Annotated in this window: 44 protein-coding genes (1 of these 44 only partly in view); 20 read left to right on the plus strand and 24 right to left on the minus strand. The window is 57.9% G+C overall.

Annotated elements, in window-relative coordinates; genetic code table 11:
• The 3 genes from CI41S_RS16395 to CI41S_RS16405 all read left to right on the plus strand — a co-directional run.
• A protein-coding gene (locus CI41S_RS16395; RefSeq protein ID WP_139860375.1) for a tetratricopeptide repeat protein crosses the window boundary here: on the plus strand, positions 1-1,349 show its 3' portion. The gene continues 892 nt to the left of window position 1, outside the view; the window shows 1,349 of its 2,241 coding nt (coding positions 893-2,241); its start codon lies off the left edge, out of view; it ends in the stop codon at positions 1,347-1,349.
• A 359-nt stretch (positions 1,350-1,708) separates the two neighbouring features.
• A complete protein-coding gene (locus tag CI41S_RS16400) occupies positions 1,709-2,887 on the plus strand; it encodes an MFS transporter (protein WP_139860378.1) in 1,179 nt (392 codons plus the stop codon).
• A 16-nt stretch (positions 2,888-2,903) separates the two neighbouring features.
• Positions 2,904-3,329, plus strand: coding sequence for a DUF3088 domain-containing protein (locus CI41S_RS16405; protein ID WP_139481388.1), 426 nt, complete (start codon positions 2,904-2,906; stop codon positions 3,327-3,329).
• Here the strand turns inward: CI41S_RS16405 and CI41S_RS16410 are convergent.
• The 3 genes from CI41S_RS16410 to CI41S_RS16420 form a co-directional block, all read right to left on the minus strand.
• A complete protein-coding gene (locus tag CI41S_RS16410) occupies positions 3,284-4,255 on the minus strand; it encodes a LysR substrate-binding domain-containing protein (RefSeq protein ID WP_139860380.1) in 972 nt (323 codons plus the stop codon). The genes CI41S_RS16405 and CI41S_RS16410 overlap by 46 nt on opposite strands.
• A gap of 562 nt (positions 4,256-4,817) precedes the next feature.
• Positions 4,818-6,962 (minus strand): prolyl oligopeptidase family serine peptidase, encoded by a 2,145-nt coding sequence (locus CI41S_RS16415; RefSeq protein ID WP_139860382.1) that lies wholly within the window; start codon positions 6,960-6,962, stop codon positions 4,818-4,820.
• A gap of 615 nt (positions 6,963-7,577) precedes the next feature.
• The gene (locus CI41S_RS16420; protein ID WP_172628073.1) at positions 7,578-9,398 is read right to left on the minus strand and encodes an alpha,alpha-trehalose-phosphate synthase (UDP-forming); all 1,821 of its coding nucleotides are present in this window, start codon (positions 9,396-9,398) and stop codon (positions 7,578-7,580) included.
• Positions 9,399-10,523: 1,125 nt separating this feature from the next.
• Between CI41S_RS16420 and CI41S_RS16425 the strand changes: the two genes are divergently transcribed.
• From CI41S_RS16425 to CI41S_RS16460, 8 genes are all read left to right on the plus strand, one after another.
• Complete coding sequence (locus tag CI41S_RS16425; protein ID WP_139860383.1) at positions 10,524-11,000, plus strand: Lrp/AsnC family transcriptional regulator; 477 nt, start codon at positions 10,524-10,526, stop codon at positions 10,998-11,000.
• 373 nt (positions 11,001-11,373) lie between these two features.
• The gene (locus CI41S_RS16430; protein WP_139860385.1) at positions 11,374-12,210 is read left to right on the plus strand and encodes a Crp/Fnr family transcriptional regulator; all 837 of its coding nucleotides are present in this window, start codon (positions 11,374-11,376) and stop codon (positions 12,208-12,210) included.
• A 413-nt stretch (positions 12,211-12,623) separates the two neighbouring features.
• A complete protein-coding gene (locus CI41S_RS16435; RefSeq protein ID WP_139860387.1) occupies positions 12,624-13,403 on the plus strand; it encodes an SIR2 family protein in 780 nt (259 codons plus the stop codon).
• The gene (locus CI41S_RS16440; protein ID WP_139860390.1) at positions 13,400-15,136 is read left to right on the plus strand and encodes an ATP-binding protein; all 1,737 of its coding nucleotides are present in this window, start codon (positions 13,400-13,402) and stop codon (positions 15,134-15,136) included. The genes CI41S_RS16435 and CI41S_RS16440 overlap by 4 nt, the downstream gene beginning before the upstream one ends.
• A 1,018-nt stretch (positions 15,137-16,154) precedes the next feature.
• The gene (locus tag CI41S_RS16445) at positions 16,155-16,385 is read left to right on the plus strand and encodes a hypothetical protein (RefSeq protein WP_244626548.1); all 231 of its coding nucleotides are present in this window, start codon (positions 16,155-16,157) and stop codon (positions 16,383-16,385) included.
• Between the two features lie 364 nt (positions 16,386-16,749).
• Positions 16,750-17,715 (plus strand): phosphoenolpyruvate mutase, encoded by a 966-nt coding sequence (gene aepX, locus CI41S_RS16450; protein ID WP_139860394.1) that lies wholly within the window; start codon positions 16,750-16,752, stop codon positions 17,713-17,715.
• 98 nt (positions 17,716-17,813) lie between these two features.
• Entirely contained in the window at positions 17,814-18,620 is an 807-nt protein-coding gene (locus CI41S_RS16455) for a phosphocholine cytidylyltransferase family protein (RefSeq protein ID WP_139860397.1), read from the plus strand.
• A gap of 237 nt (positions 18,621-18,857) precedes the next feature.
• On the plus strand, positions 18,858-19,466 hold the full coding sequence (locus tag CI41S_RS16460; RefSeq protein WP_139860399.1) for a CDP-alcohol phosphatidyltransferase family protein: 609 nt from the start codon (positions 18,858-18,860) through the stop codon (positions 19,464-19,466).
• A gap of 77 nt (positions 19,467-19,543) precedes the next feature.
• On the opposite strand, the gene CI41S_RS16465 is transcribed toward CI41S_RS16460, so the two are convergent.
• The 7 genes from CI41S_RS16465 to CI41S_RS16495 form a co-directional block, all read right to left on the minus strand.
• Positions 19,544-21,262 (minus strand): asparagine synthetase B family protein, encoded by a 1,719-nt coding sequence (locus tag CI41S_RS16465; protein ID WP_172628074.1) that lies wholly within the window; start codon positions 21,260-21,262, stop codon positions 19,544-19,546.
• Between the two features lie 1,015 nt (positions 21,263-22,277).
• On the minus strand, positions 22,278-23,087 hold the full coding sequence (locus CI41S_RS16470; RefSeq protein ID WP_172628075.1) for a metallophosphoesterase: 810 nt from the start codon (positions 23,085-23,087) through the stop codon (positions 22,278-22,280).
• Positions 23,084-24,607, minus strand: a complete 1,524-nt coding sequence (locus CI41S_RS16475; protein ID WP_172628076.1) for an ABC transporter substrate-binding protein — start codon at positions 24,605-24,607, stop codon at positions 23,084-23,086. Before CI41S_RS16475 ends, CI41S_RS16470 begins: the two co-directional genes overlap by 4 nt.
• Before the next feature lie 63 nt (positions 24,608-24,670).
• The gene (locus tag CI41S_RS16480; protein WP_139860480.1) at positions 24,671-25,546 is read right to left on the minus strand and encodes an ABC transporter permease; all 876 of its coding nucleotides are present in this window, start codon (positions 25,544-25,546) and stop codon (positions 24,671-24,673) included.
• Entirely contained in the window at positions 25,546-26,472 is a 927-nt protein-coding gene (locus CI41S_RS16485; RefSeq protein WP_139860408.1) for an ABC transporter permease, read from the minus strand. Before CI41S_RS16485 ends, CI41S_RS16480 begins: the two co-directional genes overlap by 1 nt.
• Positions 26,472-27,467, minus strand: a complete 996-nt coding sequence (locus CI41S_RS16490) for an ABC transporter ATP-binding protein (RefSeq protein ID WP_139860409.1) — start codon at positions 27,465-27,467, stop codon at positions 26,472-26,474. The genes CI41S_RS16485 and CI41S_RS16490 overlap by 1 nt, the downstream gene beginning before the upstream one ends.
• Positions 27,464-28,438: an ABC transporter ATP-binding protein gene (locus CI41S_RS16495; protein WP_139860411.1), complete on the minus strand. Its 975-nt coding sequence runs from the start codon at positions 28,436-28,438 to the stop codon at positions 27,464-27,466. The genes CI41S_RS16490 and CI41S_RS16495 overlap by 4 nt, the downstream gene beginning before the upstream one ends.
• Before the next feature lie 1,122 nt (positions 28,439-29,560).
• On the opposite strand from CI41S_RS16495, the gene CI41S_RS16500 reads away from it, so the two are divergent.
• The 6 genes from CI41S_RS16500 (at position 29,561) to CI41S_RS16525 (ending at position 33,528) form a co-directional block, all read left to right on the plus strand.
• Complete coding sequence (locus CI41S_RS16500; protein ID WP_244626549.1) at positions 29,561-30,433, plus strand: isocitrate lyase/phosphoenolpyruvate mutase family protein; 873 nt, start codon at positions 29,561-29,563, stop codon at positions 30,431-30,433.
• A 16-nt stretch (positions 30,434-30,449) separates the two neighbouring features.
• The gene (locus CI41S_RS16505) at positions 30,450-30,698 is read left to right on the plus strand and encodes a hypothetical protein (RefSeq protein ID WP_139860413.1); all 249 of its coding nucleotides are present in this window, start codon (positions 30,450-30,452) and stop codon (positions 30,696-30,698) included.
• Positions 30,699-30,836: 138 nt separating this feature from the next.
• Positions 30,837-31,244, plus strand: coding sequence for an IS66-like element accessory protein TnpA (tnpA, locus tag CI41S_RS16510; RefSeq protein WP_139860415.1), 408 nt, complete (start codon positions 30,837-30,839; stop codon positions 31,242-31,244).
• Positions 31,241-31,588 carry an IS66 family insertion sequence element accessory protein TnpB gene (gene tnpB / locus CI41S_RS16515; RefSeq protein ID WP_139860417.1) on the plus strand — a complete coding sequence of 116 codons (348 nt, stop codon included), beginning with the start codon at positions 31,241-31,243 and terminating at the stop codon, positions 31,586-31,588. The genes tnpA and tnpB overlap by 4 nt, the downstream gene beginning before the upstream one ends.
• 45 nt (positions 31,589-31,633) lie before the next feature.
• Positions 31,634-33,283 carry an IS66 family transposase gene (gene tnpC / locus CI41S_RS16520; protein WP_139860419.1) on the plus strand — a complete coding sequence of 550 codons (1,650 nt, stop codon included), beginning with the start codon at positions 31,634-31,636 and terminating at the stop codon, positions 33,281-33,283.
• 2 nt (positions 33,284-33,285) lie between these two features.
• Positions 33,286-33,528, plus strand: coding sequence for a hypothetical protein (locus tag CI41S_RS16525; protein WP_139860421.1), 243 nt, complete (start codon positions 33,286-33,288; stop codon positions 33,526-33,528).
• Between the two features lie 263 nt (positions 33,529-33,791).
• Here the strand turns inward: CI41S_RS16525 and CI41S_RS16530 are convergent, their stop codons facing one another.
• A complete protein-coding gene (locus tag CI41S_RS16530) occupies positions 33,792-35,360 on the minus strand; it encodes a porin (protein WP_139860423.1) in 1,569 nt (522 codons plus the stop codon).
• A gap of 165 nt (positions 35,361-35,525) precedes the next feature.
• Between CI41S_RS16530 and CI41S_RS16535 the strand changes: the two genes are divergently transcribed.
• Entirely contained in the window at positions 35,526-35,807 is a 282-nt protein-coding gene (locus tag CI41S_RS16535) for a helix-turn-helix domain-containing protein (RefSeq protein ID WP_139860425.1), read from the plus strand.
• 154 nt (positions 35,808-35,961) lie between these two features.
• Positions 35,962-36,870, plus strand: coding sequence for a LysR family transcriptional regulator (locus tag CI41S_RS16540; protein WP_172628078.1), 909 nt, complete (start codon positions 35,962-35,964; stop codon positions 36,868-36,870).
• 247 nt (positions 36,871-37,117) lie between these two features.
• Here CI41S_RS16540 and CI41S_RS16545 read toward each other — a convergent pair whose 3' ends face one another.
• From CI41S_RS16545 to CI41S_RS16550, 3 genes are all read right to left on the minus strand, one after another.
• Positions 37,118-37,768, minus strand: a complete 651-nt coding sequence (locus CI41S_RS16545) for a DUF2285 domain-containing protein (protein WP_139860429.1) — start codon at positions 37,766-37,768, stop codon at positions 37,118-37,120.
• Entirely contained in the window at positions 37,704-37,946 is a 243-nt protein-coding gene (locus CI41S_RS45350; RefSeq protein WP_430650023.1) for a transcriptional regulator domain-containing protein, read from the minus strand. Before CI41S_RS45350 ends, CI41S_RS16545 begins: the two co-directional genes overlap by 65 nt.
• Positions 37,947-38,063: 117 nt before the next feature.
• Complete coding sequence (locus CI41S_RS16550) at positions 38,064-38,336, minus strand: DNA -binding domain-containing protein (protein WP_139860431.1); 273 nt, start codon at positions 38,334-38,336, stop codon at positions 38,064-38,066.
• Positions 38,337-38,969: 633 nt separating this feature from the next.
• Between CI41S_RS16550 and CI41S_RS16555 the strand changes: the two genes are divergently transcribed.
• Positions 38,970-39,251 carry a helix-turn-helix domain-containing protein gene (locus tag CI41S_RS16555; RefSeq protein ID WP_139860433.1) on the plus strand — a complete coding sequence of 94 codons (282 nt, stop codon included), beginning with the start codon at positions 38,970-38,972 and terminating at the stop codon, positions 39,249-39,251.
• Positions 39,252-39,418: 167 nt separating this feature from the next.
• On the opposite strand, the gene CI41S_RS16560 is transcribed toward CI41S_RS16555, so the two are convergent.
• From CI41S_RS16560 to CI41S_RS16605, 10 genes are all read right to left on the minus strand, one after another.
• Positions 39,419-40,762, minus strand: a complete 1,344-nt coding sequence (locus CI41S_RS16560) for an LLM class flavin-dependent oxidoreductase (protein ID WP_139860435.1) — start codon at positions 40,760-40,762, stop codon at positions 39,419-39,421.
• A 771-nt stretch (positions 40,763-41,533) separates the two neighbouring features.
• Positions 41,534-44,008: a CaiB/BaiF CoA transferase family protein gene (locus CI41S_RS16565; protein WP_139860437.1), complete on the minus strand. Its 2,475-nt coding sequence runs from the start codon at positions 44,006-44,008 to the stop codon at positions 41,534-41,536.
• A 173-nt stretch (positions 44,009-44,181) separates the two neighbouring features.
• Positions 44,182-44,985, minus strand: a complete 804-nt coding sequence (locus CI41S_RS16570) for an SDR family oxidoreductase (protein WP_244626550.1) — start codon at positions 44,983-44,985, stop codon at positions 44,182-44,184.
• A 120-nt stretch (positions 44,986-45,105) separates the two neighbouring features.
• Complete coding sequence (locus tag CI41S_RS16575) at positions 45,106-46,398, minus strand: aminotransferase class I/II-fold pyridoxal phosphate-dependent enzyme (protein WP_244626551.1); 1,293 nt, start codon at positions 46,396-46,398, stop codon at positions 45,106-45,108.
• Between the two features lie 613 nt (positions 46,399-47,011).
• Complete coding sequence (locus CI41S_RS16580) at positions 47,012-48,328, minus strand: aspartate aminotransferase family protein (RefSeq protein ID WP_139860441.1); 1,317 nt, start codon at positions 48,326-48,328, stop codon at positions 47,012-47,014.
• Between the two features lie 185 nt (positions 48,329-48,513).
• Positions 48,514-49,278 (minus strand): hypothetical protein, encoded by a 765-nt coding sequence (locus CI41S_RS16585; RefSeq protein ID WP_139860443.1) that lies wholly within the window; start codon positions 49,276-49,278, stop codon positions 48,514-48,516.
• A 539-nt stretch (positions 49,279-49,817) separates the two neighbouring features.
• The gene (locus CI41S_RS16590; RefSeq protein ID WP_139860445.1) at positions 49,818-50,708 is read right to left on the minus strand and encodes a crotonase/enoyl-CoA hydratase family protein; all 891 of its coding nucleotides are present in this window, start codon (positions 50,706-50,708) and stop codon (positions 49,818-49,820) included.
• Positions 50,709-50,747: 39 nt separating this feature from the next.
• Positions 50,748-52,040 carry a diaminobutyrate--2-oxoglutarate transaminase gene (gene ectB / locus CI41S_RS16595; protein WP_430650024.1) on the minus strand — a complete coding sequence of 431 codons (1,293 nt, stop codon included), beginning with the start codon at positions 52,038-52,040 and terminating at the stop codon, positions 50,748-50,750.
• Between the two features lie 508 nt (positions 52,041-52,548).
• Positions 52,549-55,014: a CaiB/BaiF CoA-transferase family protein gene (locus CI41S_RS16600; RefSeq protein WP_139860447.1), complete on the minus strand. Its 2,466-nt coding sequence runs from the start codon at positions 55,012-55,014 to the stop codon at positions 52,549-52,551.
• 1,316 nt (positions 55,015-56,330) lie between these two features.
• Positions 56,331-57,110 carry an HpcH/HpaI aldolase family protein gene (locus CI41S_RS16605; RefSeq protein ID WP_139860449.1) on the minus strand — a complete coding sequence of 260 codons (780 nt, stop codon included), beginning with the start codon at positions 57,108-57,110 and terminating at the stop codon, positions 56,331-56,333.
• Positions 57,111-57,671 lie beyond the last annotated feature (561 nt).

The following is a 57,671-nucleotide window of genomic DNA, read 5'->3' on the forward strand; positions in this document are numbered from 1 at the left end:
AGGCGACCGCAGATCATCTGCACGAGCAGCTGCACCAGGCCTGCCTGGAGCGTTATCTGGCGGGCAAGGCACCTCTCGTCATGCTTCATGCGCTATCGATACGGGACAAGCACAAGCGTCTGGAACTGCTTGCAGAACCAAGTCAGATCCTCCAGAGCATTGGCCTCTACGATCTCTGGTTTGGCTACTTCGGAGAACTTTTCGCCGACCCCGCGCTTCGCACCTACGGCTCCGGGGATGCTAGCGTGAATGCCGCCTTCATCAACGCGGCTTTTGTGCTGTACTCACTGGGCTGCGGGCGGGTGTCGGTTCCCTATCTGGATGAATTCTACAAAACCTTCCCAAAGAGCCGATACACGCCAACGGTTCTCTATGCCCAATCAATGACGTATGCACGCTATCAGCAACCGGTCAACCTCACGCTGGCCGAAGAGTACGCGTTACGGAACCTGGAGACCATCGAGCGGGATTTCAGGGAGCACGAAAAGTACGATTACATCAAGGTGTTTGCAGAGAACGCCTATGCTTACATCAAGGCCAAACAGCAGAAGTACGGCGAAGCCCTCGCCTTTTGCGCCGAAGGCCTTGGTAAGATGCTCAAGGCGTATGGCGACGAGCGCTTCAAGCTTCACCAATCGATTCTGATCTACAATACCAGTCAGGTCTATGAACTCATCGACGAACTTTCTCGGGCTGAGAAGCAGTTGCGTGAGGCCATTGCGTATGATCCCTACTATGGAGAGTATCACAACGACCTGGGCAACCTGCTTTCGAAAGTGGCTGGAAGGGAGGCTGAGGCTTTGGAGGCCTATGCGCGCGCCATTGAACTTTGCCCACCCTATTATGAGGCTCATCTGAACAGGGCCGCACTTCGCAACAGGATGGGAGATACCGCAGGGGTGCTCGCCGATCTCGACAGGACACTTGTCATCAAGCCAAACGAATGGCGAGCTCATTTCGAGAAGGGCAACGTCTTGATGCGGCAAGATAGGCCGAAAGCTGCTCTGGAGTCCTATCTGGCGGCGGCCGAAATCAATTCCAAAAACGCCGACTTGCAAAGCAATCTTGGCCTTGCCTATTCCGAGCTCGGTAGGGCGAGCGTTAGCATCGCACACTATCTTCGAGCCCTGGAACTCAATCCTTGGCATGCGCCGACGCACAACAATCTCGCCATCGAGTACTTCAACGAGGGCCGGCCAGATATGTCATTGAACCATGCGACCGTGGCTGTCGAGATCGGGGAAGATCCAGACTACCTCCTCACCCGCGAGCACATCGAGAAAAGCCTGCAAGCTGACCTGGCTTCGCGGCGGGACCGAGCTTCTGCATCTTCCGCGAAGCCTGTGTGAGCTCTCGGCTCATGGCACTCTTGTCATCGAGCCCGAGCGGCGTGCGAAGGGATCGCTAAGGACATGGTCGCTGCACCTCAAAGCTCCGGCGGGGTCTAGCGGATGCTGCTGCGGCAAGCGCTGCAACTCAGGCTGACCGGCAAAGCAACCGCCTTGGCCGGCATAGTCGCCAATGACCGAAAACCACTTGGAGGTACTGGGAGGCAGTTAGGTAAGTTGCCTTTTGCCAAGCCGTCCTATTGCGAGAGCGTACGTCGTGGCTTGCGGAGCTCATCGCACCGATGTCGCGTCACAAGACCAATGCCATGCGCCTTCCCTTCTGAGTCAAGCGCTATGATCCTCGATGAGCTAAGTCAACAATGAGCGGGGCGCGCACACGCCAGTTCGTCTATCTCTCGCATTTGATCATTCAGATTGGCGGCTGGGCGTTCCGTATCGGCATCCTGATCGGCCTTCTGCAATCCGGCATGAGCGCCGCGGGCCTCGGCATTGCGGTCACTTTTGCGCCGATCATGCTTGGCAGCCTCTTCCTGTCGCCGCTGGTCGACCGAGGTGATCCAAGCTCAGCCATGATGATCGTCAATGCGGTTCGGATATGCGCGCTGCTCGCCATCTTCGGCGCCAAGGACGCCGATTCATTTCAGAGCTTTGCCGCAATGGCCACCCTGAGCCTTGTCCAGCCCGTCTATTTGTCCGCAGAGGTTGCTTTCTTTCGTCGTATCACATCGGAAGAAGGCATGATCTCGGTGCTGCGCAATATCGCCAATATCGACTGGCTCACCTATCTGCTCGGAATGTTGGCAGGGGCCATGCTGTCCGATCAATTGCACTTGCCTGGCGTTTTAGCCTTCAACATGTCGGCGATCATCCTGTCCTTGATTGTGCTCCTTGGCATCAAGCAGCAGTTCAGAAGGACGCCAGCAGTGCTTGAAGCGCGGCCTTCGGGAACCGTCCTGGACTTGGCACCGCTCTATCCTGCATTCCTGGCTGTCTTTCTGCTCAACCTCGGCGCCGGCATCATCAACGTCTATCCTGCGATACATGCCACGGCTGACGGGGTTCTCGACAAAAGCGTTCTGTTGACGATCGTCATGACGAACGGCGTTTTTGCCTTGCTGGGTGCTCTAGCCGTAAAGCCGATTTACGAGCTGATCGGCGCTTTGCCAACCATCGCCGGGGCAGCAGTGCTGCTTGCGGCATGCCTTGTAATGATGTCACTCGATGCAGGTCTGCCCGTGGTGGTCGCATCCAGCAGCGCAATGCTTGGTTTCGGCCAGATATTTGCGGCTGCCGCTCACGGGTACATGGTGTCCTCAGTGTCTCCCGACCGGGCCGGTCGCCTTTCCGGGTTATTTCAATGTTGCACCTATAGCGGCGTTGCGGGAAATGGCATCGCTTTGTCGTTTCTAGGTAATAGGCTTGCTCTCGGCACGATCGTTCTCCTATGCGCGGCGAGCGCATTTGTTGCCTTTGCCGTTGCGACTTTCGCGGTGGTCCGGTCAAGGGATTCTCAAGCTTCGTGTCCTGCCGATCGCTAGATCAGGGATCCACACCATGCCATGGGATCAGCTATTCCTGTTAGAACGTCCCTTTGCAGATCCGGCCTTGCCGGGGCGACAATTCTATTGCTGGCAATGCTTGCTATTGGACGGGTTGCTGTCCGCATTTCCAAGTCGCGCTGCTAGGCTCGACGTTCGTCGGATTTCATGGGCGAGGCCACGAGCCGCGCTCATCGAGAGGCTTGGGCGGGGTCATCAGTCCGCGCCGGTTCTGATTCTGGAGAAAGAAAGCCCTTTACCAGAGCATGCGAAGTACGCGAACGGGCTCGCCTATGTCGACGATGTGTTTGCAATCCTTGATCTTCTGGCTGCGCGCCACGGATTTCCGGCGCCTTACCCCTCGAGCAGTCGGCATCTTATAGCCCATGATGGTCATCAACGACTTGACGTCAGCAGTCGCCGATCGGGCAGCTTTGATTGAGCGGCTTGCTTGATCTGCCAAGTTGGAGCCCCGAATGGCGATGGCTGATGATCCTGGCTCAGTATGTCTGACAGCGCCCAGCGCTCAAACCGTTCGACAGCCGCGTTATTTCGCGCGTTCCCATTGACAAATATGTAGATTGAGCGATTGACCGGAACAAAGCCAAATGGAGCTACAAGTTCTCCTTTCTCAAGGTTGCTTCTTACCAGAATTTGCGAGGATATTGCGGCCCCCAGCCCACTTTTTGCCGCCTCCATGGCCAAGGAAAATGTATCGAACACGACCTTGCGCGTTTCCTGCAAGCATATTGCAGCTGCGCTGGCCCATTCGCTCCAGGCGTCCAGCCTGTCGGCCTCGTGCAACAGAGGGACAGACAGAATATCTTCCGGGCTTTTGATCGCCTCGAGCGTAGCAGGCGCACAGACTGGGCCAATCATCTCATTTGAAGTGTGCATCTCGCGAACGGAGAGCGGCCGCTTCAGCGGGCCGGCGACAAACAATACGTCCAACGCACCAACAGCGAGCGCGTCAAGATCGGCCTCGGTTTCAAAAACAAGGTCAATGTCCGGATAGAGTTTGCGAAACCGACCGATACGGGGCAACAGGCCGTGCGACAAAAATGTGGCTGAGCACCCGACCACCACGGAACGTCCTGCATTGCGCCTTCGTAGCTCATAGCATCCCCTCTCGAGCATGGTGAACGCACTCGCACAGCTGCGCTTGAGCTGTTCGCCGTCGGATGTCAGGCGCACGCCCGAACTATGGCGCACGAATAGTCTCCTGCCGAACCAATCCTCAAGCAGGCGCATCTGGTAGCTTACCGCGCCGGTCGTCATATTTAGCCGCTCGGCCGCCCTTGAGAAACTTGGAAACTCGCTAACTGCCTCAAACAGATGGAGGCTTTTCAGGATCGGTAGCTTGCGCATCTTTCTTTCCTGCCTCTCACTGGGATCGCTGTTGTGGAGCCGTGCAGTGTGCAGCGATTTTCTCCCGCACCGACACCGTCATCGCTGACTGCCGGGACCGCGCACGACCGAGACCTCCTAGGTATCGGCCTGTCACCGCGAGCTCAGCGACTTGGCCCCCTGCCCCAGCCGTTCGAGCAGCTATCGATCTAGGCATAACCCTTGAGATCCGGTGCCCCTGGCACGGTTAGATTCCATATTCATTCGGCGCAGGGTTCATCGCCGCGCGAGTTCTCCCAAAAGCCAGAACGGAGCTTGAGATTTGGAATGCCAACTCGTGGGTCAATTTAGCTCATCAAAACGTTGACCTGTCATTGCAAGGCGCCTTGCCAGCCATATTGCATGACGAGCCGGAAATGCGGGATTGTGTTCGAACACCTCTTGCGCTGCGGGAACGCGTCCAGTTCCCCTTGAAATCTGCAGCATCTTGCCCGTTTGCCTGGTTCTGTGTATCGCCTCGATGAATTCCAGCTGACGGATGTGGTGACGTCGAGATCATGAATGGTCTGGAGCTTGCTTCGATCTATTCAGAACAAAGCCGCCTCGATGCGTAGGTGTATTCAAGGGCCAGTCGACGCGCCGTTTCGATGAGGTTGGCCGCCGCGCTGTGTCCTCCATCGATGTTCTCGTAATAGAAGTAAGGCTGGCTCAGGGCGGCGAGCTTTGCTGCGGCCTTGCGGCCGTGCGCGGGATGCACACGATCGTCCTTGGTGGAGGTAAGAATTAAAGGCGCGGGGTATGGCTTGCCCGGCACGAGTTTCTGATAGGGCGAGTAGCCTTCGATCCACGCACGCTGCTCGGGAAAAGCTGGATCGCCGTACTCGCCGATCCAGGAGGCGCCGGCGCCCAATTTGGGGTATCGAAGCATGTCAAACAGCGGCACCTGAATGATCGCCGCGTTGAAGAGCTCGGGGCGTTGGGTGATTGCGGTGCCAACGAGTAGCCCGCCCTGGCTGCCGCCTATCACTCCTAGCCGGCGCGGACTTGCGATCTTGCGGCGGATCAAGTCCTCGGCAACGGCGATGAAATCATCCCACGTCGTCTGCTTCGTCGCCCGCTGGGCTGCTTGATGCCATTGGGGGCCAAACTCGCCACCCCCGCGCAGATTTGCAACGACATAGGCGTTGCCCTGTTCAAGCCAGAGCCGCCCCACAGGGCCTAGATAAGAGGGTAGAAGCGAAACCTGGAACCCGCCATAGCCATAAAGAAGTGTCGGAATGGCGCCGTCAAACCTTGCGTTTTTCGGTCTCACCAAGGAATACGGAATTGACGTGCCATCACGCGAAGTCGCTTCGAACTGCTCTACGACAAGCTTGGAGGCATCGAAGGCAGTAGGTGTCGTCTTCAATTGCTCGAGTTTTTGAATTTCGGCATCAAAATACCAGACTGACGTTGGCCTAAGATAGCTTGAGACGGCGAACATGGCCTGGTCCGCTTCGTCGGAGGCGGCTGTCACGCCGACATTGGTATGTTCCGGCAGCGGGATCGGCGTCTCCGACCAGGCTTCCTGATCGTACTTGTAAACGAACGCTTTGCTTTGAACGTTATCCAGGATCGTCAGAATCAACAGGTTCTTTGTGAAGCTTGTCCCGCTCAGCGCCTGGCGAGGCCCAGGCTTGAAGACAAGCGAGGCTTTGGCGTGCAGCGGATCCGCTTTCCATTCGGCCAGATCATACGAGATCAGCGCGCCGGCACTGAAGCTGACATCCCTGGAGGGGCTCCATTCCTCATCGAGCTTCACAAGCAGGCGGCCACTCACGAGGCCTACGATCGCCGCTTTCTTCGGCAGATTGAGTTTGACGAGCCCATCGGGGCGGAAAAGCACGTACTCATGCTCGAAAAACCCGATCGCGCGGATGACCCCGGTCGCATGAACATGACCTTCATTGTCTCGAAGCACCAAGGGCACCGCCCGAACATCGTTGGGATCGCCGCGAAAAACCTCGCGCGCCTCGCTGAGCGGTTGAGCGCGTTTGAGCTCCTTGACCACGAACGGGTAGCCGGCCTGCGTCAAAGAGCCCTCGCCCCAGTCCCTTGCAATAAGGAGCGTGTCACGATCGAGCCAGCTGACGCTCTGCTTCCCCTCCGGAAGATAAAAGCCGTCCGCAACGAAGGTTTTGGCCTCGCGGTCGAACTCGCGTATGGACGCAGCATCCTTGCCGCCATCGGAAAGACTAATCAGGCAAAGACGCTCTTCAGGCGGAAGGCAGCTGGCGCCGTGAAAGATCCAGTTCTTGTTCTCGGCAACCGCCAAGGCGTCCACGTCAAGGATGGTTTCCCACGGTGGGTCTTGGCGACGATAGCTCTCAAGCGTGGTGCGCCGCCAGATGCCGCGCACATGGTCCTCATCTTTCCAAAAATTCTCCAACCCGCGACGCCCCAGCGAAACGTATGGAATTCGATCCTTGGCCTGCAAGATTGAGAGCGCCTGTTCGTAGAAGACCCGATAGCGAGGATCTGATTGGAGCACGCCGAGTGTCTTCTCGCTCTCGGCGCGGACCCAAGCCAATGCGCCCGGTCCTTCGATCTCCTCGAGCCAGAGGAATGGATCGTCAGTGACCGCCGCAGCTGCCTTTCGCTCCTGTGAAGGCGAACGCTCCCGTGAAAGCCCAATGGAAGTGAAGCAGGCAATCGAAAGCAGCGCTGCGGAGAGGACTGAGGTGTTCATGGACTTGCTCCGGCTGAGGTCGAGCGGCCACGCGGGCCTGGCGCGTCAAGCAGAAGCCGCAGAAAGTACGCAACGCATGACATGGCTCGGCTCGCTCCCTCGCGAAGCGTTCACTGCAAGCTGCATGCCGACCAAAGCGCCGCAAGTTTCAGCCGCTCAGGGGTACGCGACGATGTCCGTTTGCCGACATTGGTTGCCAAACAGACAGGGCGATGTCGGCGAGATCGAGTGTCAGACAGCAGCATCGGATCTTCAGCGGCCAAGAACCCAAACAGTGGGACGCTCCCCGCCCGCCATCCGAACGCTTACCTCCGAATATGAAGCACGTTCTTCCGAGCGGGGTCATCGGGCAGACTTGTCGACGCGCATCAGCATGACATAGAACAGCGCGTTGATCAGCAGCCAGATCGCGATCAGCTGATCGCCGTGTGCAGGGCAATCTCCGATTGGTGACTGTAAGTATCTGCTGCGACGTTCCGTTCATCATGCGGGGCCAGCGAACCGCGCCAGCCGCCAGACCTGTATTGTGCCTCTCGCCTGCTACAGAAGCGCAATCCGCCGTGTGCTGTTCGCCCCGTCAGTCCTCCCCGGCACTGGACTGTCAGGGGACCAGAACTAGGCGAAGCTTTCCGGTGCCGGCAGAACCCAGAGTCTGTCCTGCGTATGCATCAGTGGAGCCGCCAGCGCCTCAAAGCTTGACTTAACGTCTGCATAGGCCGCCTCCTTCAAGGCGGCATCCGCGGGGTCGACCTCGTTGAAAGCAGTCAAAGCCGTGGCATAATTCTGGTACAGCGGCATTTGAGCTTCGTTGGTCCAGCCAAGACCGAGATGGAGGAACTGATCAGCAGGAACAGTGACGCGGCTTTTGTCCAGTTCGCTAATGTAGTCCGCCGCCCAGTCGTGGATTGTATAGGATTCAATCTTGTCCATCATCGGGCGCCAGCGGGTGACACGCTCCTCAAGCGGCATGTGCGTCGCCCTCGAAATAGCGGCTGCGATCTCTTCAGGGTGGTTCGGATCCACCAGAAGCGCTTCGTTCTCGTTGAAGTCTTCAGCTGCGCCCGCAAATTTGGATAGGACCAGCACGCCAGGATTCTTCGGGTCTTGTGCCGCAACATATTCTTTCGCCACGAGATTCATGCCGTCGCGCAACGGGGTCACGACGCCGACATGGGCGGCGCGGTAAAGCCGCGCGAGTGCGGCCTGGCTGAACGAATCGTTCTTGTAGTGGATCGGGCTCCACCTGTCTGTGCCATGCTCGGCATTGACCCGGTTGATCGCGCTCTCCACCTCTTCTCTATATTTCTGATACTGCTCGACATCGGCGCGTGAGGACGGTGCGATCTGCAACAGAGAGATGCTGTGGGGCTCCGTCCTTAGAGGCTGATTGAACCCTTCGACCCGCTTGTCGATACCCTTCGTATAATCGAGCCGGTCCACGCCGATCGCAAACTTGGATCCCTCGAAGTTTTGCAACAGTGACGAGACTTTTTCTTGCTCTGCAGGAGAGAGATCTGCAGCGAGATAGTCTGCGAACTGCTTGGGATCGATCCCGATTGGGAACTTTTTCAGTCGCGTCTGACCGCGCTCCGTGGTGACGACGACATCCGTAGTCTCCAGCCCGAAATGGGTTCGGAGATACGCTGAGTAGTTGTTCAGATCCCGGTTCGTCTGGAATCCGAGCAGATCATACTTCAGCGTCGACTTCATCAGTTCGCGATGATTGGGCACGTACTCGACCATATCGGGCGCGGGCCACGGCGTATGAAGGAAGAAGCCGGTCGGCCGGTCGATACCGAGTTCATACAGTCGGGCGCCGAGCGGGAGCAAATGATAGTCATGCACCCAGAATAGGTCCCGGTCCCGTACGTCGAAGACGGCACCCGCAATAAAATCGTTGGTCCTTTGATAGCCTTCATAATCGTGTTCCGAGACCGACATCCGGTCCGGCAGCGAGTGCAATGCCGGCCATAGCGTCGAGTTCGAAAAACCACGATAATAGCCAGCATGGTCAGCAGCCGGCAGATCGAGCCTGGCGACAAAGCCCGCCCCAGTCTCCACCAGTGGCAGGGGTCGCTCGGTCCCGTCGCCCCGGTTCTCCGAGGAGCCCACCCAGACCGCGCCGGACCGTTGCACCACCGGCTCGAGGCCCGCGGCAAGGCCGCCGGTCTGGGGTTTACTGGGGTCGAAGGGCGCAACGCGGTTCGAAATGACGACAAGCTTCAGATCAGGTTGCTGGTTGACCACATCTGCCACCTCGTCCGAGACAATAGAATGGGTAGGACCTGCACCGCCTGGTTCATCCAGCTCCGGCGATATCTCGTCCAGCCGCTGGTCAAAAGCGTGCTGGTTTATAGTTTCATCTTGCTGGGTAGCGCCTGATGTACTGCTGTAGGCCAAGGCTGCCATGTAGAGCGCATCACGGATTCGAACCATCTCAAAACTCCGTTTGACGATGTTTGCGTTGATCAGTCGCAGATCAGCCCCGAGAGATATCCCCACGCCAGGATGGCAGGGCTAGCTTTCGGGAAGCTGACCGGTCGCGCCAGGTGGCCAGACTGCTGATTGGAGGCGAGGTCGTGGAAGGGGCTGCCGAATGTCGGATTTGGAGGCAAGACGATCAGTCCGATGCAGGCGAAGCAATGCTGAAGTGTCGAGACTCAATGGTCCTCGACGCAATAGAGGAACCAGGAGCTATGGGCCATATCACCTAGATATCGCCGGGCATCTGTGTATGGTCACCGGCCGATCCCGCAGATCTTGATTGCCGGCGCCGCACGGCCCGAAGCGTCTCGGCGATACGATATAGCCAGCCATTAACGTGCTGTTGGCCGATGTGGTCCGCCCGCGGCGCATCAATGCGCCCAAAATCGTAAACCGCCCGCGGAGGAGCTTCTTCTAGCGATCGACTTGCAAACATTGGCCCCCAGATGTGGACCTGCGCGAAGCGACAACTCGACTGATCCCACTACATCCTCTCGCACCCTTTTCGGCGAAGATTGCAGTGACTTCGTTGATTTGGTGCGGTCGCGCAAGGCGACCCGCGCACGAAAACGCTCTGTGATCCAATTGCACCGACGTAGCGGAGCAGTTGGCGCAATATGGTATCGCCCTGATGGTTCATTCCGCTTCCTCGCCGAAAAGGAGAGTTCTTGCCGCTCCGATCCAATTTGGAAGCGAAGTCCACCAAATAATCTGCGCTCGAAAGGCAGGCAGGCACTCGCCCGCGCTTACCAGCGGGCAAATAGCTGTCTGAGTTCAATAAAGATTCCGTGCAAGCCCGAATTATCATGCGGCACGCTGGGTTGCGCCTTGGCTTCGCTTTGGTTCGCATCTTTGCTGAAAACGAAAGCCACGCACCCGATAGACCGGCGCGCAACCGCTGTCGAGCAGCTGATGCCGAACGCAACCGCCCTCATCCTTGGTCGGAAGTTGCTATGCGAGAACACTCGTCACACTTTGAGCTTTGTCTCGGGAGATTTCCTCGTATTTTCCACTCGGAGGATTTCCTGCGCTGAGTGGTCATTTAGCGGTGAAATTCATCTCAGGCTGGAGATGGTCATGCAATACGACAGGATAGATGCACGCATTCTCGAGATCGTGCAAAAGAATAACCGTCTGACTTCGGATGTGATCGGCGAGATGGCCGGGCTTTCTCCGACCGCCTGTCAACGACGATTAAAAAGACTCCGCTCGGAAGGCATCATCCAAGCCGATGTATCGGTTGTATCGCCGAGAGCCGTTGGGCGACCTATTCAAGTGCTTGTACTGGTGACCTTGGAGCGGGAAAGCGCCGATATCATCGATAGGTTCAAAAAGGCCATCAAATTATCAACCGACATCGTCAATGGCTTTTATGTCACGGGTGATGCCGACTTCGTCTTGTACATCACCGCCCGATCTATGGAGGAGTACGAGGAGTTCACGCGCCGTTTCTTCTACGAAAATCGCGATATCAAGGGTTTCAAGACCATGGTCATATTGGACCGCGTCAAGGTCGGATTTGCTGTTCCGGTTGAGCTTCCCCCAGATGATTGATTGCATCCATGCGGGTGGGCGAACTAGCGCGCTATTGAGCGATTGATCTACCGCTTCGCTCTGCTTGGCTTTTTTAGGATCTCAATCAGGCTTCTTGAGAAGCTGCTCTGGTGGCCGCCCGACCAAGCGGCAATGTTGTGGACCATTTATTGCCAGCGAAAAGGTGCAAAGCAAGAATTTAGCGCGGTTGAGTACGGAGCCGGCGCAAACGCCTTCGTCGAAATTCGTCGAAGATGGGCCCTTCAACGCGGGAATTGGGCGCCGATGAGTTACTCGTCGCATCAATTCAAGATAGAAATGTTGCTATAGTTGTCGTCACGTTCTCGTTTCGGTCAGGCGGCAGGCAAGCAAATGCCGACAGCCAGGAGGGACCATGACCGACCGCGCGCCCGCCGTCTTTGAAGTGCTTGAGTGCTCTCAAGAAAGAGCTCTCAAGCAGCCGCCGGGCACACGACCCCAGCCTCAGCTTTCCCTTCCGGTGCATTCTGCGAAGCGGCCCTTTGTGAAGAACGTAATCCTGGCCCGTCTTTGTATGCAACAGCTTGCAGCAATTGGCGAGTGTCTCGAACCGGTCGTCTTGAAAGAACGCATGGTTCTGCAAGAGCCAAGAAGGCCGGTCGAGCACGTCTATTTTATAGAGAGCGGCCTCGTCTCGCTGAGAGTTGTTGCCGCCGGCAGTATGCTCGAAACCGCAGTCATAGGCTACCGGGGCGTGGTCGGCACTTCTTTTTTGTGGGGAGGACATTTTTCAACCCATCAATCCGTAGTCGTCTTCCCTGGAACCGCGCACAGAATTCGCATCGAGGATTTGCGCCGTATCATGAAGGCGCATCCGGAGATCAGAGACCATTTGTTTGATTACACCCAAGCGCTGACATTTCAGTGCGTTCAGACAGGCTTATGCGGGGTCCGGCACCATCGTGAGCCGCGCCTCGCCAGCTGGCTTTGCCTCGCCAGCGAAGCTGTTGACTCTCGTGTGCTGCCAGTCACCCACGATTACCTTTCTTCGGTGCTTGGACTGCGCCGCGCAGGGGTCACGGAAACATTGATCCGTTTTGAGGAGCAAGGGCTGATTCGCAAGATGCGCGGCGTCTTGCAGATCGATGAACCCAAAGCGCTCGAAGAAAAAGCATGCTGTTGCTACAAGCTCGTTTCGGCCGCCTACGCCGCCTCGTCAGTCCGCACTCTTAAAGAAGAACAGGCGAGCTAGCAACTCGTGAAAGGCACTTTGCATCGTCCGATGTGGCACTCTGGAGTTAAACCCGAGCCCTTCAGCTACACCAAGCAAGCTCTGCGCGCACAACAAGATTCTCTTACGCTCAACGCGGCCTCATCCGTGTGATTGCGAGCGAGCATGACGGCGAAGAGCGAGTTAGATATCGCGCAGGAATTTGCGCAGCACGCGCTGAGTTTGACGCCGATCATCATACTTGGGAGCGGAGCCTCAGCAGCGCATGGTGTGCCTGGCATGGGCGCCTTGGCGGCGCATTTGTCCGAGGCTTCGCGTCCAGCCGACTGGACGGTTGAAGAGAATGGTGAATGGACCTCGTTTCTTGGCGGGATTAAAGCTGGCCGCGACCTTGAAAGCGCCCTACAGGCCGTCCGCCGAGCGATCGTCAAACATTGTTCGTTGCGAGCCTCGCCCGAGACTTTCTGCTGCCCTCCGATCTGGCTGTCCTCGCATTGGTACTGGCCAATCGGCACGCTCTGCCGCTCACCAGGCTTTATCGGCACCTGTTCGATAGTACACACACCACCATTCACGTTGTGACTCCCAACTACGACCGATTGGCAGAATATGCGGCCGACGCGGCTGAGGTCAGCACGTTCACCGGTTTCAACTATGGCTACCTGCAAAGTCGGGCACGGGCTGCGAACACGCGCGTGACGGTCGACGGGCGGCCATTGCGCACAGTGGCGGTTTGGAAGGTACATGGATCGCTCGATTGGTTGCAGGACGCAGCCAACCAGATTGTCGGCGTGAGAAGCGCACTTGCGATCCCAGCGAATTATGCGCCACTCATGATCACGCCCGGCATTGACAAATACCGATTAACACATGGCGAGCCGTTCCGAACCATCCTCGGCTGCAGCGATAAAGCCCTAGAGAGTGCCCGGTCCTATTTTTGTGTCGGCTACGGCTTCAATGACGAGCACGTCCAAACCAAGCTCATTGAACGCTGCGACCGTGATTCCGTGCCATTGGTCGTCGTGACAAAGGAATTGACTGCGAGCGCAAAGGCTTTCCTGGCCAGCGGACGGTGCCGGCGCTATCTGGCCATCGAGAGCGGCCCCGCCGGCTCACGCGCATACATGCACCATTGCCCGGCAGGCTTCGATATCGATAAACCCCTGTGGCGTCTCGATTGTTTTCTGGATCACATGATAGGAATTCGGCCATGAGCATCCTGGACTTTAGGGATCAAGAGGCGCTGGGTCGCGTTCAATCCGTCGACACTGCCAACGTGATCGTCCGGGTCGACGACATTGAGTCGCTACGTGCGCTCCAGGTAAACCGGCTGGTGGCACTGCAAAGCAGTTTGGCCGGTCACAAGCTGATCGGAGTCATCCACAAGATTACACGCACGGCGCTCGAGCAAGCGAAAGTGGCTGACCTGGAGCGCGCGGAAGAGGCCCTTCCGGAGGTAAACCTGGTCCGCATTGCCTTGATTGGGACGCTGATCGATCGAGACGGGCTCCGCTCCAACGTATTCCGACGGACCCTTGAAACCGTTCCAGAGATTGATGCATGCTGCTTTGCACTCGAGGGGGAACGGCTCACCCGATTTATGGGCGTTATCTCCGAGGTGACCGCCGGATCCCAGCGTCTGTCGCTTGGTTGCTACACGCTTGATCCTAACGCTGAAGCTTATGTGAACGGCAATAAGCTGTTTCAGCGCCACGCGCTTGTCGTTGGCAGCACCGGCTCCGGTAAATCCTGGACAACTGCCCGTCTTCTTGAACAAGTGGCCGAGCTTACGAGCGCAAACGCCATCGTGTTCGATATGCACGGCGAGTACCGATCTATGGCCGGCAACGGCTTCGTGCATCTTCGTGTCGCCGGCCCAGCTGATATCGAGGCCGGCAAAGGCTTATCGGACGGTGTACTCCATCTCCCTTATTGGCTCATGAGCTACGAAGCACTTATTTCGATGTTCGTTGATCGCACCGACCAGAACGCGCCCAACCAAGCCATGCTCATGTCGCGGGCCATTGTCGATGCGAAGACCGCATTTCTGACCGCGGAGGGGCACAAGGATGTGCTCGCCAACTTCACGATCGACAGCCCCGTCCCATTTGCACTCGATAATGTCCTCGCGGAGCTCAACCGGCTGAATACCGAAATGGTGCCGGGAGCACGGACCGAGAAGCAAGGTGACTTTCATGGCAAGCTCAGCCGCTTAATCCAGCGCTTCGAGGGCAAGCGCACCGATCGTCGGCTTGGGTTTCTTTTCCCGTCTGCAGGCGTTGCCGATAGCTATGGCTGGCTGGAGGAAGTCGTAAACCTGCTACTGGGCAGCCGCGCGGCCAAGCACGGCCATGGCGGTGTAAAGGTCGTAGACTTCTCAGAAGTACCATCGGACATTCTGCCGCTCATCGTCGGGATGGTCGGTCGTATGGTCTTTCACGTGCAGCAGTGGAGCGCACAAGGCGCCCGTCATCCCGTGGCCCTCTTTTGCGACGAAGCGCATCTGTACATCCCCCAGGATGCGAGCTCCGGAGCTGCTGAGAATGCGATCGCGATATTTGAGCGTATCGCCAAGGAAGGCCGCAAATATGGCGTCGGCCTGGTCGTGATCAGCCAGCGGCCGGCCGAGGTGAACCGCACCGTCGTCAGCCAGTGCAACAATCTGATCGCCATGCGGCTAACCAATGGTGACGATCAAGCGGTGGTTCGCCGCCTGCTGCCCGATAGCCTAGGCGGGTTTGGCGACCTGCTCCCGGTTCTGGATACCGGCGAGGCTCTTGTAGTGGGTGATGCGATTTTGTTGCCGACGCGGATCCGCATAGCCAAGCCGCTCAACGAACCGCTCAGCGGCACGATCGAATTCTGGGACCGCTGGGCAGATTCGAAGACAGCGGCTGCTCTCGACAAGGCTGTCGAGAGCTGGCGACGCCAGACGCTCACGAACTGACATGCAGGTGCAACCACGATAACCGCCGCTGGGCGCTTGACGACTTTGATCCCGGCTTCAATCTTACCCCGGAGCAGCCGCCTGGCTTCATAGGCGTATTCGAGGCCAGCTGTGGGCAAATTCGTTAAGACTAGCATCGGCGCTGTCTCGCTCAACGATACTCTCGTAAATAGAAATAGGGCGGACGCAGGCGAGCATAGCGGCAGCCTTGCGGCCGCGCGCCGGATAGACGGGATCTTTCTCGGCATATTGAGCTTGATTGGTTTATGGAGAGTTACGGGCATATGGGCACAACTAATGCTAGAAGGGGCTGACCAGTCGACTCATGCTGGCGAATGCATATGGCCTTTATTGCACCTGAGGGCTCGACATCGGCGCACATTATCGTCCTGGCGCTTGCCCAGCCAACTCTCGACCTTTCCGATCGGGCCAATGGATTGCGTTATCAACCATGCTGCAGCCATCATGTCCCGGGGTCCTGTGGATTCATCAGGCATTCGAGACTAAGGCGGCGCGCATAAGCTAGGTTTTCAATCGGCTCGTTCTGGATCGGGGCAGCTTAACGCGCATTTGGGCGCCAAGCCCCGCAAAGGCTGCCCCGCCTGGCAGATAATCTGCTGGGCGCCCCGGCTGGCCCCTGGAGGCGACGCCGCCCTGCTTGGCGCGGCGATGCGGCTGTTGGCGGCAGCTCACCTGGTCAGAATAAAATCATGAGCCACGACGATCGTTCAGCTTTCGTGCCGGCGCTCCCGGTCCGCTGCTTCATCGGGGGCTCTGCCATTTCGCCAGAATTGGTAGGAGAACGTCGTTCGCCATCGGAGTATTCCTTTGCGCCGATCAGGTGCGCGGACCGAACCGGCTCCCATTGGAGAAAATGAGTTCTGATGTGATTCCGTCATCGCTCTCACGCCGCAACCCAAGTGGCCGGACAATTCAGCAACCTATTCGCGATGCGCCTTGGTGTGCCGCCTCTTTGGCTTTCATGTAAGTCTAAACTGTCGTTTGACGAGAGGACATGATGGCGTCGCCCTTCTGGTCCCCTTCACGCAAGTCGGCCGCACGGATCGTCTATGTTGGCAGGAATCGGTTCGGCAATTGGGTTGCATGCGAGGAACGGGGCGTCTTTGGTGGCCTGTTCGTCAGCCGCGCGCAAGCTCTGAAGTATGCTCTCTTCAAGAACGGTGGCCATTCAGACAGAATTATCGAGGTGACGCGCGAAATTGAACTCTACATTGGTACTGACCGATGAGCTTCGGAGCCCACTCTTGTAAGACGATATTGCCACCACCATAGACCGAGTTTGGCCCGCTGGAGGCATTGTTGCAGGTCGCTCCTGGGAATATGTCCGCATCGTTCAAGCCAGGAACTACGGGAGACAGGTGGTGCTTCGCTTCGCACGGAGGGTTTGGTCTGGAACACCTCGCTCCTCCCATAGGTCGCCGTCTCCCGTAGGAGGCATTGCTCGGCGTCGCCAGCGATTCCATTGACGTCCGTCGAGCCCGGCGCTCACCTTCGGCGTGTCACCTACCAGCTTCAGCAATTGATTGAGATCGTCGACGTATGCCACTTGTGGAGCGATCAACGTTGCCCGGTTCGGCTCTCTGGAAGTCTGTATGCAAGAAAATTCAGATTCTCTCCTGGCCGGCAGTCATGATCGAGAACTTGATCTCTCGCGTGCTGATGCCTTGCGCAGAGAAGTCTGCTGCAGCGACAGCCTCTCCTTCCTTATGGAGGCGCATGACGGTCTGTCGGCCGCGATCGCCGAGCGTGCGGGCTTTAAAGGCTTGTGGGCTTCTGGCTTATCCATTGCCTGCTCCTTGGGCTATCGCGACGCCAACGAAGCATCGTGGAGTGAGCTTGTTGATGCAGTAGAGCGCATTGTAGACTCGAGCCGCCTGCCTGTGCTGGTCGATGGCGACGGAGGGTTCGGCAACTTCAACAATGCGCGACTGCTCGCTCGCAAGCTTCGAGAGCGGGGTGCTGGCGGTGTCGCACTGGAAGACAGCTGTTTTCCGAAAATGAACTCGTTTGTTGGCAACCGTCATCCCCTCGCCGATATCGAGGAGTTCTGTGGTCGGTTGCGCGCTGTCAAGGACACAATTGGGAAGGACCTCGTGGTCGTCGCCCGCACTGAAGCTTTGATCGCGGGACACGGAATGCACGAGGCTATCTCGCGCGCTCACGCATATGCGGAAGCCGGGGCTGACGCGATCCTCATTCATTCGCGCAGCAGTTCGGCGGACGAAGTTCTCTCATTCGCACGCATTTGGCAAAACAGGTCGCCGGTCGTGATCGTTCCAACAAGATACTATCGGACTCCGACTAGCGCGTATCGAGGCGCCCGTATCTCAACTGTCATCTGGGCCAATCACTCGATGCGGGCGGCGATCGCAGCGATGCGCCAGGTGTGCGACCGCCTGGTCGCTGAGGAGAACGCGGCAACAATTGAGCCCGATATCGCAACGCTCGAAGAGGTTTTTGACATGTTCGACTACGATGAACTCGCCAGAGCTGAAACGCATTACCTTCATCCCATCACGCTCCAGCAGGCTCGTTCAAAGCCAAGTCCGGCAGCTTAGACCACCAATGGCTGGCTGCCCGCTCCAATCTTCTGCTGTTCGTTGTCGGCCTTTCGCACTCATCAACCGCTAATCTCGTCAATGGCTGCAGCAATCAAATGACAGCGGAGGGCCCAAAAAACGCAGTCATTCTTGCTGCCGGCGTCGGCTCTCGCCTGAGGCCGCTGACGGACCTGCGACCGAAGCCCTTGGTCGAAGTCAATGGCACGCCAATTCTCCACAACGCTCTTGGAGCTCTGGAAGCCGTCGGCGTCGAAGAGGTCACGCTCGTGGTCGGCTACCGCAAGGACGCGATTCAATACGCGTGCGGTCGTCGCTTTAACACGGTTGCGATCAAGTACGTGGAATCATTGACGTACGATCATACAGGTAGCGCCTATTCGCTGTGGCTCGCGCGGGATTCGCTTCTGTCGGGCGACAGCTATCTACTCGAAGGCGACGTCTTTTTTGAGGTGGACGTTCTACGCCAGTTAATCATGACGAAGGCCTCCGACATTGCTGCGGTCGCTCCCTTCACCGAAATGATGGAAGGCTCCGCCGTCGAGCTGTCAGACGATGAGCTGATTTCCGCATTCCACATGAAGCAAACGTCAGCGAGCCTTGCCGGCGGGCCGCGACTCTTCAAAACGCTCAACGTGTTGCGGTTCGCCGCATTGACCCTGCGGAATACGATTGTTCCGGCGCTTAACGAGATCATCGGCTCCGGCGCAACTCGCGCCTACACTGAGGAATTGCTCGCATTCCTGATTGAACGACGTGGACTACAGCTTGCGGCAGCCCGATGCGATGGCCTTAAATGGTGCGAGATCGACACACGCGCCGATTTGCAGATCGCTGAAACCATTTTCGCGACCCGGCCAAGATTGCCACCGCGGCCAAGATCAGACAGTGGCGGCGAGGCCTAGCCGGTCGGATCTCCATCGACCGAACCGCAGTCAGCGTCCTGATCGCATGGACGAAGATCAGGCGTTTCGAGCGAGCGATCAGGTCAGGCTGAAACAGGAACGTTGGTTGCTTCATGACGAGGTCGACCTGCTTCAAGGAACCGGCTGCGTTCCGGAGGATAGGGGCGAACTAGCGTTGCTCCGGGAGCGCAAGCATCTGCGAATGATGACATTGAACGAGAGATCTGGAGCAAGCCAATGCTTGGATATCTGGCTGATTATGCGAACGCCATCACCGCTTGCTCATATCTATTTGCCATCATGGGTGTATTCCTGGCTCTCAATGGTAAGCCGGAACTCGGCGCAGCAGCAATGCTTTGGACCTGGTTCTTGGATCATTGGGACGGGCATGTTGCCCGCAAGACCCGTCATCTGCGCTCCCCGGGAATGGCGGAGTTTGGAAAAAGCTTCGATGGTTTTGGCGATTTTATCCACGGGGTTTGGTTCCCGGCGGTGGTCATCATTCTCGTGGGGGATGGCTCTGCGATTTCACTGGTTGCGAGCCTCGTGCTTGTCATGTCGGGTGCAATCCGGCTGAGCTATTTCGAGAACGTCGGCTTAACGGCCGACGCAAGATTCATCGGAATTCCGGTTTCCTATGGCACGCCGTTGCTGGCCGCGCTGTTGCTGCTTCGACCGCTCATCTGGATTGAAATGTTTGCGACAATTCTCGCGCTCGCTTTCACCGCGCTTGCTTTTCTCTACGTCTCCACCTTTGTGCGGGTTCCTGCTATCCAGGGCCGGGCAATTCCTATTGCGACGATCGCAGCGATTGCGCTGTCGTTAGCCCTGATAGCGGTCGCATGATTGATCAGTGCGACATGGGGCCCGTACGGCAAGGGCGGATCGCTACGCCGCGGAGCTCTGATCTGGTTGCTTGGGCACTATATTGAGATTGGCCCGATATGCCCGCTCCTGTCACCGAGGAATTCATCCCGGCGGTCGACAAATTGCTGTGTCCAGATTTCCGCGGTTATCGCATTCCAAAGCCAACGGATCTCAAGCGGCTTGTAGGGCCGCTTTCCGCGTCTGAGCAGGCGCTCCACTTCTGCAGGATTGACGATTCTCGATTGCGCTTTCCTGCTTGGAACGAACAGCCGCGAATGCAAGTGATCCATCACATCGGCCATCTCTGAATCGTACTTGAACTGTTGGATATATTTCTTTCTACGAGTGATGGCGCGCGGAAGAATGAGCTCGGCTGCCTTGCGGAGGATCACCTTCACTTGAGTTGGGCCGACCTTTTGACGGTCCGGGATTCGGAGCGCTAGATCTATCAGGTGTTTGCTCGCATAAGGCATGCAAGATCTCAGGCCAAACTCAGCCGCTAGAACCTGCTGCGCCCCCATCCTGTTGTCCCACGATGCCAATGCCGAGCCCAACATCCGGAAAAGCGGCGAGTCTTCATCGGCGAAGGCCATTTCTTCTGTCGCCAAGCCATTTTGGTTCGGACCGGCTGAGCACGGCGCGGGTAATGGGTGCCTGCCTTTGATTGCATAATGGACCGCACGGGCTGGCCAAGAAGCTGGAAGCGTGCCCGAAAGCTCCGCGGAGCGCAGTTCGTTCAAAATCTTCTTGGCGCCTGGCACATGATGCCCAAGCCACAACCTGCGATGCGCTGGCATGCCTGCAAATAACGTATCGCACATGTTCCCTGAAAACAGCATATCGACCTTCCCGGCCGCAGCTCGGGCCAACGCATAAAGCTGCGGGAACTCGTCATAACCGCCTGGGTCTTCCAAGCACCAGACGGTTTTTGGAAGCAGTTCGATCAGATCCATCGGTCTGACGATCACCTCGCGATGAGAGATTCCAAGGATCGACGATGTCTGCCGCGCACCAATAATATCAGGATCCGATTCGCCATGTCCGACGGTAAAGCTACATAATTGCGCTCGAGGAAGGCGCTTGTGTAGCAGAGCCGCTATGAGCGCCGAATCGACGCCGCCACTCAGCGACACGCCATATTTTGCGGTTTTGTCATGGGCATAAGCATTGACAGCCCTTTCGACCGTTTCGAGCACCTGATTAGGTGTGACTGGTTCGCGCGGGATCTCATAATCGCAAGCGCGAGGCTTTGTGCGGATGATGTTCGGCTCGCTGGTGCCGACCAGAACGACACTGCCAGGAAGGACCTGCCTGAGATCCTTGAAGAAGGTGCGACCCGGCGGGGCCCAACCGTTGTACAAAAACGTATTGATCGCCAAAAGGTCCGGCGCAGCACTGATCTGCGGCAAAGCGAGAAGCGCCTTATAGTGGCTGGCAAAAGCTGTCCAGTTTTCCCCTTGTGCAAAAACAAGTGGCATCACCCCGAAAGGGTCGCGGGCTAATACCAGAGCGCGGCGCGAAGCGTCCCAGATGGCAATCGAATAATGCCCATCCAATCCGTCGAAAAACTGAACGCCCTGTCTTCCATAGCCTTCCGCGACGTCATACCCAGATAGCGGCCTACCTTCAGCATCGAGCAAATGGCCGCTACAAGCAACAAGCCTATCGTCGAAGCGCTCCAAACCGTGATCTGTGCTTGCGCGCATTGCAAAGTGCGCCTGATCAGATTGCAAGATGTGAACGTCAGGACCGCCTTGCGGCAGCAGCCGGCCCATTCGTCTCAACAGCGCCCCATCAACGCGCCCCACAAATCCGCACATACTCGTCATAAAAGATTGCCTTAATCAAAGCTGGATGCAGTTCCCGCGGCAAGACGAGCAATGTTATGGCCGCTAGAACTTTGGAGCATGGCGATCACCGCGGCGTCTTACAGTTTGCTTAGGGCCGCTGCGTCCCGCCAAGCTGACACTCGCTACCCAACTCAAGATCGTGGATGCTTGTACCGTCTCGATCCATGACCCGAGAGCTGAGACGATGCGGCAATCGAGGCGGCAAACGGCAGATCGAGTTATAAGGTGGCTGAGCAAGACTGGTAGCCGTAGGCGCTGCGACTATTCTCGAATTACGACCGCGCCGCGAGGGCATTGCGGGGTCATCAAGTCAACCGGAACTTGCTCGAGCCTTGCAGACTCGCCTCTACGCTCGATTGAGCACGCGCTCATGAGGTCCGTATGCGGATCCAAGAGCCTGCCTGCGAGGTTCAGAGTCATGCGATGTTCCATGTCCGGCTATCGAAGAGAGCACAAGGCGTCGCGAAGACCAGGATAGTACAGAGCGAGAGAGTCATGGCCACGATTTCCGGCGAGCACGCATCAGAGGAGATTTGACGGCAGTAAGCCAGCTGCCAATCCTGATGGTTGATCTAACCAGCATTCGGGCGCATTCCTCACTCAGCTTGATATCTCATTTTCCACCAAATGGAGCCTGGCATGCGTCGTCGCGAGTCCTGGTTATCCTCATCGGTCCTGGTCCATGCCTTGGCCCATGACAAGCCGCACGAGCCGTTCAGATCCGGCGCTACGATGGCTCTTGTGAAGCATGATGGTGTGCGCTCAGACGTGATCTCCGAACTCAAGGGCGCTGGAGATCTTCAGACCGAACGCATCAAGGCGGGGCCTGATGCTCGCTGCAGATAACGTGCATAGGCAATCAGTCTAATGCGCCACCACACGAGTCATTCCGGTCGCGCCTACCTTCCAAAACATACTCAGGCTCTTCGTGACGCGATGGTCAAAGCCTATAGGGCGGAGCTGTCGTATCTGGTACAATATCGATAATTCTGGCATCGCGGATCGCATGTGGGTGCACCACGATGTCTCGATCGTTGACCAGGATGATGCTGAAGTAGGGCTCGACCTCGATATGTCGTACGATGTCGGTCTGAAAATCCAGCATGACTTGATGGGTGAGGCCGGCCGCCACTGTAAAAGGAATGCCTCGCCACGAGCCCGCGACATTCCGGTGCATGTGGCCAAAGAACATGTGACGTATGCGTGACTTGAACGGGGCGATCACGTCCCAGAATTCATCCTCACCCTGCAGCGCGATACGGTCCAGCCGCTTCAACCCGACCCTGATCGGAGCGTGATGCATGAACATCAAAATCGGCTCACTGCCTTCCGCAAGCTGTGTTCTGATCCATTCGAGGCGCACCGTGTCGAATGCCCCGCCGTGCGTTCCCATGGTCCAGGTGTCAAGCAGCAGGCCGACATGATCGCGCAAGCGAAATCTGCTATGAGCATAACCATCAGCAGCCAAATGCTCGGGAAACACTTCGGCGAACATGCTGCGACGATCATGGTTTCCGACAGTGACATGCAATGGGGGTAAGACGAACTCGCTCAAGATATCTCGAAACAGCTCGTATGATAGCCGATCGGCTAGATCCGTGACGTCGCCGCTGACCACAAGCGCTGCCGCATCGAGATGATGGGCTTCGATTTCAGTGAGGCACGCGCGCAGACGGGCTTCGGGGTCAATTCCTCTCAGCAGCGTTCCTGTCGGGACAAGGTGAGGATCGGTCAGCTGAACAATTTTCATCGGGTTACCTTGAGCGCGGGGTTGAACGGCCCAAAATCCATCACCAGCGCGGGGTAAGGCGCCCATGCGAGCTCTCGGCGCTTGGCATAGAAGGCGCCATTGTTGTGCAGGATGATGAAGGGCACTTCCTCCGCAAAGATCTCCAGGGCCTGTCGCGCGAGTTCCTTGCGCTCCTCGCTATCGCTCGACTTTGCGAAAGCCGCGCCGACCGACTGATATTGCGGCGAATCCCATATCTTAAGCGCGTGTTGGCCGCCGCCTGGGCCGTGCTGACGCCAAACCATGGATGTCGGATCGGGCCACGATGGCAAAAAGGATTCATCCCAGATCGCATGCGAGGGCTTGGCATAGACCTGGCTGAAATTCTCCATCGGATGGAGCACGACATTGAGGCCGATAGCCTTCCACATCTGCACCAAAATCTGAGCCGTCAGCACCTGGTTTGGATACCAGTTGTTGAGCAGCCGATAGACAATCGGATCGCCATTGTAGCCGGCATCCCGCAGCAATCCGCGCGCCTTTTCAGGATCGTAGCCGGGCGCCGGGAACGAGGAATCGTAGACGTCGCCGAACATCGGGTACTGCGCCCCATGAGGCACATCGATCCGTCCGCGCCACAACTGCGTGATGATGAGGTCACGGTCGATGGCAAAGCTCAGCGCCTGGCGAATACGCCGGTCCGATAGCCAGGGAGCCGTCGTATCGATGGCCAGCACCCGTAGATTGGCAATAGCGCCCCCGACAACGTCGAACCGAGACGTGTCAATGGATTCGAACTGATCCGGTAGCAGATCCGATATCAGATCATAGTCGCCCGCCAAGAGCCCATTGACCCGCGAAGCGACCTCGGGGACGATCCGGAACTCGATCGATGCGAACGGTGGCAAACCGCCCCAGTACTCATCGTGAGACTTGAGGACCAGACTTATATCCTTTTGGTTTGAGATCACTCGATAGGGTCCGGTCCCGACCGGCCCCTTGAACCAGTTCTCCCAGCTGCCGGCTTTGCGGAATGCGGTTTCGCTGACGATCTGCGCACTCCATGCCGCAAGCTTCTTGTCAATTGCGGGATCCGGGATCTTTGTCGTGACGAGGACGGTGCTTGATCCGGTCGCCTGTACTGAGGCGATGGTCTGCTGGTATTGCGAGGCAACCGTATTGCCGGCCCCAGTGGGTCCGAGCCTACGCTCTTGGCTTAGCGAAAACACGATATCGCCGGCCGTAACAGTCGACTCGTCATGAAACTTGACGCCGGGACGAAGCGTGAATTCGACGGTGGTGCTGTCAAGCCGTCGCCAGCTCTCGGCTATGGCGGGTTTGACCGCCATGTTGTCGTTAAAATCGATGCGTAGCAGCCCGTCGAACGCATTAGAGAGCATCCGTAGAGCCGGCGTGTTGTTGAGCATCACCGGGTCCACGTAGTCCGGCTGCGTCGGCACGGCGACGACGATCCTGGGTCGCGCGGATTGGCCGAAAGCCCGCGCGGGCAGTACAGCGCCAAGCGCAATGGTTTTCAGCAAGGATCTTCTACTCAGGCCAAGCATGGAACCGGTCCTTTTGATAACAGGGAAGAGCGCAGACAACTATCGGAGCGTGCCGTCGAAGCGGTCGCGCAGCCAGTCGCCGATCAGGGAGACGGATAACGCCATCAGCGAAATGACGAGAGATGGCATCATCAGGACCCAAGGCGCGCGGGCGAGATAGTCGCGACCGTAGCCCACCATGGCACCGAGCGATGTCGAAGGCGGCTGCACGCCGAGGCCAAGAAAGCTCAAGCCGCTTTCCACCAGAATGATTTCTGGAAACGAGATGGTCATTGACACGATCAGCGTCGCGGCCACGTTGGGCAGGATATGGCGCCAGTACACGTGGAGAGGATGGGCGCCGAGCTGGCGGACGGCGCTGGCATAGCCCTGCGCATTGGCGCTGATCGCAAGGCTTCTGGCGATCCGCGCATAGCGCTCCCAACCATGCAGCGCGAGCAAACAGACAAAAACCGCCAGCGAGTTTCCGATGAAGGCAAGCACCGCCAAGGCGAGGATCAGAAATGGCATCGTGGCCTGAAAATCAATCAGGGCCAGGATCGCCTGCTCGATCCAGCCACGAAGATGAGCAGCAATAAATCCGAGCGAGGTGCCGACCATCGCTCCAAGACCAGTCGCACCAAGCCCGATGGAAACACTCATTTGGATCGACAGCACCAGGCGGGACAACATGTCCCGCCCGAGTTCGTCCGTGCCGAACGGATGAGCGAGCGAGCCGCCCCATCCGATCGGGGGTGACAAACGGGCTTTCAGATCGATCGCTGCGGGGTCGTAGGGAATGATGAATTGCGCCACAGCAGCCGTGGTCACGAAAACAGCAAGATATGCGAGCGCCATGTGAACAAGCAGGGGTGTTCGTGGTCGCGTGGAGGTCGGCTTCGAGGTGAGCGCTTCGGACGTGCTCTGCTGCAGCATCACGCTTGCCCTCCCCGTCGAATTCGCGGATCGAGCAGGCCATAGAGGAGGTCGACGAGAAGGTTGGACGTGACCATGGTCACAGCGATGAGGAAGAGCACGCATTGCACGACCGGCAGGTCGCGGCTCACAACGGAGGCCACCAGCAATCTGCCGACGCCCGGCCAAGCAAAGACGCTCTCCACCAACACCGCGCCGGCGATCAGCTGTCCCAACATGAAACCGATGATCGTAACCATCGGAATGGCCGCATTCGGCAAGGCGTGCCGGTAGACGACCAGGCGCCACGGCACGCCCTTGACGTGTGCGGTGCGGATATAGGGCTGACCGAGGACTTCCAGCATGGCGCTACGGGTATAACGCGCCAGAACGGCCGCACCGCCCGCGCCCAGGGTGAGGACCGGGAGGATCGCGTGATGCCAGCTGCGTGCGCCACCTGAGGGCAGCCACCCGAGCTGGACGGAAAACACGAGCACGAGCAGCAAACCGAGCACGAAGGTGGGAATGGTGAATCCTGCCACCGCTCCAAGCATCACGCCGCGGTCGAGAAGGCTGTTGCGGTGGAGAGCGGCCAGGATGCCTGCGGGAATACCGATCACCACATTGATGAGGAACGCAGGGACAGAGAGCGCAAGTGTAATGGGGATGCGCTCGATCACGACCGCGAGCGCGTTGCGGCCTTCGCGCATCGAATTCCCAAGATTGCCAGCCGCGATACGCGTCATATAATCGAAAAATTGTACCCAGATAGGTTGATCGAGCCCGAAGGCGCTGCGGAACGCATCGCGCGCTTCCGGTGGCGCATCGTTGGAGAGAATCTCCAAGGCCGGATCCCCTGAGAGGCGCAGCACAATGAATGCAAAGCCGACCACAACAAGGATCGTGATCATCGCGCGCGCGAACCGCGCCAGAGCGAACCAAGCCATCAATGCGCCCCCAGCGGCTGGCTGGCGTTTGCTGCAGCCAGGTGGCAGGCGACCTTGCGGCCGCGACTCCCGCTTCCGAGGAGCAAGGGCTTTAGATTGCTGCAGGTTGACATAGCAACGGGGCAGCGCGGATGGAACTCGCATCCGTCCGGCCGGTCAGCGGGATTGGGCGGATCACCCGCCAGAATGGTCCGCCGTGCTCTTGGCTTGCGCACCTCCGGAACCGCAGAGACCAAGGCGCGCGTATAGGGATGAAGAGGAGCGTGCAGGATGTCGTCGGTTATTCCCTCCTCGACGATGCGACCAAGATACATCACCGCGATGCGCTGGCTGATTTGCCGAATGGCCCGCAGGTCGTGGCTGATGAAGATCATCGCGACGCCGAACTTTTGCTGGATGTCCATAAACAGGTTGATCACCTGCGCCTGGATCGAAACATCGAGCGCCGAGATCGGCTCGTCACAGACCAGCAGGTCCGGCGATGTCGCAAGAGCGCGCGCCAGGACCACGCGCTGTCGCTGGCCACCGGACAGTTCATGTGGCAGGCGGGCGCCATGTTGCTCGGAGAGCCCGACGAGCGCCAGCAGAGCTAGGACCCGCGCCTTCCGTTTCGCGGGACCGCCGATGCCATGAATGACGAGCGGCTCTCCCACCTGTTCGGCAACGCTCAGCCGCGCATCCAACGCACCTAACGGATCCTGGTATACTAGCTGCATCCTTGCGCGCAGCCGCCGCCACGCGGCAGCTTTGCTGGAGGGCATGACTTCGTTGTCGAATGTGACGCAGCCCGCGTCCGGCTTTTCGAGCCCGAGCAGTAAGCGCCCAAGCGTCGATTTCCCGCAACCCGACTCGCCGACGAGACCGAGCGTCTCACCCTTGTTGAGCGAAACCGAAACCCCATTGACGGCAAGGATCTGCGAACGCCGCGCGAACAGGCCGCCTCGCAAGGGGTAGGCCTTTGCAAGGCCCTCGGCCAGCAGAAGTGCCCCCTTCACGCAACGACCTCCAAGGGCCTGGCGTGGTCCGCACGCACGCACGCGACCCGCCTGCCGAGAAGGTCTGCCGTCAGCTCAGGTTCCACGCGGCCGCAGAGATCGGCGCGGTCTGCGCATCGCGGAGCGAAGGCGCATCCATGGCGCGATAATCCTGCACCGGGCGTGCCCTCCGAAACGGCGTTCATTCGCTGCAAGGGGCCATCAAGGCTCGGAAGCGCCTCAAGCAGGCTGCGCGTATAGGGATGACATGGCGTCGCAAATAGGTCGCCGACCGGCCCGGACTCGACGATCCGACCGGCATACATGACGTAGGCGCGACTACACACCTCGGCGATCACGCCCAGATCGTGCGAAATCAACACCAGAGCCATTGCGGTTTCGCGCTGGACGTCTCGCAAAAGATCCAGAATCTGCGCCTGGACAGTGACATCGAGCGCGGTGGTCGGCTCGTCAGCGATCAACAGATCGGGCCGGCCGGCCAGTGCCATGGCGATCATGACACGCTGATTTTGTCCACCCGACAGTTCATGGGGATAGAATTTGAGCCGTTGCTCGGCGTCGGGAATGCGCACCAGGTCGAATAGCCGCTTGGCCTCGGCTCGCGCGGCACGCTCTCCCATGCCCCGATGCAGTTGCAACACCTCGATGATCTGGCGGCCCACGGTTAGAACCGGATTGGGTGCGCTTTGAGCATCCTGGACGATCATCGCGACCCGCTTGCCGCGGATCTGCCAAAGCCTTTCGGCCGGTGCCCCAAGGAGCTCCTGGTCATCCAATAGGACGCGGCCGGAGATCGCGACACTCGGCGGCAGCAGTCCGAGAGCACCGAGCCAGGTCACGGACTTTCCCGATCCACTCTCTCCGATGATCCCCACCGCCTCGCCTTTGCGAACCTGAAGATCGATCGAGCGAACCGCTCGGGTCTCCCCGAAAGCGACCGAGAGTTGCTCGATGGTCAAAAGTTCTCTCACACACTACCCCTGACTGTTCGTTCAGCACGAAAACCCAACGACATTATCCCGCCGGCTCACTCGCTTTCCGATCTTGAGCGACCACCCTGCGGCGGAAATTGTGTCCCCATCCTCCCTTTCAGCTCTCCGAAGGCACGGGGCAGCGCCGACCTCCCACACATCAGTGACTGCACCACAGCCAGAATCTTATCTTTTGCAATCAACAGAGAAGCACCGCAAAGGCCAGCCGCCGGAGCGATACTTCCATTGATTTCTCCGCCCAAACCAAATGCCATTACCCGCTCCTTTGATATCGGCCGGAAGGCCCGCGCGGCGTGACCAACTCAGCAACTACGCCGACAGGTTAACGCCAGAGCACTCCAAAACCCGCACTGCTACACAGCGATGACGTCCATCGAATTATACGATGCAACGATATAAAGGTGCGATGCCGCGGCCGTACTTTCGGAAAAAGCCGAGACAGAAACATTGGAAAGGCCCGCGCGGCGCCGTGCCGGCTCAAGGCAACGGAGGCCTGAGCCCGCCCGGCCTGATCGTAACGCTTCGGACTTTGGCAGCAGGAGGTTCGGCTGCAGGCAGCCAATGAAACCCCGGCGACTGTTCGATAGGTAGCAGGCCGAACGAAGCAGGCATCCCGGCAAAATGGACCGAAGTGAAAACGCCCGTGGCTACGTCGTCTCTAACACGGAGCGGCAAGCGCTAGCTCAGTTGCTCAGCCGTCGAACGCCGCTGCTTATTCTGGGGCTGACCTCTGCTGCTGGACCGCAGAAGGAGCATAAAGACGGCAAATTCGATCATGTCATCGAGAGATTCGATGAGCTAATTGGCAGGTTCGCTTAATTACGAATAGAGATGGTCCGCTTGCGGACGATAGGATTTCCTGTCGCTGAGACAACACTTCCACCCGTCGTTCCCTGCACTGGATGACAAGCGCACAGCGAACGGCAAGCTCATCGAAGTGGAATAGGGCTTTGAGCAAGTCTCTGCTCGACGAGTTTGCAGTGGCTGGCACGCTTAGTAAATCCACGTTTATCCCGTTCCCCGCGGCATCGTGAGTTCTGGGGCTCGCAGCCTTCGACCGAACCATCGCCGCTTGTACGGCTTTCTCCTAGCGAGACTATATTGTCCCAAGCCAAGCGCCTCCGCACCCATATGGCCGAGACTGGCCTTGCCCACATCATGGCCACGCATAGCCCATTGTCGGCGATTCTGGCGCAGGAAGCTGGATTTGACGGCCTATGGGCTTCGGGCTTTGAGTTGTCCGCGCTTTATGGCCTGCCGGACATGAGCCTGATCTCCATGACACAGCATCTCGACATGCTTCGGTCGATTGGAGCGCGCACGAGCCTACCGATTGTCGCCGATATCGATACGGGTTACGGCAACGCGATCAACGTCATTCATGCCGTCAGCGAATATGAGCGTGCCGGCGCAAGCGCGGTCGTTATCGAAGACAAGACATTCCCAAAAGTGACGAGCCTTGCTGCTGATGGACGTCAGGAGCTTCTTCGCATCGACGAGTTCGAGGGCAAGATCAGGGCCGCAGTCGCAACCAGGCGAGATCCCGATTTTCTCGTGATCGCCCGCACCGAGGCGCTGATCGCAGGGCTGGGTCAGGAAGAGGCTTTAAAGCGCAGCATGGCCTATATGGCGGCTGGAGCGGACATGATTCTCATCCACTCTAAGAAAACGACGCCTTGCGAAATCGAGCGTTTCTGTCATGCATGGCGCGGATCCGCACCGGTAGCGATCGTGCCAAACGCGTTTCCAGAACTTGATGCCTCGCGCATCAAAGCGCTTGGCAACATCAAGATGACCATCTACGGCAACTATGGCATAAGAGCTGCCACGACAGCCATGCAGAATACTTTCCGGCGTATCATTGCCGATGGCGGCGTCCAGAACGTGCACAAAGACATCGTCAGTGTTGACGAGATCTTCCGTCTTCAGAACATGGAGCGGGTCAAGGATAACGAAAAACGCTTCCTGAAATGAAACCTGGATACAGGAAATGGGATCGGAGCGCCCTCCCGCAGCATCAGCAAGTGACATAGGCGTCGATATCAACAACGATTCGGGGCGTTGGTCGATCACGTTCGACCTGGAAAAAATCGACAAGTTCAAGACGACGTACGGAGCCGAAACATTCCTTGACATCGCATCGCGTCATGTCGAAGCGGAGTGCAATAGGCTCGGTCTCGTCGATGATCTTTGGCTTTGGCTAGAAGCGGTTCGGGCAACTGGCCGAACGGACGGGTAACGGCAATTGACTCTGATAAGCGGTGCAGCTCTTCTGGCCACAGTCGCACTAAGCATTGCCTCGGCCAGCCGCCGGAGCGTAAGCCTCCGAGGGGAGCCGCCTTGCGGCGGGCTGGCCTGATGGTTGAGAACTGTACGTATGGACAGCCATACGATCAGTACGCTGAATCGACTTGAAGTGGTCGATACAGGCCGACGGCGGCGTTGGTCTGAGGAGGAGAAGGCGCGGATTGTTTTGGAGAGCCTATCCGAGCCTCGCCTGGTAGCGGCGACAGCGCGGCGGTACGGCTTGTCGCGTTCTCTATTGGTGACTTGGCGAAGAGCCTTCGCGGCGAACCGGACCAAATCCGAGACTGGTTTTGTCAGGGCAGTTGTGGCCGAGGGTGGGCCCGTGGCGTCGGTAGCAGCCTCATCGGAGAGCGCGACAATGCATTCGACAGAGCGTCGGATTGAGATCGAGCTGGCTGGCGGGCGGCGCGTCATTGTCGATACGGGTGTCGACGTTGAGGCGCTTCGCCGGATCATCGAGGCTCTGGATCCGCGATGATTCCGGTTCCTATGGGAGTTCGCGTGTGGCTGGCGACAGGCCACACCGACATGCGCAAAGGCTTCGCCTCCTTGTCGTTGCAGGTGCAAGAGGTGTTGCGCCGCGATCCTCTCAGCGGTCATTTGTTCTGCTTCCGGGGGCGTCGCGGCGATTTATTGAAGGTGATATGGCATGATGGTCAGGGGGCGTGCCTGTTTACGAAGAAACTCGAGAGAGGTCGTTTTGTCTGGCCGTCGCTGGCCGATGGCGTGGTGCCGATATCGCAGGCGCAGATGAGCTATCTGTTATCCGGCATCGACTGGCGCAATCCGCAGGAGTCCTGGCGTCCCACGAGCGTGGGTTGAGACTTTGTCATTTGAGTTTGGCAGCGAATGTGATTCCATCTGGCTATGGACTCCAGCGCCGACCTGCCGCCCGATCTTGCCGCTGCGCATGCAATGATCCTGGCCGAGCGCGCGGCCAGGCTCGCGGCGGAAACGAGGCTTGCTGAAGCGGCCAACGCCCAGGCGAGGCAATCGAGCGCCGAAGCGCTGATTGCCCATCTTAAGCTCGAGATCGAGAAGCTACGACGGACTATATATGGCACGCGCTCAGAGCGGTCGGCGCGGCTGCTCGACCAGCTGGAACTTGAGCTTGAAGAGCTCGAGGCGGGCGCTACTGAAGATGAACTGGCTGCCGAGAAGGCGGCCGGGAAGACGCAGACGGTGCGTTCGTTTGAGCGCAAGCGGCCTCTGCGCCAGCCCTTTCCCGATGACATCGAGCGAGAACGCGTGGTCCTGCCGGCCCCGACGCAATGTCCCTGCTGCGGATCGGCCCGGCTGTCGAAGCTCGGCGAAAGCGTGACCTCGACGCTGGAAGAGATCCCACGCCGGTTCAAGGTGATCGACACGGTGCGGGAGAAGTTTAGTTGCCGGGACTGCGAGGCGATCACGCAGCCGCCAGCGCCGTTCCATGCCACGCCGCGGGGCTATATCGGACCCCAGCTTCTGGCGACGATCCTGTTTGACAAATTTGGCCAGCATCAGCCGTTAAACAGACAGGTCCAGCGCTTCAAATGCGAGGGGATCGAGCTATCGGTCTCGACGCTGGCGGACCAGGTGGGCGCCGGAGCCTTCGCGGTCAGGCCGATCTTTGAACTAATCGAAGCCTATGTGCTCTCCGCCAATAGGCTTCATGGCGACGACACCAAGATCCCGATCCTGGCGAAGGGGAAGACGGACACCGGCCGGATTTGGACCTATGTTCGCGACGATCGGCCATTCGGCGGGCGAGATCCACCGGCGGCGCTGTTCTACGCCTCACGTGATCGGCGCGGCGAGCATCCCGCGCGGCATCTTCAGAACTTCGCTGGGATACTGCAGGCCGATGCCTATAGCGGGTTTAACGCTCTCTTCGATCCCGGACGCAAGGCGTTGCCGGCCACGGCCGCCTTCTGCTGGGCACACGGCCGCAGAGCATTCTTCGAACTGGCCGATATCGCCCAGAACGCGCGCCGCGGACGGTCGGCGACGGCGATCTCGCCCGTTGCGCTGGAAGCGGTTCGTCGGATTGACCAGCTGTTCGAGATCGAGCGCGACATCTATGGGCTGAGCGCCGAGGAGCGGCTGCAGATCCGCCGGGAAAGAAGCGCGCCACTGCTGACCGACCTTGAGGCTTGGCTCCGGGCGGAATCTGCCCGGCTGTCGCGTTCGTCCAACGTGATCAAGCCGATCAACTATCTGCTCAACCGTTGGGAGGGCTTTGCCCGCCTTGTCCACGACGGAAGGATCTGCATGACGAACAATGCAGCAGAGCGGGCGTTGCGCGGCTTTGCCCTGGGAAGAAAGGCATGGTTGTTCGCCGGTTCTGATCGCGGCGCGGAGCGAGCTGCCGTGATGGCCACGCTTATCATGACGGCGCGTCTCAACGACATCGACCCGAAAGCCTGGCTTGCCGACGTCTTCGCGCGCATCGCCGATATGCCGCAGAACCGCCTGCACGAGTTGTTGCCCTGGGACTGGACGCCTCCTGCGCTGACACCCTCCACTCAGGCCGCGTAGCCATGCACGTCAACAAGGTTTATGCCGTCATCACCATCAGTCGCGTCGCCAAGGACCTTGGAGAAGACGAGGACTGGCTCTCGGACGTGGCCAACGGAATGGACACAGAGGATGGCGTCATCTGGGTTTACGGCATAGGTGACGACCAGGTCATGGCGTTCACCGACTTCGGCATCGAGAACCTGACAGAGCTCATCAGGATGCACAGGGAAGACCCGGAACTCCTCAACCGCTTGAACCGGTGAGCCCCTGTTCGCGGCCTAGCTCGGATGGATACGCCGGAGCTCAGAAAGAGCCCCGACGAACCTGATCCAGTCCAGTTTTGACAAAGAGGCTGTACGACGCTGTCCACGGCGAATTGAAGTTTTCGCCTCTCACGTGAGAAACAGCAACTGCATCCAGCAGAACTCCGATAGGCATATCGGAGTCCTTCCCTGGAGGCTTAAGCGCTGGACCGCCGACCTATAATGAATAGCTCGGAAGCCATACTGTCCATCCCGAAACGACCTCACCAGTTGCGTTGCGCGCGCAGCAGCAGTGTCACGGTGCTCTGATCCTTCAGCTCATAAACCGCAGCCGGCTTGGCAATACTCGCCTGCGCCGGCAGTGTCACTGTGCTTCCACCCGCATACTTTTGATCGAGCATCGTGTAGGCAATGTCGGCTGAAAAGGTCAGGTTCTTGACGGGTGTCCAACGCGTGATGAGGCCGAGCGCGCCGTAGTTGAAATCCGGGTTACAGCCAGCAAGGCCGCTCGAAAGCGCGAGGCCTGCGATGAAGGCGCCACAGATATAGCCTTTCGCGATGCTGCTATACCGGACGGCTGCCCACCCACCATAGATGCCCGTATTCCAATACGCATCCCAATTATGGGTATAACCAGCGCGGAAGCCGTACGTGGTGGTCAACTCCTGTGAGCTGCCATTCACAAACACAGAGTCAGATAAGCCCGCAAGACCTATGCTCTGGTAGAGGCCCGGCAAACCCGTGCCGCCATGCATGGCGTAGGTGGTCGACATATTCTCATTGAAATCGTAGCGGCTGGCACCCCTGGTATAGGCGCCAGACATATTGATCGTGTCACCCGGCCCGGTCGGAATGTTTTTGATCGACAGGGCGAGCTGAGTGGCCCACCCCCACTTGTCGCTCGGATGACCGGTTGTTTCATCACCGCCATAGTAAGCAGCATGATTGTCATGCGCGGCAAGCGATGCCTGGAACAAACCCCAGGCCTGGTCAATGCGCAGCATCGTGATGAAGTCGGGAGTTGCCGTACCGGCGATGTCGTTGCCGCCGTACGCACCTGCCGCAAGGCCGGCCGCCGTTGCGGCGCTCACGTTCCAGACGTTGGTCGTGGCATGGGCAACTTGATCCTGAGCCGAGAAGGACGCCGTAATGCCTTGGCCGAAGTCGGCCGTATAGGTGAACTGGTTGACGCCTGTAACCCAGCCGGTACCACCTGGCAAATCATCATAATTGTTCGCTGGATAGTTCGTCCAGGGTACTGAGAACTGAGAGATCGCTTTTCCGATGGTGAACCCGGCAAACTGGATGAATGCGGAGTAGACACCAACCGTGCCTCCGGCGATGGCGCCGGAGTTGGCATTGTTCGGCGCTTGAACACCGCCGATCGACGAGTAAACGGTCGCACCTGTTCCGGCGCCACTGTAGGTCGCATCCGTCCAGGTTAGCCCCGTCTCGAAGAAGGTACGGAGGGTGCCATACTCGGTCGCCGTTCGCGTATCGATGTTCAGGTCTCCGCGGGAGCGCGACGTGTAGGCATTGCCCAGCCGGGTTCGCGCACCCGCCACCCCGTTATAGGCCGGATCAAAATCACTGTTGCTGTTAACGACCAGGTCAGTGCGCAGGTAACCGCCCAGTTTGACGCAGGTGTCCGTGCCGGGGATGTAATAGAAGCCGGCACCATACAGCGAACAGATCTTTACGTATTCGACCGCTCTGGCCTTCAGTGGCAGGTCCGCCGCGTGTGTGCCGCTGCACGCCAGTAAGCCTACCGCAAAACTTAGAACACCCCACCCAGTTCTGCCCTCAAACTCACAATTCTTACCGAATGTCATTGCCCCTCTCCATGCCAGCACCTGCGCGGCACGCCCCAGTAGCCTCGCGGAACAACCATTCAGTGACACGCATCGTATAATACGATCGAACCCTCCAGTTTGATGATGCTATTAGGTCGGTTATAGCCAGTGGTTTGATGGCCATCGAAATGGCTGCCTGCGCGCATGAAAGCTCGTGCGCTTGTGGCTTACAATGTGCGCCGGATCCGCGTCGAGCGCGGTATTCCGCAAGAGCAATTGGCCTATGATGCAGGTGTTGATCGCTCGTATATGAGCGGACTTGAGCGTCAACAGGCAAATCCGACAATCGATCTTCTCGATCGCCTTGCCGAGACGCTCGGCGTTGCGGTTTCCGAGCTGTTTGTTCGGCCGTCCAAAGGTGCGCCGCCGCCAGCTACCTTACCTAAAGGTCGCAAGCCGAAGCCGGCACGCCGCAAAAAGACCTAGTCCCCCCTGACGCACTGAGATCTTGTGCGGTGCTGGACCACCTATCAAATCGGCCTTACGCGGATTTTGTGCGCGGCCAGCCGCAGATACGCGGCAATCCCGCTGTGGACATCGAATAATGTGATGGATGGCTTTTCCGGCCCCGGAGCAGACAATGGCGGCTCAAGACGATGAAGTTCCTCTAAATGCGATCCGCGCCTTTGTGACCGTCGCACGCGAAGGCAGCGTCACGCGGGCCGCCAGCAGCTTGGGAACAACGCAGAGTTCGGTCAGCCGCTATTTGTCCGTCCTGCGCGAGTATCTGGGCGCAGACCTCATCGAGCGGCGCGGCCGGCGCAGTGATTTGACCGAGTTTGGAAGGCTATTCGCAAACGCAGTCTCCGAACCGCTCGAGACGGTCGGCTTCACCGCTAAAAGAATGCGCCGACGTGCGGCCGCGGGCAGCAATCGGCTTGTGGTCCGCACGTCACTATCGACCTTTGCTTTCTCCATTCTGATTCCAAATCTGCAGGCATTCTCTTCGGAAATGGGCGGTGTCATTGTGGATGTCGTCAGCTCGCTATCGCCGCCGACATCGTCGGACGACTTCGATATCTTGATTACACGCGACCTTTCCGTGATCGAGCCTGCCGACAGTTGGGAGATCTACAATGAGGAGCTGGTATGTGTTGGTCCGCCAAATCTGGTCGCAGGCAGAGAGCTCTCAATTGTCCGCTCAACCCCGATACTGAACATCACATCTCGGCCCGACATCCTGCCGACTTGGCTGAGGGCCATGAACCTGTCTTCAAACGACATAAAGCCAGGCGCGCGCTATGATCACAACTATCTTGCTCTGCCGGCCGTCATGACAGGAAAATGCCTTCTTGTCGCACCCGAAATCATTGTCAGCGATCTGGTGCGTGGGGGCGTTCTGCAGATCATACCGGGGTCGCGCACTCCAAGTGGCATGCAATATCGCGCCTATGCGGTGGATCGCAGCGAGTATCCCGAGATTGCACGTTCCTTTTGCCGGTGGGTCACTCGTCTTTGCAAGAAGTCAACGCTTGCGCAGGCTGCCTGACGCCAGCGAGCCTTTAATCCAGTGCAGCGGGAGATCGCTGCATTGCCGCCACTTGAATCGAGAGCACTCAGCCTGGGAAGACCATCAGAGCAGGATCGCCAAGATAGCGCCTTTTCGTGCAACGATCCGCGCGGCAAAGGACGGGAGGAGATCGAGCGCAAAACCCTCATCCTCTATCTGCGATCGCGTCATGCTAACAGAAGAAGCGGCTGCACTGAACAAAGGTATGCCACGATCACTCAAGAGCTCATGAACTGTCATTCCTGCGTCTGCCCTTTTGGAGAAATGCGCGGCAGCGAAGGCGCAGGAGGCGTCGCCCCAGCTTAACAAGTCGAATGGTTCGGCTGCGCAAGTCGTCTGTTTTCCAGCCCCGGTCAGCAATACGATGGCTTCCAAACAGGCCTTGCGCGATTTGGCGATAGCTATTTCCTTCCTGCCAGCCATCCAGTGCGCGCAGCGCGAGGATCAGCCGACGCCGCTTCAAGGCCGGCAAAGCAAGAGGAGGCGTTCCGAGCGGCCGATGCTCAAGCGCCAGCCAAAATCGACGTGCGGCCTGCAAGCGAAGCTCGAAACTCGCGTCGAGCGGCAGATCGAGGACGACAGCGGACCCGCCCGTCGGAAGCTTGCTCAGCCAAAGGCGATGCTTTGCGCCCCCGAGCGGCACGATCGCATGCCATCCGTCCGGCGCGCGACGCAGCTCGCTGCCCGGCAGATTGGCAAAATCGAGCTGGTACTTTTCGGGCGTCACGCAGTTGGCGGCACGCAAAGCCAGCACGGTCGGCAGGACTTCGGGCGCCCAGAAGACGGTTTGCTTGTCGAATGTCTTTTGCGGATCAGCTGGAAAACGAGAGCCCCCACTTCCGCCGGAACTGGCCCGCCGCTGCTTTTGAACGTTCATGGCGAGATAGCCGCCTATAGGCCTCTTGGTAGTCGCGATCCCGGCGCAGCCACTCCCAGGCCAGGTCGGCAGCTTCTGCCTTCTTGAGGCCGCTGTAGGCTTCCTCAGATCTCCAGTCAGTACCTGGCATTGCACTATTTCCCTGCATGATCTTCACGCATGGCGAACTGCAGCCCATGATTGTGGCGCTTTACGGTTACGTGCGTGCCGCGTATCCGCCTTCCATGCACCGAATCGATGCAATGATCATGTTTTACGATTGCTAGGAATTCTGCCGATTTTGATTCCGCCTTGTTCATTCCTTTGGCCAACCGCCACGCAGCAGATCGCGATACCCCTGGCCCGCTATCCACTTGGCCCGAGCCATATGACTATCGAAGGTGCGTTGCGCACGATCCGGTTCGAGAATCGGATCAAGCCCAAGCACAACGCGCGCGACTTCGCGCCAATCTGCCGTATCAGCCGCGGCATCGAGAAGTCGCATGTAGGTAACAGCGTGCTCCTTGTCATATGACGTGAGCTCGCGCGCGCTGGGCGCCAAATCTGCGATCTTCGGGTCGGCCGGCACGCTGAAACTCCTACTAGACTGAAAAATCTATCGAAATCGAGCAACGATAACTAAATCGGGGGCATTTTGGTACCGCTCGAATCGTCGCGGTCCCAAGCTCTTTTTGGCCGTGGCTGCGAGCGCATATCGGCTCAGAATGGCTCGTGGCTCCATTTTGCGCATTTGCTCTTCTATTGGGGCTGGATCCACTCGCAGCGATAGCGGTGACTAATCGGGTTTGCTACGCAGCTAGCATCTCCTTGCTCTTACCCTGCCGGGACGGAATGGAGACTAGTCGTTCGCGCGCCGGTGAAAGGGCCGCGGCCCGAAGGCAGCCCAACGGGAACAATTCGTTTCACTTTTCGAGCTTCTGGTGAACGGTTGTCCTATTTAGTCGCGGCGCCCGGAAAAAGCCGCAGTTATCGCAGGCGCCATTTTGCTCTCCCGCCAGTAGCGAACTGTCTTGCGCTGAGCCCGAGTTGTGACGGATCGACAGCGTTAGAAAAAGATAAACTTCGCGACATCTGCGTCCTGGTGACCTGCTTCGTAAAAGCACCGCGCCGCATAGAGAGCCAACTGCTTCAGTGCCAGCTTATCGCAATAGTATGTCTATAACCAGTGGTTTCATAATCGTCAGAATGGCTGCCTTTGCGCATGAACGCTCGTGCGCTTGTGGCCTGGAATGTGCGCCGGATCCGTGTAGATCGCGGCATTCCGCAAGAGCAATTGGCCTTTGATGCCGGGATCGACCGCTCGTACATGGGCCGCATTGAGCAGCAGAAAGAGAACCCGACCATTGATCTCCTGGACCGCATCGCCACGACCTTGGGTATTCATTTGTCGGAACTGTTCGCTGAACCAGCCAAGGGTGCGACGCCTCCGAAACCGATGTCGAGGGGACGCAAGCCGCCGCGCCCGTCCCGGGACAGGAAGTAACTATTCCAGAAAGGCATAGCTAACGACGGGAGCAGGCGGGCCGGAGCAGCTTCCGGTGCCCCACTTCGGCGCTGCGACGGCGGTCCCGGCCTCCGGCTCCAGCCGATGCCGCACCAGCACGGTTCCGCCACAACGGCGCGACTCGCCTCCAAGTACTCAGAGCAAGGCTACGCCGCTCGCGTAAACTGATTGTGTGGCCGCTTGAGCCCGAGGTTTTCTCTAAGAGTCCGCCCCGAGCTTTCCGACCTAAACTTACCGCGTCGGCGCAATTCAGGAACGACGAGCTCCACAAAATCTTTGAGCCCGCTCGGGACTATCGCGGGAATGAGGTTGAATCCATCGGCCGCATATTGATCGAAGGCATTGATCATGATGTCGGCTATCTCACTAGGCGTCCCTACCGCCATTAGATGTCCGCGCGAATCCGATATCAAGCGGATCAGCTGTCTCCAGGTCATTCCTTGGCGCGCAGCTAGCTCGAGGAGCACCTTCTGGCGGCTCTGAATGAAATTCGTCTCGGGCAATGTGGCCGGAACTAAGGAGTCCAAATTGATCGCACGCAGGTCGGTGACGAACCCCAGCCATCGATCTGCCGTCTCCGTCATGACGTCTGTATGTGTATAGGACTGCAGTTTCTTAAGCTTATCGGAGGCCTCCTGCTTGGTCCTCCCAACAATCGGGACAATGCCAGGCATCACCAATATCTGATCGTCTTCGCGCCCCAGCCCGCGAGCCTTCTCCTTTAGATCTGCGTAGTACTGCTTACCGCTCTCAAGCAAAGGCTGGGCGGTGAATACAACTTCGGCGAATTCTGCAGCGAATTTGACGCCGGCTTCGGATGAGCCGGCCTGAACCAATACGGGGTACCCCTGGGGCGGTCGCGCGATATTCAATGGGCCTCTGACTGAAAAATAGGTACCACGGTGATTGAGAAAGTGCAGCTTCGTCGTGTCGGCGTAGATCCCACTTTGCTTGTCACGAATGAAGGCGTCCTCTTCCCATGTATCCCAAAGCCCCGTCATGACACCTACGAACTCTCTAGCTCGCTCATATCGCGCGTCATGCTCTGGAATTTCTTCATCGCCAAAATTCGCCCCTTCGAACTTATTTCCAGAGGTAACGATGTTCCAAGCGGAACGTCCGTGCGAGAGGTGGTCAAGGGAAGCAATCATACGTGCGAGATGATAGGGTTGGTGATACGTCGTGGTCGCTGTTGCAACAAAGCCGATATTTTTTGTTTTTGATGAAAGAGCCGACAACAAAGTGATCGGCTCAAACGTATCGTTTCGGCCGGCACGAGCTATGTTTGCATTGTCACGTTCGACGACACTTGGGCTATCCGCCAGAAACACGAAGTGAAATGCCGCGCCTTCGGCAAGTGCCGCAAGGTGCGCATAATGCTCGACATCGACTCCGCCCGTCTTCGGCACGCTCGGATCGCGCCAAGCTCCCTCGATATATCCCGCCTGTAAGACGTATAGTCCGAGCGCCATTTCACCACTGCGCGCCATGCCGTACTCCCTTTCTCAGAAACATCTCGCACTCGAGCGATGCACCACACTCTTGAGAAACAATCTTCGCACCTAGAGAACACAAGCGAAGTCTTTTCCTCCAGAGCACTTAAGACCATTATGTGCCACTCAGGGCGTGAAACGAAGGCAGTCCGCGAGGAACAGGCTGCGAGTTGTCGCGCCGTTCAACCGATCCAACCCCATGACGGCAACCATACGATTGGATCTTACATACCGAGCTCGCTTCTCCAGCGAAGCTGCCTATAGGTGACATGCTCAGCTGTTCGGATCAATGACGAGCGCTGGTAGTTGACTTACATGCAACCTCGTGTTCCGCTTTTGGGCCGGCAATCTGATACGCTTCCGATCTACCAGCGAAGACGCGTGATCAACACAGTTCGAGCACCTGCGACATCAATGCTATTCAGTCTTTGCCGACCGGATGGACGGGCTGGTACCAAGACGGGCGTTCGTCTTCTTTGCTCTCCGGTCTGTCTTCCAGGTGACACTCGTGTCATGAGTGGACTTTCGCGAATCACGCAAATGCATTACCGCGCGCGTGTTGCATCAATGCGTCATTGAGCTACGCCGCTGTCACACAATCGAAACTCCTTAATCTGAATGCGGGAAGGCAACAGCGACACACCCGACATCCCATAGTGTGAGGAAGAAAGGTCCCCTTCCGAGATGGGCCCACGTGTGTTGCTAGTCCTGCGCGATCAAGGGCAATTAAAGCGTTCGCTGCGAGCGTCCACGCTTAAACATGAGCTATTAGGTCGAAGTCTCTCGAGATCGCCGTCCTTGTCTCAGCTCTACTTCCGAGAGCATTCTCGTGCCGATGATGCCTTTGCTGGCAAGCTCTGCGATTTCGACCTCGCCGAGCCCGAGCAAGTCTGCCAGGATTTCGCTGTTATGTTCTCCCAGGGTAGGCGCCGCTCGGCGGATTGAGTGGGGCCGTGCGCCTTCGCGAATCGGAATTGACGGCTGCAGGTGCGCTCCGATGAACGAACGTTCGATCTCTTGGAAGAATCCACGCGATCTTAGGTGCCGATCTTGCAGCAGGTCAATCGGCAGGCGGACCACTCCCGCCGCAACCCTGACGCCCTGCAGCTCGGCCATTACCTGATCTGCATCACGCTTGCGCGTCCAGGCTTCGATGGCTCCCTCGATTGTATCCTCAATTGAACGGCGACGGTCCACGAGCTTCAGGGAGGGGTCAGCAGCCCAGTCTGATCGGCCGATCACGCTCGCAAGCCTCTGCCACATACCCGCATCGGTGGCAGCTACTGCAATCCAGCTGTCTTCGCCGGCACACCGGAAGCAGCCGTGCGGCACAAACTGAGGATGCCGATTGCCGTACCTTGTCGACGTACCACAAAGTGATTGGATAATGATCCATGGAGCAGCGAGCGGCATCATGCATTCGACCTGCCCGAGATCAATAAGCTGCCCCTGCCCAGTCTCGCGGGCGTGGATCAGTGCAACAAGAACTGCAGCGCAACCATTCAGACCGCCCATAGCATCTCCAAACGCAACATGGCTCATCACTGGCGGCCCATTGACAGTTCCTACCACGCTCGGCAGCCCCGAGCCCTGCTCCAGGGTCGAGCCGTAGGCTCGGCAGCCGCGACGATCACTGTTCGTGCCAAAGGCTGACATCGATATCACCACAAGGTGCGGGTTGAGCACCCTGAGGACCCCGTAACCGAGCCCAAGCTTTGGCAGCACGTCCACGGAGTAATTGTCGACGACAATGTCGGCGCCCGCTATCAGGCGCTTCGCGAGCGAGAGGCCCTCGGGTCTGGTCAGATCGAGCGTGATGCCGCGCTTATTTCGATTCATCATGCAGAAGCGCAGCGTCTTCTCGTGCATCTGACGGTTGACGTAATCGGGGCGGCGATCAACACCGCGCCACCAGTCCGGGTACTGGATCGCCTCGATCTTGATGACGTCTGCACCGAGATCAGCAAGGGTTCGCGTACACAATGGGCCAGCCCAGCCCATCGAAAAGTCGATGACACGAGTTCCTAGCAAAGGCTGTTCGGCTGGACCGCTGCAATCGGGTAACCTCGACACTCCGGTTGTGGAGTTCGGTCGGCTACTCGTAAAACCCTGCCGCCCGCCGGGACACGGAACCTTTCCGCCCCGGCGCGGCGGTGTCAATGTCAGCCGCTGCATTGAGCCGGCCGTCAGCGCTCTCTCCTTGCCGAGCACAATGGGCACGATTGCGCCACGGTCAATCTTCTCTTTGTCCTGCAGAAGATCGGATATCTCTGGCACCGGCACAATCGGGATCTTGAGCTTAAGTCCCTCGGCAAACCACTGCTGCGCGGTCCGCCTCCTAAGCCTAGGTATGAACAGTCGTTCGATCTGCTCCATATGCTGTAGACGATCGGCGCCGAGCACGAGTGCCGGATCATCGCGCAATTCAGGAAGGTCGAGCATCTCGCAGAACGCACGCCATTGGCTCGGGGTTATTGTCGTGACGCCGAGCCATCCCTTCTTTGTTTCATAGATGCCGGCTGGAAAGTTTGGCCAGAAGCGATTGATGCCGATCCGGCACATCACCTCGCCGCGCTGAAATGCCTCGAATAGCTGATACTCGCTGAGCGAGATGCAGGCTTCGAAAATACTGAGCGAGTACGACCGACCTGCTCTACTCTGCATTCGCGCGAACACTGACGAGGCAGCGGCGATAAAGCCCCATAGACCTGCTAGGACACCGGTCTGGAAATCCGGCGCGTGCAAAGGTGGGCCTTCGACCGGCCCAACGAGCTTAATGAGCCCGGCAAGGGCGCGAACGATCGAGTCGCTCGCGGTGAACTCAGCATAAGGCCCCTCCCGGCCGAACCAGCTCGCTTCAAGGTAGATTAGCCCTGGCTGTCGTTGTCGCATTGCGGCGACATCAACGAGCGGGCAGTTCGCGCCATCGATATCGCGGCCATCGATCAGAATGTCGCAATCCTCGATCAAGAGTGTGAGCCGCTTAACCGCCTCTGGGTCAGCAGGATCGATAACAATACTGGACTTGTTGAAGTTCAGGAACGCGAACCACGCACTCTGGCCACCGGGGGTCAGCGGAGCGCTGGAGCGAAGTGGATCGCCGGCCGGCGGCTCGACCTTCCAAACCTCGGCGCCAAAGTCGGCAAACAGCCGCGCGCAATAACTCGTTGCGGCCGAGCTACCAATCTCGACGACCTGCAGCTGCGACAATGCCTCGCTAGAGGGTTGCGCTCTTTCTGCCATAAGGATGCTCCGGAACTTCTCCGTCTGCTGACGGTAGGTTTGTCGCTACACCGCTCAAGAGGCCTGATAGGCACACGTTCGTAGAACGTCTCAGTCGGCTGTTCCGAGTCGACCGACGCTGGCTAATACAGACGAGTGGGTCAAACGACAAAGAACGACCAAGCCCCCTCGGGTTAGGCACCGAATTCGCCGCCCGTGATATCGATCGTCGCTCCAGTAATGAAGCCGGCCATCGGCGAGGCCAAAAAGGCGGCGAGGTGTGCTACTTCTTCAGCCGTTCCGAAACGACCGATTGGAATACGGCTGAGGGCGGAGCGATTGACCGCGGCCTCTGCTGGTCCAGTGAGGTCACTGAGAATCCGCCCCGGGGCAATACAGTTGACGGTAACTCCGTGTGGCGCGAGATCCCGTGCAGCAGCCCGGGTTAACCCGATCAGTCCCGCTTTCGATGCAGCGTAATGCGGACCGGCGATTAGCGGCATGGCACGGCCCGCGAGCGAGCCGATATTGATGATGCGTCCATAGCCGTTTGCAATCATGGATGGTGCCAGGAGACGTATGAGGGTGAACGGGCCGCTGAGATTGACATCGATGACGCGCGCCCATTCCTCTTGCGACATTTGCGAAAGCCAGGGTACCTTCTGATCTACACGCTTTGGCGAGATCCCAGCATTGTTCACTAGAACAGTAATTTCACCCCAACGTCTGCGGATCTGGTCAACAAAGCGCTCCACCTCATTTTGCTGAGTGACGTCGACCATCCCCGCACAAAGCCGATCTTCTGGAGCTCTAAGGCTCTCCAGCGCACGCTGGACGTAGTTCGCCTTTGTCGCCACAAAGGCTACTCGATAGCCATCGTTCAAGAACCGACGTACGATCTCAAATCCGATCCCGCGTGCTCCTCCGGTGACGAGTACAGAGGACGGACCGCCTTCAGTCGTCTTCGGTTTTCCTGTTGGCATTGTTCCGTCGATCATAGCGAGTGTACGCGGGTGAGCCGCAGGGACTTTCACAGTAGAACAAGGTGTCCCACGGCAAATGTTCGACCGCAGACGTTCTCCAGTTGCGGCTGTTCTGTTCTGGGCTAGGAATCGTTCTCACTGCGCCACAGGCGCTGGTGCCTTGTGGGGCTCAATCATGGCCTCAGGCACCTTCTCCAGAATACACCCACACAGCCGTTCTATGTCGCCAACCTCATGATCGGCCGTGATGCACACCCGAACGCCTGCCTTTCCTTGTGCCACGGTCGGAAAGAAAATCACAGAGGTGTAAAAGCCTGCATCGAGGAGCTCTCGGGCGAATGCAATCGCCATCGCTTCCGATCCAATAGCAACCATTCTGATTGGGAGCGAATTGCCTTGCTCGGGAGTTTCGACGCGACGATCAAAGACCTTGATGCGTTGCGACAGCCGCATCTGCCGTTCGGCAAGCTCTGCCGATCGATGTATCTTGCAAGAGCCAAGCGCGGCGCCGACCGCTGCCAAGTTGGGCGCGACCGAGAATGCATAAGGAATAGCGTATCGCCGAAACAATGCTTCCTGCTCGGCCGTTCCCAGCATCAACATGCCACCCGACGCGCCAAAGCCCTTGGCCAGCGAGGCCGCTATGATTGTACGGTCCCCCAACACTTCGGGGAATTGAGTGCGTGCAAACCCCTCGCCTTGGCGCCCAAACAGCGAAATGCCGTGAGCATCGTCAATGTAAAGAAAAAGTCCATAACGCTCCTGGAGCTCACGAAGCTCCTTGACGGGCGCGTTTCCTCCCATCGAATAGACGCCGTCGCATACATAGGCAACTACTCTCTGTTCGCGGCACAGGCGTTCCAGAGCGTCAATATCATTGTGTTCTATCGTTTCCACTCGCGTTTCATCGGCAACCACCGGCTTATGATATGCGAGTGACACATGCGCGATGCGATCGAACACGACAAGCGGCTTTTTGCCGCCCGTCAGAAGGCCAGAGGCAAGAATGGGCATCGCCCCCAGATTGGCTAGCATGACCGTGGAAAACGCGATAACCCGCGCACCGAACATCTCCGACAGAGCTGCTTCGAGCTCAGCCAGAAGATCGAAATTAAGCCGTGTTCGTGCGCATGACCAGTGCAGCGATCCATGCGCCTCGATGGCCTCGATCGCGGCGGCCACGATTGTCGGATGATTATCCAGTCCCAAATACGAACACCGCACGAAATCAATGACCTGGGGTCGGCCGCTGAGTGGACCGACGCCTAATGCAAAGGCGCGTCCAATCGTCGAACGCCCTTGTACAGCCATGAGACCAGCGCTGTGAGCTGCATCAAAATATGGCCGGCTCTTGTTGATCATATACGCGGTGTTGCGAAAGTGCTCGCTCGGACGACCATGGTCCGAGGCGGCGCGATGCTGTCCCATTCCGTTCTCCATTGCATCTGTCAAGCGGCTGGTTGGCGCCACGCACGGCCTGACGAACTCGGCGCGAGTCTACCTACTTTGAGGAACAGCCCGATCGGCTCTCAATCGCGCAAACGAACTAACACCAGGTCTTTCGCGATGCCAGCTACTAGATCAAATGGGCGGTACATTATGACGAGCGCAACTTTGCACGATGTCCTGCCGACCCTCGCTCCGCCCTACACGTCATCCGCCTTCCACGAAGATCTGCGGACCACTCTGCACCGGCCTCACTTGCAGCCAGCCCCTTGGATGCCACCTCCAAAGCCGTTTGAACACGGATGTCACCAATAGTAAGCCGGCTCTCTTGCCACTCTGAAAGCGCCACTTCGTAGTCTTGCAGCCCCGGTCTTTGTACTTACCGAACCAATAGCTAACCGCGTCGGATCGGCTGATACAAGCCTGCGTCCCCGACCTATCTAGGCGCTTTCGGAATCCGGAAAAACCAAGCATCCGAATATGGATGCATATGCTCGCCCGCTCTGCTCCGCACTGCCATTATGCTCATATGGAACGCAAGGCCTCAATGAGATCAAATGCAGTCCTCTAGGGAGTGCATTTCACGTTTAAGCCACTACTGCGTTCGCCATGCTCTATGACTGTGGAGAAAGCCTGCGAAGACTTCGACGATAAATCTCGCGTCGGCGCGATTCATCGGCGTTGAGACCGCGCCCGCCCCTGCATGAGGCAGAATGATTCCGTTGTCTGCGAAGAAGTTCACTAGTTGCCTCATCCGTCTCGAGGCGTCCGGCGTCCAATAAGCTTCACGATTGTCGGTTGGTACTTGGGCCATCGGATGAATGCGAAAGAGTGAGGCGGCTCCCGTGACGCAAAATGGCGCAACGGTTTTTGAGATAGCTCCCGCAATCCCATACCGGACAACGTTCCCAAGGTCCTCAAGGTGCGCGAAGGTCGCATGGTCAAGATGCCGCATGGCGGCAAGCCCGGCCGTTATGGATAGAGGATTGGCGGAAAATGTACCGCCTTGGGCGAGCAGTGGCCGGCCGGCGGAGGCGTCAAATACTTCCATGACCTCGTGCCGACCACCGATTGCTCCAATCGGCAGGCCGCCACCGATGATCTTGCCCATTGTGATGAGGTCCGGAACGAGACCATACAGGGCCGACGCTCCCTCGAAGCTCTGCCTAAGATTCAGCACCTCGTCAGCAATTACCAGAGCGCCGTTCATACGAGCAGTCTCTTGGACTGCCGCCATGAAGTCCGGTTTTGGTGGAATTAGTCCTGCGCGGCTTGGCATTGGATCTATGATGACAGCGGCAAGATCCCTTCCATGCAAAGACAGCAATCGGCGCGCGGCATCGGCGTCATTGAACCGCATCACAATGACTTCATCCAGCACGCTCGCGGGCATTCCACGATAGGACGGCGTCGACCTGGGACCACTCGGACTGCCCCAATTGTCCGGCGTCGCTGCAAGACTTACCTCGGCCCAGTCGTAAGCGCCATGATACGCCCCCTCCAGCTTTGCGATCTTCGAACGACCTGTGAACGCCCGAGCGGCCTTGATCGCAAAAAGCACCGCTTCAGTGCCTGTATTGACGAAGCGAACACGCTCAACGCGCGGGATGCGTTTGCAAAGCAGTTCTGCGAGTGTGATCTCCGTTTCTGTCGGATATGCGAAGCAAGTTCCCAGATGCAGCTGATGGGCCAACGCCTCCACCACGGGTCCAAACGCATGCCCGTGGATCAGGGTCGTAAAATTTGCGTTCAGGTCGAGAAACCGATTGCCATCCACATCGATAAGATAGCTGCCGTTTCCGCGCTCGATATAGCGAGGAACCGGATCCCGCTCGATACTTGCTCGCGACGTTCCATCAGGGAATACGAGTTGCGCGCGCGCAAACCTCTCCTTAGATCCTTGCCCAACCATTGAAGCTCCCGTTATACCACGCAGCGGTCGCCGTCGTGCTCTGCTCTTGTGTGACCGCTCGCGCACGTTATCCCGTCGCTAACCGTCCTTGATGTCGGCGCGATTGCCTGTGAGCCTCTTGTCTCAAGAAGCCCATATTCTTCTTGCGACATTGAATGTCTGCTCGACCGGTCGGCGCACTTTGGTCACACAGCGACCGGCTGGCTAGATGGCTTGCCTTTCGGCACTTGGCGAGGCTCTCGCGGAGAGGCGCTCAATTCATTCTTGTCACGATGATAGACAAGTCGTTGCAGTTCCTCCGAGGTCAACCAAACAAGCAAATCGTTGTCCACGATGTTCTCTTCAACGAGATGCAGCACCGACCCACCTTCCTCGTAGTGCGCATGTCCGTATTGCTCCAGAACACCTTTGGACAGCAGCCAGCGCTCTGCGAGTCCAACCACGAAGTCCGGGTTCCACATCGCCAACGAAATACCACGTAAAACTGCAGCCATGATCTCAGGTATGCCCTGCCCTCTGAAATCTTTGCGTAACCAAAAATCACCGTGATAAGCGACCTTTCCAGTAATCTCCCTCGCCGTCGGTGCGGTACACCTGCAGCGATCTTGAGGATGAGCATGCATTGCGGGGTCGGCATAGAACGCCCTCAAGGACTCAAGATTCGATGCAAAGTTGCTATCCTGCAGATCGTACAGCCGCGCGGCCTCCACCAATGCCACATCGTTATGCTTGTCGAGACCTATCATCCAATAACCCTGCCCCGGCTTGATCGGCGATCGATCTGGCCGGAAATTTGGGTATGTCCGCTTCTTAGTCGGAAGAGCACTCGTAATGGTGACATACTTATCAAAATCGAATCCGACCGAAAGCTTGATGCCTTTCTGAGCGGCTAGATCATCGTATATCCGAATAAAGCGTGAGACGTTCAGAATGTTGACTACGCTTTTCATGGCTGCGCTTGTCCTGTCCTGTTGAGCCATATCAGTGGCTACACGGAACTGTCAGCGTACAACGTCGGCCGCAAACCGAGCCACTACCTACTTCGGTTGGGGACGGTGGATTCTTGCGGCTGCAAACCCAGCACCTGAACAAGCATGCGGTTTGCTTTCTCAGGCGATCCGGTCAACCTAGCGCGATGTCTGCCTCGCAACCATGCAACGGCAATACGACACGATTCATAATCGCGATAGTCGAGACGGAGCAGTGGCGTGCTCAGCTAGGTAGAATGACTCACGGCCGATCCGCACGCAACGTCGCCTATTGCATAAGCGATCGCGCCGGTCTCTTTACAAAAGGCCGGGCCTGTCGCTTCTTGTCACACCGGAACCTGGCCGCTCAAGAGGCGTCTGCCGGTTCTGGCTTACAAGCACAGCAGCGGCGATCCGACTGGCTACTCAGGCGGATTGGAACGGTAGGGCTCCATTGACGCCCCACTGTCTAGACAGGCAAAATCGGTAGCCAGTATACGGTTTGCGCTTGCGAGCAAAGCTCACTTGTACTCCCGCTCCGTCCACCACGGAAAATAGTCCGGCAGATCGGCCGGGACCCTGTCTTTGAATGCGGCAGGCCGCTTTTCCAAGAAGGCCACCACGCCCTCCTTGGCGTCAGCGGAACGACCACGCGCATACATGCCGCGGCTTTCAATCTTGTGGGCTTCCATGGGATCGTCGGCGCCTAGCATGCGCCACATCATCTGCCGGATTAATGTAACCGACACAGGTGCCGTCTTCTCCACGATCTGAACGGCTAGCGCACGCGCCGATGGCAACAGTTCGTCCGGCCGGACGATCCTGTTGATCAGGCGACCGGCGAGCGCCTCCTCCGCAGTGAATATGCGGCCGCTCAAGGACCATTCCAGCGCCTGGGCAATGCCGACCACGCGGGGTAGGAACCAGCTTGAGGCGCCCTCCGGCACGAGTCCACGTTGTGAGAACACGAAGCCAAAACGCGCGTCATGAGAGGCGATCCGAACATCCATCGGGAGTTGCAACGTCGCACCCATGCCGACGGCTGGTCCATTAACAGCACCGATTACAGGCTTGAGAGACCTAAATATCCGGATGGCAATCTTGCCGCCACCGTCGCTGACCATTGGATCGCTGTAGTCCACCTTGCCATCGGGCAGCCGCCTCACTGGCCCGCGCCGCACGTCCCGATCAAATGTATCGCCGCCCAAGGAGAGGTCGGCGCCAGCGCAGAAGGCACGGCCCGCGCCCGTAACAATAATTGCGAGGACGTCATTATCTTTGTCGGCGCAATCGAACGCATCGACGACTTCTCGCTCCATGAGAGCGGTACAGGCGTTCAGCTTGTCTGGTCGATTTAGCGTAATCGTGAGAATTTTCTCGTCAATCTCATACTTGATCGTCTCGTAGGCCATGGCATTCCTTCGCTTGGCATGCGCCCTTTGTGCGTGGGGTCACGAAGACCTGATCCGCTTGAGCGCCTCATTCAACGCCTGCTCGAATATTTCAAGGCCGTGATCGAGCGTCTCGAAATCGATCGTAAGTGCAGGCAGGAATTTCACGACCTGATCGACAGGTCCGCATCGCTCGACCATCAGCCCCTTCTCGAAAGCACCGCGTGTCGTTGCTGCTGCAATCTCGGGCATTTGGCAATCAAATCCGAACGCCATGCCGCGGCCCCGGACCGCAAAGCTGTTTCCGTGCTTGACTGCGACGGTTTCCAGCCGGCGCCGCATAAACTCTCCCAGCCGCAGCACCTCTTGCGCGAAGGTCTCGTCCCGCCAGTAGAGATCTATCGCGGCCATTGCGGATACAAGCGCAAGGTTATTCCCGCGAAACGTGCCAGTGTGCTCTCCCGGCTGCCATGCGTCGAACTCCTTTTTGATCAAAACCATTGACAGTGGCAGGCCGTAGCCGCTTAAGGATTTCGACAAGACAACAAGATCCGGCGAAAGATTGGCGAACTCGAAGCTAAAGAAATGGCCCGTCCGACCACAACCCATCTGGACATCGTCAACTATGAACAGAGCGCCGGCACTGTTCGCTACGGCTTGAACTGACTGCAACCACTCTCTGCCGGCGACGTTGATACCTCCCTCGCCTTGGACCGTTTCGACGAGGATGGCAGCTGGGCAATCGATGCCGCTGCTCTCGTCAGCCAGCACTTTTTGTAGGTAGTCCGCTGTATCAACGTCAGGACCAAGATAGCCGTCGTACGGCATGAACGTTGCACCGGATAGCGCAACGCCGCTGGCCGTCCGGTAAGCGCGATTACCGCTCGCGGCCATGGCCCCGAGGCTCATGCCATGATACCCATTCGTAAATGAGATAATATTCTGGCGTCCTGTGACCTTGCGGGCGAGCTTGATTGCGGCCTCAATCGCATTGGCGCCGGTTGGCCCCGTAAACTGGAAGCGGTACTCTAAATTTCGCTTGGCAAGTATTACAGAGTTAAAGAGCTCCATGAAGTCGATCTTCGCGGGAGTTGCCATGTCGAGGCCATGGACGACCGCGTCTGATTCCAGGTAGTCAGCAATGGCAGCTTTAATCCTGTGATTGTTATGGCCGTAGTTTAGCGTTCCGGCTCCCGAGAGGAAGTCCACGACGTTTCGGCCGTCCTCCGTTAACATGATTGAGCCGCGCGCTCGGCTAAAGATGGCGGGAAATGAGCGAGAATAAGAGCGTACGTTTGACTCCAGCGCATCCAACGCTTGCATCTTACGCGGTGTGTTCATCGCTCTAGCCATCTATCACCTCTGCCAAGGCAAGTGATCAGCGAAAATAGCGAATCATCCTGCGTAAGGAGACACGCTTCTCCGCGCTCTTCCCGACAGCTCAACTACCTGATATCTAGGAGCAACGAAGCTGCCAACACTGATAGTCGTCTTAGGCCTAGAATCATGCGCGAAGCGCGCCCTCTAGTCGGAATGCTTCCGCAGCACCAACCTTGAGCATCATTGCACGATGATCACAATACGCGCGCTCGATTCATGTTCAGCGTCTGCCGGATAGAAGTTGGACCCTACTTTGCTTGCGCGATGTAAGGGCGCTCCCGTGTATACTTTTCAGTAACATGGAGCGACAAGTTTGCGACCCGGCTCGACGCTGGGCATCCAGGCAACTCTGATACATGCCTCTGGCCTCGCCGGTGGAGACCTGAAGTTGTTCAAGCTTGCGTCATCGCTGGAGCAAAGCGGACAGCATGCCTTTTTCACTGGATACCGTACGATCGGTTAGTTCAGCATATCCGCTCTTTTAGGTTGCGAGCTCTGCTTCAGACAACATGGCCGTACCGATAATCCGATCTTTCGCCAATTGATTGATCTCGTCGTCGGAGAGCCCAAGCAGCTCTGATAGGATTTCCCTATTATGTTGCCCGAGCGTCGGCGCCGCTGTACGGACCAGATAAGGCTTTGCGTTATCACGAATGGGCATTGACGGCTGCGGATGGACGCCGATGAAGGGGCGTTCGAGTTTTTGCAGAAAGCCACGCGAGCGAAGATGCCGATCCTGTAGCAGGTCAATCGGCAGGCGGGCTACACCGGATGCAACTCTCGCGGTTTGCAATTCGGCCATGGCGTCATCCTCATCGCGGTTGCCGGTCCAAGCTTCGATGGCTCTTTCAATCTCATCCTCAATGGCTCGACGAGCCGCGGCAGTTCTCAGCGATGGGTCCATCGCCCAGTCTGTCCGACCAACAAGCGTGGCAAGCCTCTCCCACATGTCATCGTCGCTAGCTGCGACTATGATCCATTTGTCTTCACCCGCACACCGAAAACAGCCATGCGGCACGAATTGTGGATGTCGATTGACATATTTGGTCGCTGGTGTGGCTTCTCCCTGGAGGAGCGGCGCGGCCTGGGCACACGGCAAGCCGCTGATCGACTGAACAGTGATCCATGGTGCTGCGAACGGCATCAGACATTCGACTTGGGCTAGATCAATGAACTGGCCTTGTCCAGTCCTGCGAGCATGAATCAATGCAGCCAGCACCGCTGCGCAGCCGTTCAGTCCCCCGACGGGGTCGCCAAGAGCGATGTGAGTCATAACGGGTAGTCCATCGGCCGCGCGATTCACACCTGGAAGCCCTGACGCCTGCTCGAGTGTTGAGCCATAGGCTCGGCACTCGCGATGGACGCTGTTCGTCCCAAATGCCGACATTGACATCATGACCAGCCGGGGGTTGAGAGCGCTCAGCACGTTGTAACCAAGTCCGAGTCTTGAGAGTACGTCGACTGAAAAATTGTCAACTGCAATATCGGCTCCTGCCAACAAACGTTTTGCAAGAGCGATCCCTTGCGGACGCTTCAAGTCGAGTGTAATTCCGCGCTTGTTTCGGTTGACCATGCAGAAGCATGGCGCTTTTTCGTACATTTTGTCAGTCACGTAGCCAGGACGCCGGTCAACCCCGCGCCACCAATCCGGATATTGGATGGCCTCGATCTTGATCACATCTGCTCCCAGGTCGGCCAGTGTGCGCGTACAAAGAGGGCCGGCCCAGCCCATCGTGAAATCGACGACTCGAATCCCGTGCAAAGGTCCCCGATCAGCACCTACGCGTACAGCCGTATCGGATTTGTCAGAGGCGTCTGTTCGGCTGCCTGCGAATAGCTGCTGCTCGCCCGCCGCCGGGACTTTTCCGCCCCGCAGTGGCGGGGTCGATGTCAGTCGCAGCACTGAGCCGACGGTCAGTCCTTCTTCTTCACCCATCCGGACAGGCACGATTGCGCCGCGAGCCAGTCGTTCCGGGTCTTGCAGTAGATCGGATATCTTCGGCACCAGTATGATCGGGATCTTGCGTGTCACCCCTTCCGCAAACCATTCAAGCGCAGTTCGTGCCTTCAGCTTCGGTATAAACTGTCGTTCGATCCGGTCGGCATCTTGCAGGCGACCTTCATTGAAGGCCAGCGCCGGATCATCACGCAATTCTGCCAAACCGAGCATGTCGCAGAATGCCCGCCATTGCTCCGGCTTGGCCGTCGTAACGCCCACCCAGCCACACTTTGTCGGGTATATGCCTGTCGGAAAGTTAGGCCAAAAGCGGTTGATTCCAATCCGGCGCATGACATCGCCCTGCGCAAACGCCTCGAACATCAGATACTCAGTCAAAGCGATATTCGATTCAAAGATGCTGAGGGACCACGTTTGCCCGCCGCCGCGATGCGTTTGCGTCACCGTCGAGGTAGCCGCGGCGATAAAAGCCCACAGTCCGGCAAGAATACCCGCCTGGAAATCTGGAGCGTGCAACGGCGGTCCTTCGGCTGGTCCAGCCAATTTCACTAGGCCGGCTAATCCTCGCACGGTGGAATCGGTCGCGGCAAATCCTGCATAAGGTCCGTCGGCGCCAAACCAACTGGCCTCGAGGTGGATCAATTCCGGCCGCCGCTCGCGGATGCCCCCAACATCGATGGACGGGCAACCAGCCGGATCAACGTCGCGACCATCGATCAGAATGTCGCAATCCCCGATCAAGAACGTGAGCTGTGCGACCGAATTTGGCTCGGCGGGATCGATGATGGTACTTGATTTGTTGAAGTTTAAGAATGCGAACCACGCACTCTGACCGCCGGGCGTTAGTGGCGCACTGCGCCGAATTGGATCTCCGGTCGGTGGCTCAACCTTCTGCACATCGGCGCCAAAATCGGCAAACAGCCGCGCGCAATAGCTGGTCGCGGCCGAGCTACCGATCTCGACGATTCGCAAATGCGACAACACTTCCATCAAGAACCTCACTTTCGGGCCGCCCTCATGCGCCAAACCGCCGTGAGCGACTTGATGCGTATCCTCCACCCCCGTGATTAGCTGTCGTTACGCTAATGTTGTGAGTAACGCGAGCTTGGTAATTAGCCCTGATGCCAGACCGATCAGATGGTCGGAGCGGCTTCCCGGCTTATATGACGTCATCGATCTGAAACCCGATGGTTACTACGGCGACGTTGCCCTTCCATAGACCTCTATCGTCCTTGGACCAGCGATATTCTTCGCGCTTGAACGATCAGCGATAATCGCCATCCTTCTGATGCTAGTGGCCGAGAGGGTTGTTCCGCACGATCTTTCCCTCTGCTCAATCGCTCGCCTATTTCAAACGAAATAAACCGCTGGCTACGTCAAGTCACCTACAAGATTCGAAAGTCCGCAAAGGGCACACAATTGACGCCTCATCTCGATCAAATTCGCGCCTGCTCGAAGCCGCGCAAAGGCGCTTCCGAAGCTGAACCTTTGCTTTGCTGAGCGGGACGTCTGTCGCTGTCCAGCTTAAGAATGACCAGCAACTACAGCGTAATGGAGTAGACGGTAAGAGGCTACGAGGGACCGCTAATTGTTCGCTCGCCCTGCCAGAGCGGTCGACCACGCATGAGAGCACGAATATCTGGGTGCACTTGGGCCGCGCGAGTCGTCCACCAACTGTGCCTGGGGGGCACGAGATTATGCAGCCAGCGCCTCGACTGCCGACCACGGGGGAGCAGCGATTTGGCATGATGAAAGTCTGACGGCGCGACATATTTCCGCAATCACATCCGGAATCTAACCCGACCTCCTCGAAGGCTGCTTTGCATTGCTAAGAGGCGATCTCAGCTCAATCGAAAGGCAACGTGCTTCGCCCATGACATCGCAAATCTCACGCTTGTCGGAATGCTGCAGCTCGAACGCGAGCTGCCACTAAGTCACAACGTCAGTCTTTGGCCCTACCCAATTGAGCGGGAACGCGACACCAAAGCTCCGCCTCTCGTCAGTTGTTTAGGCTTCCGCAGTAAAGGGTTATGAGCCGAGAATCGCCATCGTCCACCCATTTGAAGCTGACGGAGCTATGAGTGATGCTGCGTTGGCTACCAATGCGGTCGGCGTTCCTCTTGCAATCTGAGCGGCGTGGCAAACTCCGGCTGCTCGGCTATTGTCCACCAGTTGGCGTTCGTAGGCTTCGCCCTGACTGGCTGGATGTCCAGCTTGTTTTAACGCCCGTGATTAGGCGCCGCGGCGCGGATCGTAGGTCTGGCTCAGACGCCACTCGCACCAGCTCAACACACGGAAAGTCTCTCTTATTCTTTTCGGTTGATCATTTTGCGAGTCTGCTTCACCTGCAGCTTTGCGTACGTCGACATTAGTCCGGCTTCATCGGATATCGTCACCAGTTTGAAACCCATGTTAATCGCGCGCGCCGCGCCTTCGGCGCCGCTGCAATGGATACCTGGGTTGAGCTTGCGCCTGTTGCACTCCTTCACGACCTTTTCGTAGATACGTAGGATCTCCGGCTCGGTGTAGTCGACCTTGGGCCCGAGCCCGTAAGAGAAGCCGAGATCAGTAGGTCCAATATAAACGCCATCGATGCCCGCTACGTCGAGAATTTGTTCGATGTTCTCGACCGCGGTTTTGGTCTCTATCATCGGAAGGACTGCGACGTCGTCGTTGGCCTTCTTCTGGTAGGTGCCCGCCGCGTGATACATGCCGGCCCGGATTGGTCCATTCGAACGAGCGCCAGCCGGCGGATATTTCGCGTACGATACAAGGTTTCCTGCTTCCCGGGGGGTATTAACCATTGGACAGATCAGGCCATAGGCGCCAGCGTCGAGGACCCTGCCGATTATACCCGGCTCGTTCCACGGCACACGCACCATCGGCGTGACGGGATGGGCGCCCATAGCTTGGAAGCACTCCACCATCGAGCGATAGTCCTGCACGCCATGCTGCAGGTCGACGGTTACGCTGTCGAACCCGCATTGCGCAATTACTTCCGCAGCAAAGCCAGACGGAATCGAAAGCCAGGCATTCACCACCGCCCCGCCCGAATTCCAGATCTGTTTGACGTTATTGACTGACATGGATTCTATTCCTTCTCGTCTAGCTCGGCCCTGCTGATTGCGCGCCGCTGATCGGAGGCAGTTCTAGTAGCCAGCCACCACTCCGTTCGCTTTCGGAGACAACTTCTCGTTTCAAGGGTCGTGCCAACTGCAATAGTCTAATGGTTATCTCTAAACAGGACGTGTCATCCTCGACATTATGTCGCAAATCGTTCGATCGGCCACGCTTTGCCCTCCTCTCGATTCACGCGCCCGTAGCAGTGTTCAGAGCTACCGTTGAGCCGATAGTACGATCAGCTTTGCTCCCTTGTCAGTAGGACGTCTCCGAGCCCGTTCGTCGAAAACGCCAGGGGTCTCTATCTCAAGGCGGATCCTCAAAGTCCACAGTACAGACAATGGCCGTTTCCCTACACGCCGGGGCCATCCGTCTGATCGAAGATCGCCAATCTCAAGACTCCTCAGAAGCGAATCGGCTGTAGCTTGGGGCGGCGCTGGCTTGCATCAACCCAGGACGCACTAAATTCCACTGCTCGTTGGTAGGACGGGCAAAATTGAATCCAGGCCAGGGAGCGTGCGTCCGCT

It is taken from the genome of Bradyrhizobium ivorense (assembly GCF_900696085.1).
Lineage (GTDB): Bacteria > Pseudomonadota > Alphaproteobacteria > Rhizobiales > Xanthobacteraceae > Bradyrhizobium > Bradyrhizobium ivorense.

What these genes read in the sequence shown, in the direction of transcription:
- CI41S_RS16555 (WP_139860433.1), top strand. Translation starts at nt 38,970, where the DNA reads ATGAACGCTCGTGCGCTTGTGGCCTGGAATGTGCGCCGGATCCGTGTA.
- CI41S_RS16580 (WP_139860441.1), bottom strand. Translation starts at nt 48,328, where the DNA reads ATGGTTGGGCAAGGATCTAAGGAGAGGTTTGCGCGCGCGCAACTCGTA.
- CI41S_RS16480 (WP_139860480.1), bottom strand. Translation starts at nt 25,546, where the DNA reads ATGCTGCAGCAGAGCACGTCCGAAGCGCTCACCTCGAAGCCGACCTCC.
- CI41S_RS16600 (WP_139860447.1), bottom strand. Translation starts at nt 55,014, where the DNA reads ATGGAAGTGTTGTCGCATTTGCGAATCGTCGAGATCGGTAGCTCGGCC.
- CI41S_RS16485 (WP_139860408.1), bottom strand. Translation starts at nt 26,472, where the DNA reads ATGGCTTGGTTCGCTCTGGCGCGGTTCGCGCGCGCGATGATCACGATC.
- CI41S_RS16570 (WP_244626550.1), bottom strand. Translation starts at nt 44,985, where the DNA reads ATGATCGACGGAACAATGCCAACAGGAAAACCGAAGACGACTGAAGGC.
- CI41S_RS16470 (WP_172628075.1), bottom strand. Translation starts at nt 23,087, where the DNA reads ATGAAAATTGTTCAGCTGACCGATCCTCACCTTGTCCCGACAGGAACG.
- CI41S_RS16585 (WP_139860443.1), bottom strand. Translation starts at nt 49,278, where the DNA reads ATGAAAAGCGTAGTCAACATTCTGAACGTCTCACGCTTTATTCGGATA.
- CI41S_RS16460 (WP_139860399.1), top strand. Translation starts at nt 18,858, where the DNA reads ATGCTTGGATATCTGGCTGATTATGCGAACGCCATCACCGCTTGCTCA.
- CI41S_RS16400 (WP_139860378.1), top strand. Translation starts at nt 1,709, where the DNA reads ATGAGCGGGGCGCGCACACGCCAGTTCGTCTATCTCTCGCATTTGATC.
- CI41S_RS16405 (WP_139481388.1), top strand. Translation starts at nt 2,904, where the DNA reads ATGCCATGGGATCAGCTATTCCTGTTAGAACGTCCCTTTGCAGATCCG.
- CI41S_RS16445 (WP_244626548.1), top strand. Translation starts at nt 16,155, where the DNA reads ATGGCGTCGCCCTTCTGGTCCCCTTCACGCAAGTCGGCCGCACGGATC.
- CI41S_RS16455 (WP_139860397.1), top strand. Translation starts at nt 17,814, where the DNA reads ATGACAGCGGAGGGCCCAAAAAACGCAGTCATTCTTGCTGCCGGCGTC.
- CI41S_RS16465 (WP_172628074.1), bottom strand. Translation starts at nt 21,262, where the DNA reads ATGGGCCGGCTGCTGCCGCAAGGCGGTCCTGACGTTCACATCTTGCAA.
- CI41S_RS16415 (WP_139860382.1), bottom strand. Translation starts at nt 6,962, where the DNA reads ATGAACACCTCAGTCCTCTCCGCAGCGCTGCTTTCGATTGCCTGCTTC.
- CI41S_RS16410 (WP_139860380.1), bottom strand. Translation starts at nt 4,255, where the DNA reads ATGCGCAAGCTACCGATCCTGAAAAGCCTCCATCTGTTTGAGGCAGTT.
- CI41S_RS16440 (WP_139860390.1), top strand. Translation starts at nt 13,400, where the DNA reads ATGAGCATCCTGGACTTTAGGGATCAAGAGGCGCTGGGTCGCGTTCAA.
- CI41S_RS16525 (WP_139860421.1), top strand. Translation starts at nt 33,286, where the DNA reads ATGCACGTCAACAAGGTTTATGCCGTCATCACCATCAGTCGCGTCGCC.
- CI41S_RS16560 (WP_139860435.1), bottom strand. Translation starts at nt 40,762, where the DNA reads ATGGCGCGCAGTGGTGAAATGGCGCTCGGACTATACGTCTTACAGGCG.
- CI41S_RS16530 (WP_139860423.1), bottom strand. Translation starts at nt 35,360, where the DNA reads ATGACATTCGGTAAGAATTGTGAGTTTGAGGGCAGAACTGGGTGGGGT.
- CI41S_RS16590 (WP_139860445.1), bottom strand. Translation starts at nt 50,708, where the DNA reads ATGGCCTACGAGACGATCAAGTATGAGATTGACGAGAAAATTCTCACG.
- CI41S_RS16430 (WP_139860385.1), top strand. Translation starts at nt 11,374, where the DNA reads ATGACCGACCGCGCGCCCGCCGTCTTTGAAGTGCTTGAGTGCTCTCAA.
- CI41S_RS16545 (WP_139860429.1), bottom strand. Translation starts at nt 37,768, where the DNA reads ATGAACGTTCAAAAGCAGCGGCGGGCCAGTTCCGGCGGAAGTGGGGGC.
- CI41S_RS16565 (WP_139860437.1), bottom strand. Translation starts at nt 44,008, where the DNA reads ATGGCAGAAAGAGCGCAACCCTCTAGCGAGGCATTGTCGCAGCTGCAG.
- tnpA (WP_139860415.1), top strand. Translation starts at nt 30,837, where the DNA reads ATGGACAGCCATACGATCAGTACGCTGAATCGACTTGAAGTGGTCGAT.
- CI41S_RS16420 (WP_172628073.1), bottom strand. Translation starts at nt 9,398, where the DNA reads ATGGTTCGAATCCGTGATGCGCTCTACATGGCAGCCTTGGCCTACAGC.
- CI41S_RS16535 (WP_139860425.1), top strand. Translation starts at nt 35,526, where the DNA reads ATGAAAGCTCGTGCGCTTGTGGCTTACAATGTGCGCCGGATCCGCGTC.
- ectB (WP_430650024.1), bottom strand. Translation starts at nt 52,040, where the DNA reads ATGGCTAGAGCGATGAACACACCGCGTAAGATGCAAGCGTTGGATGCG.
- CI41S_RS16605 (WP_139860449.1), bottom strand. Translation starts at nt 57,110, where the DNA reads ATGTCAGTCAATAACGTCAAACAGATCTGGAATTCGGGCGGGGCGGTG.
- tnpC (WP_139860419.1), top strand. Translation starts at nt 31,634, where the DNA reads ATGGACTCCAGCGCCGACCTGCCGCCCGATCTTGCCGCTGCGCATGCA.
- aepX (WP_139860394.1), top strand. Translation starts at nt 16,750, where the DNA reads ATGCAAGAAAATTCAGATTCTCTCCTGGCCGGCAGTCATGATCGAGAA.
- tnpB (WP_139860417.1), top strand. Translation starts at nt 31,241, where the DNA reads ATGATTCCGGTTCCTATGGGAGTTCGCGTGTGGCTGGCGACAGGCCAC.
- CI41S_RS45350 (WP_430650023.1), bottom strand. Translation starts at nt 37,946, where the DNA reads ATGGGCTGCAGTTCGCCATGCGTGAAGATCATGCAGGGAAATAGTGCA.
- CI41S_RS16575 (WP_244626551.1), bottom strand. Translation starts at nt 46,398, where the DNA reads ATGGGACAGCATCGCGCCGCCTCGGACCATGGTCGTCCGAGCGAGCAC.
- CI41S_RS16540 (WP_172628078.1), top strand. Translation starts at nt 35,962, where the DNA reads ATGGCGGCTCAAGACGATGAAGTTCCTCTAAATGCGATCCGCGCCTTT.
- CI41S_RS16505 (WP_139860413.1), top strand. Translation starts at nt 30,450, where the DNA reads ATGGGATCGGAGCGCCCTCCCGCAGCATCAGCAAGTGACATAGGCGTC.
- CI41S_RS16425 (WP_139860383.1), top strand. Translation starts at nt 10,524, where the DNA reads ATGCAATACGACAGGATAGATGCACGCATTCTCGAGATCGTGCAAAAG.